At 34.0% G+C, this 45,611-nt stretch carries 44 protein-coding genes and 1 pseudogene; all 45 read left to right on the top strand.

Annotated elements, in window-relative coordinates:
- Nucleotides 1-95: 95 nt before the first annotated feature.
- The 45 genes and pseudogenes from wecB to CCY98_RS08685 all read left to right on the top strand — a co-directional run bounded on the left by wecB (nucleotide 96) and on the right by CCY98_RS08685 (nucleotide 45,316).
- Nucleotides 96-1,160, top strand: coding sequence for a UDP-N-acetylglucosamine 2-epimerase (non-hydrolyzing) (wecB, locus tag CCY98_RS07840; protein WP_112057996.1), 1,065 nt, complete (start codon nucleotides 96-98; stop codon nucleotides 1,158-1,160).
- A gap of 1 nt (nucleotide 1,161) precedes the next feature.
- Nucleotides 1,162-2,118 (top strand): Gfo/Idh/MocA family oxidoreductase, encoded by a 957-nt coding sequence (locus tag CCY98_RS07835; RefSeq protein ID WP_112057995.1) that lies wholly within the window; start codon nucleotides 1,162-1,164, stop codon nucleotides 2,116-2,118.
- Entirely contained in the window at nucleotides 2,115-2,696 is a 582-nt protein-coding gene (locus CCY98_RS07830; RefSeq protein ID WP_112057994.1) for an acyltransferase, read from the top strand. The genes CCY98_RS07835 and CCY98_RS07830 overlap by 4 nt, the downstream gene beginning before the upstream one ends.
- Nucleotides 2,693-3,802 carry a DegT/DnrJ/EryC1/StrS family aminotransferase gene (locus CCY98_RS07825; protein WP_112057993.1) on the top strand — a complete coding sequence of 370 codons (1,110 nt, stop codon included), beginning with the start codon at nucleotides 2,693-2,695 and terminating at the stop codon, nucleotides 3,800-3,802. Before CCY98_RS07830 ends, CCY98_RS07825 begins: the two co-directional genes overlap by 4 nt.
- 2 nt (nucleotides 3,803-3,804) lie before the next feature.
- The gene (asnB, locus tag CCY98_RS07820) at nucleotides 3,805-5,496 is read left to right on the top strand and encodes an asparagine synthase (glutamine-hydrolyzing) (protein WP_112057992.1); all 1,692 of its coding nucleotides are present in this window, start codon (nucleotides 3,805-3,807) and stop codon (nucleotides 5,494-5,496) included.
- Entirely contained in the window at nucleotides 5,493-6,572 is a 1,080-nt protein-coding gene (locus CCY98_RS07815) for a DUF354 domain-containing protein (protein ID WP_112057991.1), read from the top strand. The genes asnB and CCY98_RS07815 overlap by 4 nt, the downstream gene beginning before the upstream one ends.
- Nucleotides 6,566-7,630 carry a Gfo/Idh/MocA family oxidoreductase gene (locus tag CCY98_RS07810; protein WP_112057990.1) on the top strand — a complete coding sequence of 355 codons (1,065 nt, stop codon included), beginning with the start codon at nucleotides 6,566-6,568 and terminating at the stop codon, nucleotides 7,628-7,630. Before CCY98_RS07815 ends, CCY98_RS07810 begins: the two co-directional genes overlap by 7 nt.
- A 417-nt stretch (nucleotides 7,631-8,047) precedes the next feature.
- Entirely contained in the window at nucleotides 8,048-8,464 is a 417-nt protein-coding gene (locus CCY98_RS07800) for an acyltransferase (RefSeq protein ID WP_112057999.1), read from the top strand.
- A gap of 3 nt (nucleotides 8,465-8,467) precedes the next feature.
- Entirely contained in the window at nucleotides 8,468-9,439 is a 972-nt protein-coding gene (locus CCY98_RS07795; protein ID WP_112057989.1) for a Gfo/Idh/MocA family oxidoreductase, read from the top strand.
- A 3-nt stretch (nucleotides 9,440-9,442) separates the two neighbouring features.
- The gene (locus tag CCY98_RS07790; protein WP_112057988.1) at nucleotides 9,443-10,543 is read left to right on the top strand and encodes a DegT/DnrJ/EryC1/StrS family aminotransferase; all 1,101 of its coding nucleotides are present in this window, start codon (nucleotides 9,443-9,445) and stop codon (nucleotides 10,541-10,543) included.
- A gap of 195 nt (nucleotides 10,544-10,738) precedes the next feature.
- A complete protein-coding gene (locus tag CCY98_RS07785) occupies nucleotides 10,739-11,749 on the top strand; it encodes a radical SAM protein (protein ID WP_112057987.1) in 1,011 nt (336 codons plus the stop codon).
- Between the two features lie 5 nt (nucleotides 11,750-11,754).
- Entirely contained in the window at nucleotides 11,755-13,059 is a 1,305-nt protein-coding gene (aepX, locus tag CCY98_RS07780; protein WP_112057986.1) for a phosphoenolpyruvate mutase, read from the top strand.
- The gene (gene aepY, locus CCY98_RS07775) at nucleotides 13,059-14,156 is read left to right on the top strand and encodes a phosphonopyruvate decarboxylase (RefSeq protein WP_112057985.1); all 1,098 of its coding nucleotides are present in this window, start codon (nucleotides 13,059-13,061) and stop codon (nucleotides 14,154-14,156) included. The genes aepX and aepY overlap by 1 nt, the downstream gene beginning before the upstream one ends.
- On the top strand, nucleotides 14,141-14,656 hold the full coding sequence (locus CCY98_RS07770; protein WP_181566570.1) for an adenylyl-sulfate kinase: 516 nt from the start codon (nucleotides 14,141-14,143) through the stop codon (nucleotides 14,654-14,656). Before aepY ends, CCY98_RS07770 begins: the two co-directional genes overlap by 16 nt.
- Entirely contained in the window at nucleotides 14,637-15,482 is an 846-nt protein-coding gene (locus CCY98_RS07765) for a 3'(2'),5'-bisphosphate nucleotidase CysQ (protein ID WP_112057983.1), read from the top strand. The genes CCY98_RS07770 and CCY98_RS07765 overlap by 20 nt, the downstream gene beginning before the upstream one ends.
- A 66-nt stretch (nucleotides 15,483-15,548) precedes the next feature.
- Entirely contained in the window at nucleotides 15,549-17,768 is a 2,220-nt protein-coding gene (gene topA, locus CCY98_RS07760) for a type I DNA topoisomerase (RefSeq protein ID WP_112057982.1), read from the top strand.
- A gap of 1 nt (nucleotide 17,769) precedes the next feature.
- A complete protein-coding gene (locus tag CCY98_RS07755; RefSeq protein WP_112057981.1) occupies nucleotides 17,770-18,174 on the top strand; it encodes a pyridoxamine 5'-phosphate oxidase family protein in 405 nt (134 codons plus the stop codon).
- 14 nt (nucleotides 18,175-18,188) lie between these two features.
- A complete protein-coding gene (locus CCY98_RS07750) occupies nucleotides 18,189-19,028 on the top strand; it encodes a biotin synthase (RefSeq protein WP_112057980.1) in 840 nt (279 codons plus the stop codon).
- A gap of 5 nt (nucleotides 19,029-19,033) precedes the next feature.
- Nucleotides 19,034-19,876 carry a YihY family inner membrane protein gene (locus CCY98_RS07745; RefSeq protein WP_112057979.1) on the top strand — a complete coding sequence of 281 codons (843 nt, stop codon included), beginning with the start codon at nucleotides 19,034-19,036 and terminating at the stop codon, nucleotides 19,874-19,876.
- A gap of 53 nt (nucleotides 19,877-19,929) precedes the next feature.
- Complete coding sequence (locus tag CCY98_RS07740) at nucleotides 19,930-21,255, top strand: hemolysin family protein (RefSeq protein WP_112057978.1); 1,326 nt, start codon at nucleotides 19,930-19,932, stop codon at nucleotides 21,253-21,255.
- Nucleotides 21,256-21,441, top strand: a complete 186-nt coding sequence (locus tag CCY98_RS07735; RefSeq protein ID WP_112057977.1) for a hypothetical protein — start codon at nucleotides 21,256-21,258, stop codon at nucleotides 21,439-21,441.
- A 10-nt stretch (nucleotides 21,442-21,451) separates the two neighbouring features.
- The gene (purE, locus tag CCY98_RS07730) at nucleotides 21,452-21,946 is read left to right on the top strand and encodes a 5-(carboxyamino)imidazole ribonucleotide mutase (protein ID WP_112057976.1); all 495 of its coding nucleotides are present in this window, start codon (nucleotides 21,452-21,454) and stop codon (nucleotides 21,944-21,946) included.
- Between the two features lie 10 nt (nucleotides 21,947-21,956).
- Nucleotides 21,957-22,442 (top strand): DUF3972 domain-containing protein, encoded by a 486-nt coding sequence (locus tag CCY98_RS07725; protein WP_112057975.1) that lies wholly within the window; start codon nucleotides 21,957-21,959, stop codon nucleotides 22,440-22,442.
- 16 nt (nucleotides 22,443-22,458) lie between these two features.
- Nucleotides 22,459-23,376 carry a damage-control phosphatase ARMT1 family protein gene (locus CCY98_RS07720; RefSeq protein WP_112057974.1) on the top strand — a complete coding sequence of 306 codons (918 nt, stop codon included), beginning with the start codon at nucleotides 22,459-22,461 and terminating at the stop codon, nucleotides 23,374-23,376.
- 1 nt (nucleotide 23,377) lies between these two features.
- A complete protein-coding gene (locus CCY98_RS07715; protein ID WP_112057973.1) occupies nucleotides 23,378-24,679 on the top strand; it encodes a Na+/H+ antiporter NhaC family protein in 1,302 nt (433 codons plus the stop codon).
- Nucleotides 24,680-24,695: 16 nt separating this feature from the next.
- Entirely contained in the window at nucleotides 24,696-25,637 is a 942-nt protein-coding gene (locus CCY98_RS07710; RefSeq protein ID WP_112057972.1) for a KpsF/GutQ family sugar-phosphate isomerase, read from the top strand.
- A gap of 138 nt (nucleotides 25,638-25,775) precedes the next feature.
- Nucleotides 25,776-27,242 (top strand): cytochrome-c oxidase, cbb3-type subunit I, encoded by a 1,467-nt coding sequence (ccoN, locus tag CCY98_RS07705; RefSeq protein ID WP_112057971.1) that lies wholly within the window; start codon nucleotides 25,776-25,778, stop codon nucleotides 27,240-27,242.
- An 11-nt stretch (nucleotides 27,243-27,253) separates the two neighbouring features.
- The gene (gene ccoO / locus CCY98_RS07700) at nucleotides 27,254-27,937 is read left to right on the top strand and encodes a cytochrome-c oxidase, cbb3-type subunit II (RefSeq protein ID WP_112057970.1); all 684 of its coding nucleotides are present in this window, start codon (nucleotides 27,254-27,256) and stop codon (nucleotides 27,935-27,937) included.
- 2 nt (nucleotides 27,938-27,939) lie between these two features.
- Nucleotides 27,940-28,158, top strand: coding sequence for a cytochrome c oxidase, cbb3-type, CcoQ subunit (locus CCY98_RS07695; protein WP_112057969.1), 219 nt, complete (start codon nucleotides 27,940-27,942; stop codon nucleotides 28,156-28,158).
- Nucleotides 28,159-29,040: a c-type cytochrome gene (locus tag CCY98_RS07690; protein WP_112057968.1), complete on the top strand. Its 882-nt coding sequence runs from the start codon at nucleotides 28,159-28,161 to the stop codon at nucleotides 29,038-29,040.
- Nucleotides 29,041-29,049: 9 nt separating this feature from the next.
- Nucleotides 29,050-29,253: a DUF4006 family protein gene (locus tag CCY98_RS07685; protein WP_112057967.1), complete on the top strand. Its 204-nt coding sequence runs from the start codon at nucleotides 29,050-29,052 to the stop codon at nucleotides 29,251-29,253.
- A 183-nt stretch (nucleotides 29,254-29,436) separates the two neighbouring features.
- Nucleotides 29,437-29,949, top strand: a complete 513-nt coding sequence (locus tag CCY98_RS07680) for a TPM domain-containing protein (protein WP_242099241.1) — start codon at nucleotides 29,437-29,439, stop codon at nucleotides 29,947-29,949.
- On the top strand, nucleotides 29,949-30,434 hold the full coding sequence (locus tag CCY98_RS07675; RefSeq protein ID WP_112057965.1) for a FixH family protein: 486 nt from the start codon (nucleotides 29,949-29,951) through the stop codon (nucleotides 30,432-30,434). Before CCY98_RS07680 ends, CCY98_RS07675 begins: the two co-directional genes overlap by 1 nt.
- A 62-nt stretch (nucleotides 30,435-30,496) precedes the next feature.
- Nucleotides 30,497-30,643, top strand: a complete 147-nt coding sequence (locus tag CCY98_RS08690) for a hypothetical protein (RefSeq protein ID WP_250608330.1) — start codon at nucleotides 30,497-30,499, stop codon at nucleotides 30,641-30,643.
- Nucleotides 30,630-31,490, top strand: coding sequence for an acryloyl-CoA reductase (locus CCY98_RS07670; protein WP_258439932.1), 861 nt, complete (start codon nucleotides 30,630-30,632; stop codon nucleotides 31,488-31,490). Before CCY98_RS08690 ends, CCY98_RS07670 begins: the two co-directional genes overlap by 14 nt.
- Nucleotides 31,491-31,551: 61 nt before the next feature.
- Nucleotides 31,552-32,766, top strand: a pseudogene (locus CCY98_RS07665) (saccharopine dehydrogenase family protein); the annotation flags it as partial.
- A 227-nt stretch (nucleotides 32,767-32,993) separates the two neighbouring features.
- On the top strand, nucleotides 32,994-33,647 hold the full coding sequence (locus tag CCY98_RS07660) for a hypothetical protein (RefSeq protein ID WP_112057963.1): 654 nt from the start codon (nucleotides 32,994-32,996) through the stop codon (nucleotides 33,645-33,647).
- Between the two features lie 16 nt (nucleotides 33,648-33,663).
- Nucleotides 33,664-34,149, top strand: coding sequence for a restriction endonuclease (locus CCY98_RS07655; RefSeq protein ID WP_112057962.1), 486 nt, complete (start codon nucleotides 33,664-33,666; stop codon nucleotides 34,147-34,149).
- Between the two features lie 213 nt (nucleotides 34,150-34,362).
- Nucleotides 34,363-35,139, top strand: a complete 777-nt coding sequence (locus CCY98_RS07650; RefSeq protein ID WP_112057961.1) for a type I restriction enzyme HsdR N-terminal domain-containing protein — start codon at nucleotides 34,363-34,365, stop codon at nucleotides 35,137-35,139.
- Nucleotides 35,140-35,201: 62 nt separating this feature from the next.
- On the top strand, nucleotides 35,202-37,826 hold the full coding sequence (locus CCY98_RS07645; protein WP_112057960.1) for a site-specific DNA-methyltransferase: 2,625 nt from the start codon (nucleotides 35,202-35,204) through the stop codon (nucleotides 37,824-37,826).
- Entirely contained in the window at nucleotides 37,827-39,620 is a 1,794-nt protein-coding gene (locus CCY98_RS07640; RefSeq protein WP_258439907.1) for an ATP-binding protein, read from the top strand. It abuts the gene before it with no gap.
- The gene (locus CCY98_RS07635; protein WP_258439905.1) at nucleotides 39,613-39,924 is read left to right on the top strand and encodes a hypothetical protein; all 312 of its coding nucleotides are present in this window, start codon (nucleotides 39,613-39,615) and stop codon (nucleotides 39,922-39,924) included. Before CCY98_RS07640 ends, CCY98_RS07635 begins: the two co-directional genes overlap by 8 nt.
- Nucleotides 39,924-42,806, top strand: coding sequence for a DEAD/DEAH box helicase family protein (locus CCY98_RS07630; RefSeq protein WP_112057959.1), 2,883 nt, complete (start codon nucleotides 39,924-39,926; stop codon nucleotides 42,804-42,806). Before CCY98_RS07635 ends, CCY98_RS07630 begins: the two co-directional genes overlap by 1 nt.
- A 75-nt stretch (nucleotides 42,807-42,881) precedes the next feature.
- Nucleotides 42,882-43,271: an alpha/beta hydrolase gene (locus tag CCY98_RS07625; RefSeq protein WP_258439902.1), complete on the top strand. Its 390-nt coding sequence runs from the start codon at nucleotides 42,882-42,884 to the stop codon at nucleotides 43,269-43,271.
- Nucleotides 43,272-43,276: 5 nt separating this feature from the next.
- Complete coding sequence (locus CCY98_RS08685) at nucleotides 43,277-45,316, top strand: DUF262 domain-containing protein (protein ID WP_258439900.1); 2,040 nt, start codon at nucleotides 43,277-43,279, stop codon at nucleotides 45,314-45,316.
- Nucleotides 45,317-45,611: the final 295 nt, after the last annotated feature.

Genomic DNA, 45,611 nt, shown 5'->3' with positions numbered 1-45,611 from the left:
TTAAAATATAAAGAAAACTCTAATAAAACTGCAAAGATACTCAATGCAGAAAAAGAAGGAGAAAAGATATTAAAGATTTTAGAGGAAGTTTTAGGGTGAAGAAAATTGTAAGTATCGTTGGCGCTAGACCTCAATTTATAAAAGCTAGTGTATTAAGTCGTGAAATTGCTAAAAATAAAGATTTGCAAGAGATAATGATTCATACTGGGCAGCATTATGATGCCAAAATGAGCAAAATTTTTTTTGATGAGTTGGAGATACCTTGCCCAAAGTATAATCTAGGGATTGGTGGATTTTCACATGGAATTATGACTGCAAAAATGATAGAGGGCATTGAGAGTATTTTGTTAGAAGAAAAGCCTGATTTTGTTTTAGTGTATGGAGATACGGATTCAACTTTGGCAGGCGCATTAGCTAGTGTAAAGTTACACATTCCTATTATACATGTTGAAGCTGGATTGAGAAGTTTTAATATGCAAATGCCAGAAGAAATTAATAGGATTTTAACGGATAGAATTTCAAAGCTATTGTTTGTTCCTACTAAGCGTGCAATGGAGAATCTTAAAAAAGAAGGATTTGAGAATTTTGATTGCAAGATTATCTATAGTGGTGATGTGATGTATGATTCTGCATTATACTATAGCAATAAAGCTAAAAAGCCTAATGTAAAATTGCCTAAAGATTTTATTCTTTGCACTTTGCATCGTGCTGAAAATACTGATAATTTAGAAAAAATACGAAATATTTTTGTAGCACTTAATAAAATATCAAGCGAGATTCCTGTTGTTATTCCTTTGCATCCAAGAACAAAAAATAAGTTGTTGCAAAATAATATAGCAACAGAAAATATTCGTTTCATAGATGCTCTAGGTTATTTAGAGATGATTTGGATGTTGCAAAATTGTGTAATGGTCGCAACAGATAGTGGAGGATTACAAAAAGAAGCTTATTATTTTAAAAAATTTTGTATGACTTTGAGAGATGAGACAGAGTGGGTAGAGCTCTTAGAGGCAGGTTATAATTGTTTGGTTGGATCAGATGAAGAAAAAATATATCAAGTTTTTAAAAAAATGACCGATGTTAGTTTAAATTTTGATTCTATGTTGTATGGAAATGGTAAAGCAAGTCAGATAATATTAGAAGCGATTAAGGAATTTTAAAATGAAAAAGTTTGGGATTATTGGAGTTGCTGGGTATATAGCACCCCGCCATTTAAAAGCGATCAAGGAAACAGGGAATCAGCTTATGTGCGGGTTGGATCCTTATGATGGAGTGGGGATTATTGATAGTTATTTTCCAGAAGCAGATTTTTTTATGGAATTTGAACGCTTTGATCGGCATGTGGATAAACTAAGAAGAAATGGTCAAGGGTTGGATTTTGTTAGCATTTGTTCGCCTAATTATTTGCATGATAGTCATATCCGCTTTGGACTTAGAAATAATGCCGATGTGATTTGCGAAAAACCTTTGGTGCTTAATCCTTGGAATATAGAAGCCCTAGAAACTATAGAAAAAGAGAGTGGTAGGAGGGTTTATAATATTTTGCAATTAAGATTGCATCCAAGTATTATGCGGCTAAAACAGCAAGTAGAGGAAGCATTGAAATTAAATCCTAATAAAATTTTTGAAGTGGATCTAACCTATATTACCTCAAGGGGTAAATGGTATTTTGTTTCTTGGAAAGGAGATATTGCTAAAAGTGGTGGAGTTGCTACTAATATTGGGATTCATTTTTTTGATATGTTGCTTTGGATTTTTGGTGGTGTTAAAAAAAGCGTGGTAAATTTGTTAAATTCACAAAGTGCAAGTGGTGTTTTGGAATTACAAAATGCTAGGGTGCGTTGGTTTTTATCGGTAGATTTTGAGACTTTGCCAAAAGAAGTAAAGAATGAAAATAAAAGGACTTATCGCTTGATTTATATTGATGGTAAGGCAGTTGAATTTAGTGATGGTTTTACGGATTTACATACAGAAAGTTATCGTAATATTTTAGAAGGGAATGGCTTTGGACTTAGAGAGGCTAGGGATTCTATTGAGCTTGTTCATCAGATTCGTAATGCAGAAATAATTGGTCTAAAAGGCGATTATCACCCATTTTGTCAAAAGGTGCTTGGATGAGTTATTTTGCTCACAAGACGGCAATCATCGATAAAAGCACTATAATTGGAGAAAATTGTAAAATTTGGCATTTTAGCCATATTTTAAGTGGCAGTGTGATTGGAGAGGGTTGTTCTTTTGGTCAAAATTGTGTGGTTGGACCCAATGCTCAAATAGGAAAAAATTGTAAAGTGCAAAATAATGTTAGTGTATATGAAGGTGTAGTGTGCGAAGATGATGTGTTTTTGGGTCCTTCTATGGTTTTTACCAATGTAGTTAATCCACGCGCTTTTATTAATCGTAGAGAAGAATTTAAAACGACATTGCTTAAAAAAGGTTGTTCTATTGGTGCAAATGCAACAATTGTTTGTGGGGTTACAATTGGTGAATATGCTCTAATTGGTGCTGGATCTGTAGTTGTTAGAGATGTGCCTCCTTTTGCTCTAGTTGTGGGGAATCCTGCTAGGCAGATAGGTTGGGTTGATAAGGGTGGAGTGAGAATGAAATTTAATGAACAAGGTGTTGCAAAAGATAGTTATGATGGTGAAGAATATCGTTTAAAAGAAGGCATGATAGAGATTTGTGGGAGGAATTTGTGAATAAAATTGATTTTGCCAATTTACAAAAAGCACATGAAGCCCATAAAGAAGAAATTGAAGAAGCAATTTTAAGGGTTTCTAGGAATGCAAATTATATTATGGGAGAAGAAGTAGAAAGTCTAGAAAATGAGCTAGTGGAATTTGTAGGTAGTGGTTATGCAGTTACTTGTTCTAGTGGGAGTTCGGCATTGATTCTAGCCTTAATGGCTTTGGGGATTAAAGCTGGGGATGAAATTATTACGACGCCTTTTAGTTTCATTGCTACTTCTGAGATGATTGCTTTGCTTGGAGCCAAGCCTGTTTTTGTAGATATTTCTTTAGAGGATTATAATATTGATTGCAAAAAAATAGAAAATGCCATTACTTCTAAAACTAAGGCAATTTTAGCTGTTAGCCTTTATGGGCAACCACCTGATTTAAACGCATTGGAGAAAATTGCCAAAGCTCACGACTTGTTTTTAATTCTTGATGGGGCTCAAAGTTTTGGTGCGGAGTTTATGGGGCGTAAGGATTCTGTTTATGGAGACATTGCTACTACAAGTTTTTTTCCCGCAAAGCCTTTGGGTTGTTATGGTGATGGTGGAGCGATTTTTACGCAGAATAAAGAGTTAGCAGATAAAATAGCAAGTTTGCGTATTCATGGGCAAAAGAAAAGATATATCCATAAATACATTGGTATTGGAGGGAGATTGGATGCAATACAAGCTGCAATTTTACGTGTAAAGTTGAAATATTTTGCCAACGATATTTCAAAGCGTAATGAAATTGCAAGTTTGTATGATCAGCTTTTTAAAAATACCCGTGTTGTGCTTCCTAAAGTGCTTGAGAGTAGAAAAAGCGTTTTTGCACAATACACTATAAGAATTTCACAAAGGGAGAAAATGATTCAATATCTAAAAGAAAATGGAATCCCAAGTGCAGTGCATTATCCTGTGGGACTGCATTTACAAGAGTGTTTTGCTTATCTAGGATATAAAAAAGGAGATTTTCCTAATGCAGAATTAGCAAGCAATGAGGTTTTAAGTTTGCCTATGAATCCATATTTAAAAGAACAAGAAATTCATTATATTTGTGAAAAAATTAATGAGTTAGGATCTGTAGAATAATAATGTGTAGCATTTGTGGGGGGAATTATCCATTAGAATTGGTTAAAAAAGCATCAGAGACTATGAAGCATAGGGGACCTGATTTTAGTGGGGAATTTAGCGATGGAATCATTTCTTTAGCACATAATCGCTTGAGTATTATTGATTTAGATAGTGAGGCAAATCAGCCCTTTGCTTCGCCATTTTGTCCGCATTTGGTGTTAGTTTTTAATGGTGAGATTTATAATTATAAAGAACTAAGACAAGAATTAAAAAAGCAGAGAATCCCCTTTTTTACACAGAGCGATACGGAAGTTTTGCTTCATGCTTATGCGTTTTTGGGAGAAGAGTGTCTCCAAAAATTGAATGGGGATTTTGCCTTTTGTATTCTTGATAAACGCGATAATAGTTTATTTTTAGCGCGTGATAGATTAGGGAATAAACCGCTTTTTTATACTCTAAGTCAAGAAAAATTCTTTTTTGCTTCTGAGATTAAAGCGATTTTGGAGATTGGGAAGTTTGGCTTTGATTTGGAAGAAGTTTCAAAATGGATTTTATTTAGCAATGGGAGTGAGAATAAGACTATTTATCAAGGAATTTTTAGCTTTCCATCTGCTTCATTTGGGAGATTTTTTAATGGAGAGCTTAGGATAAAAAAATATTGGGAATGTGTGCCTTGCGTGGATAGCACTTTAGGGCAGAAAGAAGCATTGGATAGATTAGAGGAGATTTTAAGTGATGCGGTGAAAATACGATTGCGATCAGATGTGCCTATGGCGCTTTGTATTTCAGGTGGAGTGGATAGTTCGATTTTGGCGCATTTGGCTAAGAGAATCGGGGTGGAGTGCTTGTATTTTGGGATAAATTTTAAAGAAACAAAACAAAATGAAATACAGCATATGAAGCAATTACAGAAAGATTTGGGGATTAATGTTTCTTATATCGCGCCAAATTTAGAGTGTATCAAAGAGGATTTAAGGGATTTGGTGCAGAATCAAGATGAGATTTTTCGCAGTTTTTCTATTTATTTGCAATATTTGCTTTTTAAGAATATCGCACCCTTTTGCAAGGTTGTTTTAGGCGGACAGGGAGCAGATGAGCTTTTTGGTGGATATTATCACTATGTTGGGAGATATATTTTTGCTCATCATAAAGAATTTGAAAATCGTATTAGAATCTACGGCAATGAAGCTTTGAAGGAATATGGATTTGGCTTAAAGTGTTCTTTAGATGATTCTTTGAAATTAAAGCTCTTTAGAGAAGATAATCAAGAGGGAATGAGAATCTTGCAAGAAAATGAATTGCCACTTCCTTCTATGGAAAATCTTTTGGAGAGATTTTTGCTAGATTTTACTCAAGGATTATGGCTGGATACTTTTCAATATAATTTGCCTAATCTTTTGCGTTATGAAGATAGAAATGCAATGCAATTTGGGATTGAAAATCGCACGCCTTTTACGGATTATCGTTTGGTTGAATTTGCTTTTTCTTTGGAATCTTCTTTGAAATTTGCTAAAGGATATAGCAAATATCTTTTGAGACTTTTGCTAGAAAGATTAGGGAGTAAGGAGCTTGCTTGGAGGGTGGATAAAGTCGGATTTAGCGCTCCTGAATTTGTTTTAGCGCAGACTTTAGGCTATAATGTTAGCTCACTTTTTGGGATACGCTTAGCGTTTTTTGAAGTGTTAAAAATGCGCTTAAAGGGAGAGATATGATTTGGATTGATGTCGCAACTCCTAAGTATGCGATGTTTTTTGCAGGGATGATTAGAGAGCTAGAAAAAAGGGGATTTGAGGTGCTTGTAACAACACGCTATGCCCCAAATTACACCGAAGCAAAAGAAATTTTAGAATTGCATCAGATTCCACATATTGTGCTTGGGGAGTATGGTGGCGCAACGCTTTTGGAAAAATTTGAAGCAAGGATTTTTAGACAAAAAGAAATTTTGGATTTATTTAAAGCAAGAGGGGTTCCAAAAGTGCTAATTTGTGGGGCTGTAGTTGATAGTGTGCAGGTAGCCTATGGGATTGGGATTCCAGTGGTGAATTTTGGTGATACACCTGCTGTTGATGGAGTGCAATACTTTGGAATCCCTCGTAATGTCACGCATGTGGCTAGACTTACTTTGCCTTTTTCTAAGATACTTTTTTATCCTTTTGTGTTGCCGAAAGAATTAATGTTGCGTTTTGCACTCGATGAAAATCAAATCCAATCGTATCCCTTTATTGATGTGGCATTGTGGATAAATGCTATCCAAAAAGATCCTAAAAATGATTTCCGAACACGCTATGGATTAGATACACAAAAACCTACAATTCTAATTCGCGAAGAAGAGTATAAAGCCCATTATGTTAAAGAAAAGATTCCGACTATTTATGAAGTGATTCCGTTGCTAAAAAAAGAAATGGATGTGAATTTAGTGATTATGCCTCGCTATGAAAAAGAGAGACTAAAAAAGGATTTTGGAGGGATTGCTACTATTTTAGAAGAGAAGCTGAAGCCAGAAGAGTTTTACCCTTTTATTGATTTGTTTATCGGCGGAGGTGGGACAATGAATCTTGAATCGGTTTGTTATGGGATTCCCACCATTTCCACGCGTTCAATTTGGTTAGTTCATGATCAATATTTGATTAAAAACAAACTAATGTTTTGGAGTCAAGATTGCAATGAGATTGTGCAAATTACAAAATCTATGCTAGGCAAAAGGATTGATTCGCAAAGCTATTTCGTGCGTGGAGAATGCAGTTTTGATTCTATGATTGAGAGGATTACAAAGGAGATTTTATGCTAGGTGTGGCATTGCTTGGTTGTGGGAGAATCGCCCTTCGTCATGCAGAGCTTTTAAGTAGGGGTGAGATTGATGGTGCTAAATTAGTCTGCGTGTGCGATATAGATGAAAGTCGTTCCAAGCAATTTGGAGAGAAATATCAAGTCCCCTATTTTACAAGCTTAGATTCGATGATGGAATCTTGCAAAAATAAAATTGATATTGTTTCTATTCTTACTCCAAGTGGAATGCATGCTAAAAATACTTTGGAAGTTGCACCCTATAAAAAACATATTATTGTTGAAAAGCCTATGGCATTGACTTTAGAAGATGCCGATAAAATGATTGAAGCTTGTGATAGAAATGGAATAAGACTTTTTGTAGTCAAGCAAAACCGCTATAATTTGCCCGTTCAAAAATTAAGAGAGGCTTTGGAAGCGGGGAGATTTGGTAAGCTTGTAATGGGCAGTGTGCGAGTGCGATGGTGTCGAGACAATGCATATTATCGTCAAGATTCTTGGCGTGGGACTTGGGCGATGGATGGAGGTGTTTTTACCAATCAAGCTAGTCATCATATTGATTTGTTAGAGTGGATGATGGGCGATGTGGAGAGCGTGTTTGCTAAAAGCATAACAGCATTAAGTGAGATTGAAACTGAAGACACTGGAGTGGCGGTTTTGAAGTTTAAAAACGGAGCTTTGGGGGTGATTGAAGCAACCACTGCTACACGCCCTAAAGATTTAGAAGGCAGCATTTCGATTCTAGGAGAGTTTGGAAGTGTTGAGATTGGTGGATTTGCAGTAAATGAAATCAAAACTTGGAATTTTGTAGAATCTTTAGAAAGCGATAAAGAAGTGAGAGAAAAATACTCGACTAATCCGCCTAATGTTTATGGATTTGGTCATAAAGAATATTATTTGCATGTGATTGATTCGATTGTGCATAATAAAAAAGCACTTGTTGATGGTTTAGAAGGGCGAAAGAGTTTGGAGCTAATTATTGCAATGTATGAATCAATTGAAACAGGCAAGGAAGTTTTTTTGCGATTCCAGCCTAAGCGGTGCAAATTAGGGCATCTATGAAAAGAATTGTATTTTTGGGAGCAAAAAAGATAGGATTTGAGTGCTTAGCTTGGTTATTTGCTAGGTAAAAAGAATTGGATTATGAGATTATTGCGGTTGGAACCTCACATAGGGGCGTGGAAGTTAAAGAGTTTTGCAAGACACATAATATTAAAGAAATTCAAAATTTAGACGATTTATTGGAGTTGGACTTTGATTTTATAACAAGAATATATTAATTACACTAAAGAAATTGAGAAATTACATTGAATTTGCATTATCATAGAGAATTGAGGCGCTAAAGTGTATATTTATATCAAGGGAGATTAGTTGAAAAAGCCATTTAAACAATCGCAAAGTCAGGATTTGAATTATTCTATTAAATCATTAAAGGAAGGAAGTTTTACTTTGTATCAAAGTCAGATTCGTGAGGTTAAAATGGGGGTTAATGTTAAAATTGTAGAGCCTTGCAATCTCTATGAATGCGAACTTTGCGATGAGGTTTTTGTGGGACCTTTTGTGGAGATTCAAAGGGGTGTGAAAGTGGGAGCTAAGAGCAGAATCCAAAGTCATAGCTTTATTTGTGAGCTAGTCAGCATTGGAGAATCTTGCTTTATTGGGCATGGTGTAATGTTTATTAATGATTTATTCCAAGAGGGCAGACCAGCTGGTAATTCTGCATTGTGGAGAGAAACAAGAATTGGGAATAATGTGAGTATTGGTAGTAATGCTACGATTTTACCTGTGGATATTTGTGATGGCGTGGTGATTGGTGCGGGGAGTGTGGTAACTAAGAATATCACTAAAAAAGGCATTTATGCGGGAAATCCCGCAAGATTAATAAGGGAGCTTTAAGGGATGAAAGTCGCATTAGTTGGTTATGGGTATTGGGGGATAAATTTAGCAAAAACAATTAATGCAAATCCAAATTTAGAGTTATATAGTATTTTTGATTTAAGTAAAGAGCGGATTAGCACAGCTAAAGAACAATATTCTTTTAAAGAATTTCAAAGTTATGAAGAGCTTTTGGGTGATGATAGTATCGAAGCTATTTTTATTGCAACTCCTCCACAAAGTCATTATCAAGTCGCTTATGCTAGTTTAGAAGCAGGAAAACATACTTTTGTTGAGAAGCCCTATACGACTAGTTTAGAAGAAGCCTATGCTCTAATTAATCTCGCAGAAAAGAAGAGTCTTATTACAATGGTGGATCATGTTTTTGTGTATTCTGAACCTGTAAAATACCTTAAAAGCAACATTCAAAAATTTGGGGACATTGTTTATATTAATGCACGTAGAATTAATCTTGGGCTATTTCAAAGTGCGGTGGATGTTTTGTGGGATTTGGCGGTGCATGATTTATCTATTATTGATTATCTAGTTGGGCTAGATATTAAGAGGGTTTCTGCTTTTACTAAAAAATATGGAAGCTTTCCTAATAGTGCTTTTGGTGATGTAAATATTGAACTGCAAAATGGAATATTGATTGGATTAAATGTATCTTGGCTTAGTCCTATTAAGATTCGTGAAATGATTATTGGTGGGACAAAGCTAACTGCACTTTATGATGATACTAAGCAAGATAAGATTAAGCTTTATAATGCTGGTGTTGTGCTTAATGAGGAATTTGGAAAAGCAAAGCTTTATGAAAAAATGGTGCAATACAAATATGGAGAAGAAGAAATCCCTAAAATTTCTAATAAAATGTCATTAGATAATTCTGTTAAGTTTTTTTATGATTCTATTGTTTCAAAAAAGATTCCAATGGAGAATCATAGAGGAATCATATCGGTTATTAAAACTTTAGAATTAATTTCAAAGATAGGATGAAGAATGGTTGTGAAATTTTTAGATTTGCATAAGCAGTATTTGGGGATTAAAGAGGAAGTTGATAAAGCAATCTCTGAAGTGATAGAAAAAAGTGCTTTTATTGGAGGAGATGCGGTTGAATCTTTTGAGGAAGAGTTTTCAGAATTTATTGGTGGCGGAGTTAAGACACTTGGGGTTGGTAATGGAAGTGATGCTTTAGAAATTGCAATTGAAGCTTTGAATCTCCCAAAGGATAGTGAAGTGCTGGTTCCTGCAAATACCTTTGCAGCAAGTGCAGAAGCAGTGGTAAGAAATAGATTGAAAATCGTTTTTGTAGATTGTGGGGCGGATTATACTTTAGATATTGAGGATTTAAAGAGTAAGATTACACCAAAAACTAGTGCGATTATGGCGGTGCATTTGTATGGGCAAAGTGCAAGAATGAAAGAGATTTTGGAGTTAGCCAAAAAGCATTCTTTAAGAGTGATTGAAGATTGTGCACAAGCTCATGGGGCGAGATATAATGGGCAATGTGTTGGGAGTTTGGGTGATATTGCAGCTTTTAGCTTTTATCCTGGCAAGAATCTTGGGGCTTATGGTGATGGCGGAGCGATTGTAAGTAGAGATGAAGCACTAATTAAAAAGTGTAAATGCATTGCACACCATGGAGGGTTAAGGAAATATGAACATGAGATTGTTGGTAGGAATTCTAGGCTTGATGGGATTCAAGCGGCAATTTTAAGGGTGAAGTTGAAACATTTGGATTCTTGGAATAGAAGGCGTAGAGAAATTGCAAAGCTTTATATGGATGGATTAAGCGGGATTGTGGAGCTTCCTGAAGTTAGGAAAGAATGTGAATGTGTGTGGCATTTGTTTGTTATCCGCATTCAAAAACGAAATGAATTGTCACAAAAGCTAAACCAAATGGGAATTGAAACAGGATTGCATTACCCTATTTGTTTGCCTAATACTCAAGCATTTTCAAATCAGCCTTATGTAGTGGAATCAAAAACTCCTAAGGCTAAAGCTTGGGAGAGCGAGATTCTTTCACTTCCTATGGGAGAGCATTTGAGTAATGTGGAAGTAGAGAGTGTGATAAAGGCAATCAATGAAGCAATTGGTTAAAGATGGCAAAGGGCTTGTGATATGGCTTTGTGGTTTATGAGAACAAAAGTCAAAGCAATATATTTTTAGTGGTAGGTAGGCTACATTTTCTGTAATGAGGCAATTTAATATTGTTACAGTGTGGCTTTATGAGGTGTAATTTAAAATTAAAATAATTGGAAGTATAATACAAGCCAATAATTTAAGGAGTAAGATATGTCACAAATGTTAAGTGAATCGACTTCTGCAGGGCGAGTTGTTAATAGCTTTAAGAAAGATATTAATGAAGTTTTTGTGAAGCGATATGGGCAAAAATGGTTGGACTATCGCAAGCAATGGGCAGATGCTTCTAAGCATATACTTGCAGATTTTCCGCTTTTTGTCCGCTTTGAAAACCAATTTAAGTGTAATGCGAGATGCACGATGTGCGTGCATGGTCATCCTGATTTGCGTGCTGATTATGGATATGAAGGCTATTTACCTTTTGAAACTTTTAAGCGTTTGGTGGATGAATGTGATGAGCATGGTTGTCCTTCTGTCGGCGTATCTCAAACTAATGAGCCTTTGCTTGATCCAGATATCGTAGAAAGACTGCAATATGTTAGCTGTAAATCAAGCATCATGGATATTCATTTTAATACCAATGCTTCTTTGCTAACTGAAGAGATGAGCAAGAAGCTGTTAGATACCAATATTACGCGTATGAATTTTAGTATTGATGCAGCAACTGAAGAAACTTATAATAAAATTAGGATAGGTTTAAATTTTAGTAAAGTTTTAAAAAATATTGAAACTTTTTTAGAGCTTCGCTCAAAAATGGGAAAAGAGTTGCCTATAGTAAGAGTAAGTTTTTTATTGCAAGAAAAAAACAAACATGAATTGGAAGCCTTTAAGCAATATTGGGTCGATAAAGTGGATTATGTTTCTATTCAACGTTATGTTCCAATTTCTCCTTTTGATGATGAAAGAAGTTATGCTATTTCAGATTCTCCTATTGAAGGAAAACAAAGCTGTTCTTATCCTTTTGAGTCGTTATTTATCCACGGAGATGGTTTAGTAGTTCCTTGTGCTTCTCATAGGGCTAAACATATTGCAGTTGGAAATATCAACAGTGATACTATTTATAATATTTGGCATTCGCAAGGCATGAAAGAATTGAGAGAAGCACATATGAGTGGAGATTTAAGTGGTACAAAATTATGTGATACTTGTTTATTTAAAGGTTAAATGTTATGAAAAAAATAGTTTATGTTCCAATGGCGGCAGATATAATTCATCCTGGTCATTTAAATATCATTAAGCAGGCTTCGCAATTGGGTTATGTTATAGTTGGATTATTTTCAGATAAGGCTATTGCAAGTTATAAACGTGTTCCTTTGATGAATTATGAGCAAAGAAAAATAATCGTTGAAAATTTAAAAGGTGTTGATGAAGTTGTTATTCAAGAAGAAAAAGAATACGATAAAAATCTTTTGAGATATAAACCAGATTTTATGGTACATGGTAATGATTGGAATAAAGGACCTTTAAGTAAGCCAAGGGAAAGAGCAATAGAACTTATGAAGAGTTGGGGAGGGAAAATTGTAGAGCCAGAATATACTGAGAATATTTCTTCTTCGCAGTTAAATTTAGCTATTAAGCAGTATGGTATATTGCCACATGTGAGACTTGATTTATTAAAAAGGACTCTTGAAGTAAAGACAATGATAAAAGGAATTGAAGCACATAGTGGGTTGAGTGCCATGATTATTGAAAATGCTAATGTTAAAGATGCAGATGGGGTAAATCAAAGTTTTGACTTTCTATGGATTAGCTCTTTGACAGATTCCACATTAAAAGGTAAGCCAGATAATGAATTTGTTGACTTAACATCTAGGATTGTCACGGTGAATGATATTTTAGAAGCTTCTACAAAACCAATTATTTATGATGGAGATACAGGTTCTCAAATTCCTCATTTTGAGTTAATGGTAAAGCGTTTGGAAAGATTGGGTGTAAGTGCGGTTGTGATTGAAGATAAAATTGGATTAAAGAAGAACTCTTTGTGTGAAGGTGAAAGTGTTCAACATTTTCAAGATACAATTGAACACTTTTGTGCAAAAATAAAGGCTGGCAAGCAAGCACAGTTGTCAGATAATTTTATGATTATTGCTAGAATTGAAAGTTTAATTTTAAATGTTGGCATTGAGGATGCAATGAATAGAGCTCAAGCTTATATTGAGGCAGGAGCAGATGGAATTATGATACATTCAAGACAGAAAGATGGAAGGGAAATTTTAGAATTTTGTGAGAGATATAATGCATTAGAAAACCGTAAGCCTTTAATGGTTGTTCCTACAAATTATCCTAGCTTAAGTGAAGTGGAGTTGGAAAAAGCAGGAGTGAATATCATAGTTTATGCGAATCAATTGCTACGCGCCTCTTATAGTGCAATGTTAGAAACGGCGAATTTAATACTGAAACACAGAAGAGCTTTTGAAGCTGATAAAAAATATATTAAAGCTTTGGATTTGATTAATTTAATTAAAGGTAATTAATGTTGGACGCTTTGGAGTTTGCAAAGTTTTTAAAGGAGTATATTGGGATTTATGCTGGAGTTCCAGATAGTTCCCTAAAGTCTTTGAATTTGGCTTTGAGGGAAGTAATGGAGGATGATAATTTTTACACAACAGCAAATGAAGGGCAAGCAATTGCTTTTGCCGGTGCTTACCATTTGGCTACTTCAAAGATCGGAGTAGTTTATATGCAGAATTCTGGACTTGGTAATGCTATTAATCCCCTGCTATCATTTGTGGATAAAAAAGTTTATCAAATACCCCTTATAATGCTAATTGGGATGCGTGGTGGAGAAAATGATGAGCCTCAACACAGAAAGCAAGGGTTTGTTACAAAAAGTATTTTAGAGGTGTGTGAGATTCCATATATTGTATTATCAAGAGATATGGAGAATGCCAAGAAGCAGTTTGTAGAAGTTTTTGACAATGTAAAGAGAAATTTATCTATCATTGCTATTTTAATTGAAAGAGATGCATTTAATCCTTTTCAATTAACGCATAAAATAAGAGAAAATAAATTCTCCTTGAAAAGAGAAAAAGCTATTTCTATTGTTCAAGATTACTTTTTGGAGGCTAAATTTATTGGCTCAACAGGCATGATTTCAAGAGAGCTCTATGATTTAAGAGAATATAAGAAAATGAGACATAGCAATGATTTTTTGGTTGTAGGTTCAATGGGGTTTGCTAGTTCAATTGCCTACATTTTATCAAAGTATTCATCCAATCAAATTGTTTGTTTAGATGGGGATGGTTCATTTCTGATGCATATGGGCTGTTTATCCAATTTTAAGGGTGTTGCTTTTGTGCATATTGTTTTGAATAATTTTGCACATGATAGTGTTGGTGGTCAAGAAACTAATGCTAATAACATTGATTTTTTGAAAATTGCAAAGGGATGTGGTTACCAAAAAGCTTATAAGGTGAGCACAGAAAAAGAATTAAAAGAATTATTGGCAAATATAAATTATTTAAGGGAGTTAATTTTTATAGAAATTGATGTTGCTAAAGGTGCAAGGAAAGATTTAGGGCGACCAAAAAACATTATAAAACTAAAGGAAGAATTTTGCAGGGGATTTTAGTTTATATTACTGGATTGAGTGGTAGCGGAAAGAGTACATTGGCAAAGATGGTTGTAGAAAATCTGTTAAAGGAATTTGGGATACATGCTGTTCATTTAGATGGAGACTTGTTGCGTTCATGTATATCCAATAATAATTATACTTTGCAAGGGCGTTTAGAAATGGCAAGTTATTATGTTAAAGTAGCTAAATTATTAGTAGACCAAGGTTTTATTGTTGTCCTTTCTACGATTTCTATGTTTGAAGCAGTGAGAGCATTCAATAGGGAGAATTTTAAAAATTACTTAGAGGTGTTTTTAAATGTTTCTGAGAAGATTCGGATAAATAGAGATCCTAAAAATTTTTACAAAAACAACACTCAGAATATGGCGGGTTTGAATCAGGATGTAGAATTGCCCAAAAGAAGCCATTTAGTTTATAGTGATAATTTTAATATCAATAATGCTTGCAGAGATATTATTGAGAAGCTTAAGGAGGTTAATGCAAAATTTGCTTTATAAAGTTGCTTTAATTACCATAGAAGCCGGTAAAATAGCCTTAAGATATTATGGTAAAGAGGAATTTTCTCTAAAAGAGGATTCATCTCCCATCACTCAAGCAGATTTAGAATCAAATGCTTATATTACACAAGCTTTGCAGAAGATTTCTTCCTATGCAGTTTGTTCTGAAGAGGCAGTTTTAGAATATGCAAAACGCAAAGATTTGGAGTATTATTGGCTTATTGATCCACTTGATGGAACAAAAGATTTTTTGGCAAAAAATGGAGGTTGGACTATCAATATTGCTTTAATCCGCAAAAATCATCCGATTCTAGGTGTGGTATATGCACCTTGTTTTGATGAATTGTATATGGGATTGGAGGGTTTTGGGAGCTATACGATAGAATCCCAAAAGCTAAAAAATACAATAGAATCACATTGTGTGGATGAGGTGTTTTTAGATTCAAACAAAATTCGCCTAAATGGAGAGAGAAATATAGCAGATAAGCAATTAGTGGCGTGTGATTCTATTTTTCATAGCACAGAATCTACGCAAGAATTTCTCAAAAAATATCATTTAAAAGTCCAAAAATATGGATCTTCTTTAAAAGTTTGTGCATTGGCTAGAGGTGAGGCAGATTTATATCCTAGATTTAATGGCACGAGTGAATGGGATATGGCAGCTTGTGATATTGTGCTAAGAGAGGCAGGGGGTGTAATTTTGGATTGTATGACTAAAAAGCCTTTACTTTATAATAAAGAAAGTTTTAGAAATAATCATTTTATTGCATTTTCAAAGAGTCAAATAGGGGGACAAATTTATCGCGATCTTTTGGCGCAAGAGTAAGGCGCTTGATATTTTTTGTAAAATTTTTGTATGATTAGAAAAAAATTCTTTGAATAGGGAATGAGTTTGAAAGATTTGATTATTGTAGAATCCCCAACTAAGGCTAAGACAATTAAAAATTTTGTGGGAAGTAATTATGAAGTGATTGCTTCAAAAGGGCATATTAGGGATTTACCTAAGCATAGTTTTGGCATTAAGATTGATAACCAAGAATTTATACCAGAATACCAAATTGATGAATCGCATAAAAATATAGTAAATGAGTTAAAAAAGCTTGCCAAAAATTCTAAGACAATTTATATCGCAACTGATGAGGATCGAGAGGGTGAGGCAATAGGATTTCATATTGCAACGGCTATTGGTAAAGATCCGCAAAAATTGCCTCGAATCGTATTTCACGAAATCACCAAAAAGGCAATTTTGGATTCGCTTAAAAATCCGCGCCATATTGATATGGATAAAGTCAATGCACAACAAGCAAGGAGATTGCTTGATCGAATCGTGGGTTATCGCTTAAGTCCTTTGATTGCTTCTAAGATTCAAAGGGGTTTGAGTGCGGGTAGAGTGCAAAGTAGCGCTTTAAAGATTGTTGTAGATAGAGAAAAAGAGATTTTAGATTTCAAACCCATTACTTATTATAGTGTGGATATTGCTTTTAAAGAGCAATTAGAATCAGAGCTTTTGGAATTTAAAGGGAAAAAGATTCAAAAGCTTAGTTTGCAAGATAAAGCAGAAACATTAGAGATTATTCAGCAGCTCAAACAAGAAAACTTCAAAGTTAAAGAAATCGAAAATAAAAAGCGGAAAACAGCCACTCCACCACCTTTTATGACTTCTACACTGCAGCAAAGTGCTAGTTCGATTCTTGGTTTTTCTCCTTCACGCACGATGCAGACAGCCCAAAAACTTTATGAGGGGGTGATGACGCATAAAGGTTCTATGGGTGTGATTACTTATATGAGGACTGATAGTTTAAATATTGCAAAAATTGCACAAGATGAAGCAAAGGATTTTATCATTAAGGCTTATGGAAAAGAATATGCTCCAAGTAAGCCTAAGAACTACGCAACTAAATCCAAAAGCGCACAAGAAGCACACGAAGCCATTCGTCCTACTTTGATTGATTTTACACCACAGATTGCAGTACAATACCTTAAAGGTGATGAGCTTAAATTGTATGCTTTGATTTATAATCGTTTTTTGGCTTCACAAATGAGTGATGCAGAATTTGAATTGCAAAATATTTTTATTGATTCTGATTCTTCTCTTTTGAAAATTAGTGGGAGAAAGTTGATTTTTGATGGATTTTATAGAATTTTGGGCAATGAAGATAAAGATAAATTATTGCCTAATTTAAAAGTTGGTGAGACTTTAAAACTAGAAAAATGCAATTTAAGTGAGCACCAAACTGAACCTCCAGCAAGGTTTTCTGAAGCGAGTCTTATTAAAACTTTAGAATCTCTTGGTATAGGGCGTCCAAGCACTTATGCGCCAACGATTTCTTTGCTCAATTCTCGTGAATATATTAGCATAGAAAAAAAGCAGATTAAGCCTCAAGAAATCGCCTTTAAGGTGGTGGAGCTTTTAGAAAAGCACTTTTTGGAGATTGTGGATTCTAAATTTACGGCAAATTTAGAGGAAAAATTAGATGAAATTGCAGAAAATAAACAAGATTGGCAAAAACTTTTGTGGGAGTTTTATGATCCATTTATTCAAAAAGTAAATGAGGGTAAAACTTCTATACAAAGTCAAAAACTAGCACTCCCAACAGGTGAGAATTGTCCGCTTTGTGGAAAAGAGTTAATCAAGCGAAGCGGAAGATTTGGTGAGTTTGTGGGCTGTAGCGGGTATCCTAAATGTAAATATATCAAAAAAGAAGCAGTAGAGAATGATCAAGAAGAAAGCTATGGTGTATGTGAAAAATGTGGCAAACCAATGGTGAAAAAACGCAGTAGAAGCGGTGAGTTTTTGGCATGTAGTGGTTATCCAGAGTGCAAAAATACGAAGTCGCTTAACTCTACTTCAAGCGCAAAAAAAGCCATAGAAGGCGTGAAATGTCCAAAGTGTGGTGGAGATATTTTGGAGAGAATGAGCAAAAGAGGGAAGTTTTATGGTTGTGCTAATTATCCTAAATGTGATTTTATCTCCACTTATGAGCCAACTAACACACATTGCCCTAAATGCGATTCTTTGATGGCAAAGAGAACTTATCGTAAAAAAGCTGTTTTAGAGTGTATTGCTTGTAAAGAGCGAATTGAAGACATTCAAGCTGAAATAAAGGAATAAAATGACTAAGGAAATTTTAGATTTTTTGGATAAAAATGTTACTTTTTTGGCTACTAAAGGGACTTGTGGAAATCCAAGAGTAAGACCTATGAAGTCTGCATTATATAAAGATGGGAAATTATATTTTTGCACTTCCAATAAAAAGGGAATGTATAAGCATATGCAAAATTTTCCAGGGGTGGAGTTGAGTGCATTTGATGGAGAAAATATGTGGATTAGAATCCGCGGAGAAGTGAAGTTTGATACTAATTTGGCTATTAAAGAAGCAATGTTTGAGAAATATCCAAGCCTTGAAGCAATCTATCAGACCCCGCAGAATCTTGATTTCATTGTATTTTATTTGGAAAAAGTTAGTATTAAGATTCAAGATTTTAAAGGCAGAGATGAAGTTTTGAGATTAGATTAAATTAAGGGCTAAAGATGAAGGAAATTTTTTTATGCACAATTTCTAATGTTTCTAGCGGAAGTTGTGCGGAAGATTGTGCTTATTGTACGCAAAGCGCAAAATACAATGCCGATATTGAGCGCTATAAATTTAAATCCATAGAGCAAATTGTTTTTGAAGCAAAAGAAGCGGCTAAAAATGGTGCTTTAGGATTTTGCTTGGTTACAAGTGGAAGAAATCTTGATGATAAAAGAGTGGAATACATTTCAAGGGCAGCTAGAGCTATTGTTAATGAAGGTTTGCATTTGCATTTGATAGGTTGTAGTGGGATTGCAGATAAAGATTCTTTAAAAGAATTAAAAGAATCAGGGATTGCTAGTTATAATCACAATTTGGAGACTTCTAAAAATTTCTTTCCTAAAATTTGCACAACTCATAGCTTTCAAGAGCGTTATGAGACTTGTGAAAATGCTTTAGAAGTTGGGCTTGGATTGTGTAGTGGTGGAATCTTTGGAATGGGAGAATCTTGGCAAGATAGAATGGATTTACTCCACGCACTCCAAACCCTAAAACCCCATAGCACACCTATTAATTTTTTTATTCCAAACAAAGCCCTGCCTCTAAAGCAAGAAGTTCTAAGTCAAGAAGAAGCATTGGAGTGTGTGAGATTGGCAAGGGAGTATTTGCCTGATGCGAGATTAATGATTGCTGGAGGGAGAGAGCGAGTTTTTGGAGAGAATCAAAAAGATTTATTTGAATGTGGTATTAATGCGGTGGTTTTGGGGGATTATTTAACAGCAAAAGGCAATACACCTAAGGAAGAAGTTTTAAGAATCAAATCATATGGATATGGAATTGCTACAAGTTGTGAGTAATTAAAATGTATTTAAAGCTTATATCAAGAATTAAAGTCGAATCCATTCCATTGCTAAAGAGCTTATATGGGTTTTTAAAGGGGGATTTGCTTTATTTTGCAGCTAGTCTTAGCTTTTATACTATTTTTGCTCTTTTGCCGATGCTTTTGATTGTTTTTTCTCTTGTAGCAGCCTTACCAGATTTTAAGGATTATTTGGAGAGCTTTAAGAATCTAGTTATTACAAGTTTTCTACCAACACATTCTGATGTTTTTTTAGATTATATGGATAGCTTTTTGGCGAATTCTGCAAAGCTTGGTGGAATGGGACTATTGTATGCTTTTATTACCTCTATTTTATTTTTTAAAAACTATCAATTTATTGCAGGTAAAATTTTTCATACAAATCCACGAAAATTTTGGGATTCTTTAGCGGTTTATTGGACTTGCATGACACTTTTTCCGGTAGGAATTTTGTTTTCTATTTATTTGAGTGCTAAGGCTTATGCTTATTTAGATGTTTTAGGATATAAAGATTTTATGCTTTGGCTCTTTAGGCTTAGCCCTTATTTGATTACTTGGGTGATTTTTTTTGTTTTTTTTAAGATTTCTGCAAATACGCAAATTGATTTTAAAAATACTTTAATAAGCTCACTTATTACGGCTTTGCTTTGGTCTTTTTGTAAGTGGGGATTTGTGTATTATGTTTTTTATAATAAGGCTTATTTGACACTTTATGGTTCTTTTAGTATTTTATTGTTTTTGTTTATTTGGGTGTATCTTTCTTGGGCAATTTTGCTTTTTGGAATGAAACTTAGTTATGCCTTTGATAAAGTCTTTTGTAAGGAAATGCAAAAAGAAGTTAATTAAAAGTTAGTTGTGATATAATATTAGGTAATTTTTAAAATTTTAAAGGAGAATGTTTGGAAGTTGATTCGATTTTGCTGTCTATTCTTGCTTTGTTTCTTGTTTTGTTGAATAGTTTTTTTGTTCTCTCTGAATTTGCCATTGTTAAAATTCGCCGCTCCCGCTTAGAAGAGTTAGTTAAGCGCGAAGTCTCTGGAGCAAAACTTGCACTTAAAGTTACAGGGAAGCTTGATTCTTATCTTTCTGCGACACAACTTGGAATCACTCTTTCATCTTTAGGGCTTGGTTGGATAGGAGAACCAGCAGTTGCGCGACTTTTAGAAGTCCCCTTTAAATATTTTATTGGAGATAACCCTGTTTTATTGCATTCTGTAAGCTTTATGATTGCTTTTAGTTTTATTACGCTTTTGCATGTAGTTATAGGAGAAATTGTTCCAAAATCTATTGCAATTGCCAAGGCTGAAAAATCTGTGTTGCTGATTGTTAGACCTTTGCATGTTTTTTGGGTAGTGTTTTATCCGGTAATTAAGATTTTTGATTTTATTGCCGCGGTAGTTTTACATGCAATTAAAATTAAACCTGCTAGTGAGGGTGAAGAGAGTGCGCACTCTGAAGAAGAGCTTAAAATTATTGTGGGAGAAAGCTTAAAAGGAGGGTATTTAGATACGATTGAAAATGAAATTATTCAAAATGCTGTAAGCTTCTCTGATACAATGGCAAAAGAAATTATGACACCCAGAAAAGATATGATTTGTTTGTATGATGATAATAGCTATGAAGAAAATATGCAAATTGTCACAACGACTAAACATACGCGCTACCCTTATTGCAAGGAAGGTAAAGATAATATCGTTGGAATGGTGCATTTAAGAGATTTATTAGAAACAATGTTATCAAAAAATCCTTCTAAAGAGTTGGAAAAATTGGTAAGAGAAATGATTATTGTTCCAGAGAGTGCTTCGATTTCTAATATCCTTATCCAAATGAATCGTAGGCAGATTCATACGGCTTTAGTAGTTGATGAATACGGCGGAACGGCTGGATTGCTTACGATGGAGGATATTTTAGAAGAAGTTATTGGTGATATTTCTGATGAGCATGACAAAAAAAGTGAGGATTATCATAAAATTGATGAAGATACCTATTCTTTTGATGGAATGTTGGATTTAGAGCGTGTGGCTGATGTGCTTGGAATTGCTTTTGAAGAGGATACCGAACAAGTTACTATTGGTGGATATGTCTTTAATTTGTTAGAGCGTATGCCGGTGGTTGGCGATATTATTAGTGATGAATTTTGTGAATATGAAGTTTTAGCCACACAGGGAGCTAGAATTGTTCGTTTAAAAGCAAAAAAGAAGCCTTTTGAAATGCAAGAAGAATAAATGATAGATTTCTTTTTTGTAGGACTACAGCTTTTATTTATAGGGTTGAAATTAGCAGGAAAAATTGAATGGTCGTGGTGGCTAGTGCTTTTGCCTGCAATTTTATATCTATTTTTTTACTTTTTTTTAATGGTGCTAATTGGTGGATTTTTAATAGGATTGGGCGCCGCACTCTCAACAATATAAAGGAGAATAGATGGAGTTTATAGCAATTTTAATGGGAAGCAAGAGTGATTATGAAGTGATGAATGAATGTATTTTGGTGCTAAAAAAATTTGATGTGCCTTATGAAGTGATTATTAGTTCAGCGCATAGGAGTCCAAATCGGACTAAAGAATATGTGAAGCAAGCAGAGCAAAAAGGTGCAAAAGTTTTTATTGCAGCAGCGGGGATGGCAGCGCATTTAGCAGGAGCGGTAGCGTCAATGACAACAAAGCCTGTTATTGGAGTGCCTCTTAAAGGGGGGGCTTTAGATGGTTTAGATTCTTTGCTCTCCACGGTGCAAATGCCTTCTGGAATGCCTGTAGCAACTGTGGCTTTAGGGAAAACTGGGGCAGTTAATAGTGCTTATTTGGCAATGCAGATTCTAGCATTAAACAATGCAGAATTAGAAGGAAAATTACGAGAAGATCGTGTAATGAAAGCTAAAAATGTTGAATTAGATTCCCAAGATATTGAAGTGATTTTGTAGGGGATGTGCGATGGAGACTTGGGTTAAGATTGATGAGTTTGCTTCTTTGGCTAATCTAACAAGGGAGAGAGTGTTGGAAATGGTTGCTAGTGGTGAATTAAAAAGCAAACAAGAAAATGGAGATTTTCTCATTGATGCAGGGAGTGGCACAAAAGTTGTGGTGCATACAGGTAGCAATGCAGTAATGATAGATAACCCAAGTGTTGGTGTAGATAGTGAGTTTGTTGAAAAAACAATTGGCACGATTCTTAGTTTGCACGAAAAGGTGATTAGTGCTAAAGAAGAAACAATTACAAGCGTTAAAAGTGAGAATCAATTTTTAAAAGATGCCCTTTTTAATACACAAGAAGTTTATGAAGATGATAAAAAAACAATTGCTATTTTGCGAGAGCAACTCAAAGCAGCCCAAGAAGAAATCGAGTTTTTAAAACGGAAATATAAAATGATGTGGGGCAAAGTGATTAATACAAAATCAAAAGAAGGAATGAACGATTAATTTAGAACAAAGATGCTTGGCTTGCTTGCAAAAACAAGCAGTGAGAACAGCAGAAGTCATTAATTTTTTTCAAAAAGAAGCAATCAATCAAATAGAGCAAGAAATTTTAGTTAATTATCAAGAGAGCGTTTTAGGTTTTTTTGAAAAAAGGGGAATTATTTTAGAAAAAAATAGAGAGATTCCTCCTACGCTTTTGGCGGTGGTTTTGTATGATAAGATTTCAAAACTAACCAAAAATCCTGCGCCTTATTGGCAAATTAAACAACAAAGTATTCAAAAAGCAAGGCTAATTAAAGAAACTCTTAGAAAAAAACTAAAAACAATTCCCAAAGAGAATCAATTGGAGTTTGGGATTTATTGTGCGGTGCTTGGAAATGTGATTGATTATGGTGTTGAGTATGCATTTGACTTGGAAGCAGAGTGTCAAAAAATTTTTGATACACGCTTTGCTTATTTTCACATAAATGCTTTAAAGCAGCAGCTGCAAAAGGCAAAAAAAATAGTTTATATTGGCGATAATGCGGGAGAAAATGAGCTTGATGAAGTTTTGATTCAAATTCTTAAAGCCCATTATCCGCAATTGCAAATTTTTTATTTTGTAAGGGGTGCAGAGATTATTAATGATATTACTTTAGATGATTTGCACCAAAGTGATTCAGAGCTTTTTAGAATCTGTGAAGTAAGGGATAGTGGTGTGCCAAGCCCTGGATTTATTTATGAACTAGCTAGTATTGAATCCCAAAGGCTTTTTGGGGAGGCGGATTTGGTTTTTGCTAAGGGAATGGGGAATTTTGAATCACTAGAAAAACAAGCACAAGATGATTCTAGAATCTTTTTTTTATTTAAAATAAAATGCAATGTTGTGGCGGATTATTTAAACCAAAAATTAGGGGAATTTGTTTTGTTGCATTCCCATTCTTTAAAAAAGGATTAGTATGCTAACCAATCCGGTTGTAGTTTCAATTTTTGTTATGAGTGTGCTTTGTTTGGCGCGATTAAATGTTTTGTTGGCGATTCTTGTTTCAGCTTTGGTTGCTGGAGTTATTGCGGGGATTGGATTTGAAGAGACTATTAAGGTTTTGATTTCTGGAATGTCAGGTAATTTAGAAATTGCTTTGAGTTATATCTTGCTTGGTGCTTTAGCAAGTGCGATAGCAAGGACAAATCTTACGCCTATTTTTGTGCATCATATTGCCAATTTTATTCAGAATCGCCGTTTGATGTTTTGTTTTTTTATTGCATTTTTTGCTTGTTTTTCACAAAATCTTATTCCGGTGCATATTGCCTTTATTCCTATTTTAATTCCACCGCTTTTACCTTTAATGAATCGCTTGAAAATTGATAGAAGGGCGGTTGCTTGTGCTTTGACTTTTGGGTTAAAAGCGCCTTATGTAAGTTTTAGTGTTGGGTATGGATTGCTATTTCATACAATTTTACAAAAGCAATTAGAGCAAAATGGAATCAATGTTACTTTAGAGCAGATTTCAAGTGTGATGTGGATTGGTGGAGCTAGTATGCTTGTGGGATTGCTTTTGGCAATTTTTATTTTTTATCGGAAGCCACACGAATATCAAAACACTTTCTTAGAAGAAAATGTTTTAAGACATTTGGAAAATCCTAAAATGAGTAGGCAGGATTTTGGTGTTTTATTGGGTGCCATTGTTGCCTTTGTTGTGCAGATTTTGGAAGGTTCTTTGCCATTAGGTGGGATTGCTGGACTTTTTGTGATGATTGCCTTTGGGGCTATTAAGTGGGATAATATTGATAATGTAATTGAAGATGGCTTTAAAATGATGGCTTTTATTGCTTTTGTGATGCTAATTGCAGCAGGATATGGTAGTGTCTTAAAAGAAACAGGGGCTATTGAATCGCTTGCAGAATCAGTTTCTTCTCTTTCAGGTGGGCAACTTGGCGGCGCAATTATAATGTTATTAGTTGGTTTGTTGGTGACAATGGGTATTGGGACTTCTTTTGGGACACTTCCTATTATTGCAACAACCTATTGCCCCTTGGCATTAAATCTTGGCTTTAGCTATGAGGCTATTATTTTGCTAGTAGGAATTGCAGGGGCATTAGGTGATGCAGGAAGCCCTGCATCAGATAGCACACTTGGTCCTACTTCTGGGCTAAATGCAGATGGACAGCACAATCACATTTGGGATACTTGCGTACCAACTTTTTTGGTTTATAATATACCTTTAATTGTTGGTGGAATCATCGGTTCAATGCTATTGTAATTTTTAAGGAGTTTGTATGCGAGATTTTACTCAAATAGCAAAAGAGGTTTTTGATATTGAATCAGAAGCAATTTTGGGGTTAAAAGACTATTTAAATCAAGATTTTAATGGCGCGATTGAATGCATTTTAAAACTCAAAGGGCATTGCGTGATTACAGGAATGGGAAAATCAGGGCATATTGCTGCAAAAATGGCTGCGACTTTAGCAAGCACAGGAACTCCTAGTTTTTTCTTGCACCCTGGAGAGGCATTGCATGGAGATTTGGGAATGCTTACAAAAGAGGATGCGGTTATCGCAATTTCAAACTCAGGAGAGAGTGAAGAGGTTTTGCGGATTATTTCTCTTATTAAAAAGCGTGGAATTCCATTAATTGTGATGAGTGGGAATCCACAATCAACTTTAGCTAAGGAGGGGCAGTATTTTTTAAATATTGCTGTTAAAAGAGAGGCGTGCCCTTTGCAACTTGCCCCAACCTCTTCAACAACCGCAAATTTAGCAATGGGTGATGCAATTGCAGTGGCTTTAATGAAAGCAAGAGGATTTAAACCGGAGAATTTTGCAATGTTTCATCCTGGTGGGAGCTTAGGCAGAAAGCTTTTGACGCAAGTTAAAGATATTATGGTTGCTAAAGATTTGCCTATTGTTTTGCCTAAAACTAGTTTTAAAGAATTAATTGCAGTAATGACAAGTAAAAGACTTGGAGTGTGTTTGGTGTTGGAGGATAATAAGCTAAGGGGGATTATTACTGATGGGGATTTGAGACGAACTTTAATGGAGGATAAATTTGAAGTTTGTGCTGAAGAAATTATGACTAAACAACCCAAAGTGATTCAAAGCAATGCTATGGCAACGGAAGCAGAGGCTATAATGATGGAATCAAAAATAAAAGAATTGGTGGTAATGGATGGAGATCAAGTCGTTGGAATTGTGCAACTCTATGAAGTTGGTAGAATTTAGTTTTTGTTAATAAAGCACATTTTGAGTTTCATTTACCATTTGTTTGTTTTTTAAGCTTTTAGTTAAGTTATTTTTTATAAAATTACAAGTTCTCTAAATATTAATTAGTCTAGGGAAATCTTAGAGGAAGGAGTCTATATGCAATCAAATTCTGCATTAGAGTATGATTATTCCATTGCAAAATTATTTCTTTTTGCAACGATTGTATTTGGTATTGTAGGATTATTGTTGGGTGTCATTATCGCTTTTCAAATGGCGTTTCCAAATCTCAATTATCTTGCTGGAGAATTTGGAACTTTTGGGAGACTTAGACCATTGCACACTAATGGAATTATCTATGGTTTCACATTAAGTGGTATTTGGGCAGCCTGGTATTACTTGGGACAAAGAGTTTTGAAAATTTCATACAATGAGCATCCATTTTTAAAATTCATTGGTCATTTACATTTTTGGCTTTATATTCTTTTAATGGCATTGGCAGTTGTAAGTTTATTTGCCGGTTTAACACAATCTAAAGAGTATTCTGAATTAATTTGGCCTTTGGACCTTTTGGTGGTAGTTGTTTGGGTTTTATGGGGAGTTAGTCTCTTTGGATCAATGGGTGTGAGAAGGGAGCAGACAATTTACATTAGCTTGTGGTATTTTATCGCGACTTTTGTAGCTATTTCTGCTCTTTATATTTTTAATAACTTGTCTGTGCCTACTTACCTTATATCCGGGGTTGGTTCTTTATGGAATTCTATTTCTTTGTATGCTGGAACTAATGATGCGATGGTGCAATGGTGGTTTGGACACAATGCGGTTGCATTTGTATTTACTTCTGGAATCATTGGGGTAATTTATTATTTCTTACCTAAAGAATCAGGGCAGCCTATCTTTTCTTATAAACTCACATTGTTTTCATTTTGGGGGTTGATGTTTGTTTATATTTGGGCAGGTAGCCACCATCTTATTTATTCTACTGTGCCTGATTGGATGCAAACAATGGGTTCTATTTTTTCTGTGGTGCTTATTTTGCCTTCTTGGGGAACAGCAGTGAATATGCTTTTGACAATGAAGGGACAATGGCATCAATTAAAAGAATCACCTTTAATTAAATTTTTAATTCTTGCCTCTACATTTTATATGTTATCAACACTTGAAGGACCAATTCAGTCAATTAAATCCGTGAATGCTTTGGCGCACTTTACAGATTGGATTGTAGGGCATGTTCATGATGGTGTTTTAGGCTGGGTTGGTTTTACGCTTATTGCAGCTTGTTATCATATGACACCAAGATTGTTTAAGCGCGAGATTTATTCTAAAAAGCTTATGGATATACAATTTTGGATTCAAACAATCGCAATTATCCTTTATTTTTCAAGTATGTGGATTGCTGGAATTACCCAAGGTATGATGTGGAGAGCAACAGATGAATTTGGAAGTCTAGCTTATTCATTTATTGATACAGTAACTGTATTGTTCCCTTATTATACAATTAGAGCAATTGGTGGAACAATGTATTTGATTGGATTTATTATCTTTGCTTATAATATTATTATGACCATTGTTGCAAGTAAAGAGCTTGAAAAAGAGCCTAACTATGCAACTCCAATGGCAGCGTAAAGGAGGGTTGAATGTTTCATTGGTTGGAAAAAAATCCGTTTTTCTTTACGGTAGTTTTTTTGTTGGTATTTTCTATTGCAGGGTTAGTTGAAATACTTCCTGATTTTGCAAAAGCGTCTCGCCCTACTGAAAATCTTAAACCTTATACTTTATTAGAAACTGCAGGGCGTCAAATTTATATTGCAGAGAGTTGCAATGCTTGCCATTCGCAGCTAATCCGTCCTTTTAAGGCAGAAACAGATAGATATGGAGCTTATAGTTTAAGCGGTGAATATGCATATGATAGACCATTTTTATGGGGTTCTAAAAGAACTGGTCCAGATTTGCATCGTGTAGGGGATTATAGAACAACAGATTGGCATGAGGAGCATATGTTAAATCCATCTTCTATTGTTCCTGGATCTATAATGCCTGCCTATCCACATTTATATCAAAAAAATGTGGATGTAGATACTGCTTATGCTGAAGCTTATACCCAAAAAGTGGTTTTTGCAGTTCCTTATGATACAGAAGGGAATCCAAAGCTTGGAGATTTAGAATCTGCTAGAGCAGAGATTTTGGCTGAAGCAAAAGTTTTGGTTGAAGATATGAAAGATCCAGAAATAAAAGCGGCATTAGAAAGAGGTGAGATTAAGCAAATTGTAGCTTTGATTGCTTACCTTAATAGTCTGGGGCAAAAAAGAAGGGCGAATTAGTCGTGGATTATGAAACTATAAGAGTCATTCAAGGCTATGCATATTGGGCTGTTACGATTTTGTTGGTGGTTTTGTTGTATGGTTATATTTACCATCTCTACAAAAGCCAAAGAAGTGGGAAAATAGACTATGAAAAATATGCTAGATTAGCCCTTGATGATGACTTGAACGATGAAGTAATCGAAGAGAGAAGCAATAAAGATAAAAAGAAGGAGAGCTAAATGGAATGGTTGAACTTAGGTGATAGTGTAAATCAACTTGCATTGCTTGGCGCCATAGCAATTCTAGCTTTAACTATTTTCGTTGTTGGTGGTTATATCAAAAAAATGAAAAGCAGTAAGGCAGAAGGTGATTTATCAAGTGAAGAGTGGGATGGAATTAGAGAATTTAAAAATAATATTCCAATTGGTTGGGGTGTAACTTATTTGGTGCTTATTATTTGGGCATTGTGGTATTGGTTTGTGGGATACCCTCTTAATTCTTATTCTCAAATTGGTGAATACAATGAGGAAGTAAAAGCGTATAATGCCAAGTTTGAACAACAATGGCAAAATATTGATGAAGCCACTTTGGTTAAAATGGGACAAAATCTCTTTTTAGTGCAATGTTCACAATGTCATGGAATCACAACAGAAGGAATAAATGGAACAGCGGCTAATTTAGCAGAGTGGGGTAGAGAAGAGGGGATTATTACAACAATCAAAGAAGGAAGTAAAGGCTTAGGTTATTTGCTTGGAGATATGTTGCCAATTAGTGAGGTAGCTCCGGGAGTTTTGGATACTGAAGAAGCACAAAAGGCTGTGGCAGCTTATGTTATGGCTGAAATTTCTGAAGTAAAAAAGACAAAATATCCAGAATTGGTAGCTAAGGGTAAGGAGCTCTATAGTGCTGCAACTTGTAATGCTTGCCATGGAGATGATGGAAAAGGTATGGGGGGAATGGCTCCTGACTTGAGTAAATATGGAACAACTGCATTTGTGGCAGAAGTTTTGGAAAAAGGCAAAAAAGGACATATTGGTATTATGCCTTCGTTTAAAACTCAGATGCTTACAGATATTCAAAAAGAAGCTTTAGGGCATTTCATCTATTCGGATAAAAACTAAGGATACATTATGAATGGTTTATTTGGAATTAATGGATTAGGTGGTTATATAGTCGCGGTAGTATTATTGCTTGCTATCGTCTTTGGGTTGGGATATGCAGCAGTAATGACACAAAAAGCAGAGGCGAACAATCCTTATGTGATTGAGAATCCAAATAGCATACAAATGAAAAGCGTTGAGAATGCTGGGCATTTTCAAAGCGTAGAGGAGTAAAAATGGTAAAGTATAGTAGTTTAGAAAAAATTCTTTTTATTGCGCATATTGTTATCATTATTGTTTCTATTTCTGTAGCATTTATCCCAGATATGCTTCTTTTTGTCGGTTAAGATGTTTAAAGTCTTTAAAATAGGGATTTTATCCCTATTTTGTTTTGTATTTTCTTTTGCAAAGCCCTTTGTGATAGAAAACGAGAATCAACTAGTTGAAAAGACCGTTGGCTTTATTGAGATTCTGTCAAGTGAAGTTTATGAAAAAACAGGTGTAAAAATGTATATTGTTGCTCTTGAGGATTTAGGGGAGATGAATCTTCAAGAGAAAGAATCTTCTTACACTTATAATCTACAAAACCCCTATGTTTTACTCTTTTTTAGTAAAAATGAAAAAAAAATCAATATCATTGTTAGTCAAGAAGTAGAAAGAATGTTTGATAAAAATGAAGTTTATTGGGATTATATTGTGCCTTTGATTCCAAATTCTGCTAAAGAGCTAACAAATGAGAGAATCTCTGCCTTTTTATTGAATGGTTTTGTGGATATGGCAGATAGAATTGCAGAGTTTCACAATGTTAAATTAGAGCATAACTTTCCAACGCAAAACAAGGGTGTTCAAATCGCGGTGAGGACAGCTCTTTATGCAATGCTTTTTGTCTTATTTGTCTTATTCGTTTTTGTTTATTTAAGGAGAAAATAATGACTAAGAATTATTGGCCTATTGGAATTTTTTTGTTAGCAATGGTTGTGGTTGGTTTAATTGTTTTAACAATTAAGACTGCATTAAATAATCCTGTTGAAATGAAAGCAATGTGTGGAATGGATTCGCAATATGTAGATGAAAATATCAATGAAATCACACAAAAAAGACAAGCTTTTTTAAAGCAATACACTGTTGAATTTGAAGGACCAAAAGAGCAGGGTTTAAAAGAATTTAAAATGGCTTTTGTAGAGATTAGAAATTTAAAAAATCAAAAGCTGCAAACAGATGCTAAGGTTTCTTTTTTTTTAGCGCGTCCAAACACTATTCAAGAAGACAAAACTTTAGGAGAGGGTGAGTTTGTCGATGGAATCTATCAAAGTCCATCTTTTGAAGTAGATAAACAAGGGCGTTGGCAAGTAGAAGCCTATGTGGAAATAGGAGAAGATTCAATTTGCTTGATGCAAGAATATCTAATTAAGTAGAAAATCTTAGCCATTGGGCTTTGTAGGTTTTGTGGATTTTGTAAATCATAAGAGGAAAATTTATGACCTTTAAGGCAATATGTGTGGATATGCAAGGAGAAAATCTCATACACGCAATAAAAGACATCACCATAGATGATCTATCAGATGGCGATGTGATTATAAAGGTCAAATACTCTAGTATCAACTATAAAGATGCTTGCATTTAAGAAAAATGGTGGTGTGATCCGCAAATACCCTATGATACCGGGTATAGATCTCTGTGGCGAGATTATAGAATCTAAAAACCCAAGCTATAACATAGGGCAAAAAGTCTTGGCAACAAGCTTTGGCATAGGGGTTTCTCACACTGGCGGCTATGCACAATATGCAAGATTGCAATCATCTTGGATTACGCCCTTGTCAAATGGATTATCACTCAAAGATAGTATGATAGTGGGCACAGCAGGTTTTACAGCAGCTTTAAGCATACAATCTCTGCAACAAGCAGGTATGAATAAAAGCAATCAACCCACCATAGCAGTAACGGGCGCAACTGGTGGTGTGGGCACTATGGCAATTGCACTCCTTAAAGCAAAAGGGTATGACAACATCATCGCTATCACCTCTAAAGATAATCAATCGCCAATGCTAAAAAGTCTTGGCGCGAGTGATATTGTATCGCCAAAAGATATCATAAAAGATGATAACAAGCCTCTACAATCACAATGCTTTGATTATGTGATTGATTGTGTGGGTGGTGCATTAGCCACGAGTTTATTGACACAAATATCCTATGGCGGAGCGATGAGTGTATGTGGGAATGCAAGTGGGATAGCTCTAAACACAAATATTTTGCCCTTTATCTTGCGTGGGATACAGCTTGTGGGCATAGATTCTGTGGCATATCCAAATGAGAAAAGATTAAGAATTTGGCATGAAATCTCAAATGCAATGGCATTCATACGGAAAATACCTATCACAGAAGTTACGCTTGAAACACTAGCACACAAGCTAGATTCTATACAACACGCAACTAACACAGGAAGCAACATAGTATCAATTAACAATCAATAACTAAATGCTATAATACAGCTTCAAACTACTTAATGTTTTACTTTATTGTAAGGATTGTATTATGGCTTGTGTTTTACAAATCGGTGCAGGTGGTGTAGGTGGCGTGGTAGCGCACAAAATGGCGATGAATAGAGAGGTTTTTTCACGCATTATCTTGGCGTCTCGCACACTAGATAAATGCAAAGTGATAGCAGATTCTATCAAGCAAAAAGGCTTGGGCGAGATTGAGATAGATTGTGTGGATGCTGATAGTGTCGAATCTATGGTGGCTTTGATAGAAAAATACAAGCCAAAGCTTGTGGTAAATGTCGCTTTGCCCTATCAAGATTTGAGCATTATGGAAGCGTGTCTTAGGACAAAAACGCATTATTTAGATACCGCAAACTATGAGCACCCAGATTCTGCGCATTTTGAGTATAAAGAACAATGGGCATATGATACACGCTACAAGCAAGCAGGGATTTTTGGGCTTTTGGGAAGTGGATTTGATCCGGGCGTTACGAATGTCTTTTGTGCGTATGCGCAAAAACATTATTTTGATGAGATTCACAGCATAGATATACTTGATTGCAATGCAGGGGATCATGGCTATGCGTTTGCGACAAACTTTAATCCTGAAATTAATTTGCGCGAAGTTAGCTCTAAAGCGAGGTTTTGGGTAAAAGATGAGAATCTTGCACAAAACACAGACCTAAAAAAAGACACCATTTATCGCAAGTTTGAGCGAGAAGAAAAGCATTTTAGCCTAGAGGCAAACACACAAGATTTAAAAAATGAAGACTACTTTGGCGGACAATGGCAAGATATAGCACCGCTTGATTTGATGAAAGAATGGGAATATCCAGAAGTGGGCGTAAAAAATAGCTATCTACTTTATCACGAGGAGCTTGAATCGCTTGTGCGAAATATCAAAGGGCTAAAGCGGATTAGATTTTTTATGACATTTGGAGAATCTTATCTTACACATATGAAATGCCTAGAAAATGTAGGGCTTTTGCGTGTCGATGAAATAGAGCATAATGGGCAAAAAATCGTGCCAATACAAGTGCTAAAGACACTACTGCCAGATCCAGCAAGTCTAGCGCCTCGCACCAAAGGGCAAACGCACATCGGTTGCTACATCAAAGGCATAAAAGATGGCAAAGATAGGACAATCTATATCTATAATATCTGTGATCACGAGGCGTGTTATAAAGAAGTCAATGCCCAAGGCGTGAGCTATACCACAGGTGTGCCAGCGATGATTGGGGCAAAGCTTATATGTGAAGGGAAATGGGGCATAGGAGCGGCAAAAATACCAAATAACGCAGATAATAGCGATATGCCAAAAGGCGGAGAATTTCAAGGAATAGATTCTCATAATGGTGGTGGAGTATGGAATATGGAGCAAAATGACCCAGACCCCTTTATGGCAGAACTAAACAAACAAGGACTTCCCTATGTGGTGTGTGAGATAGATTCTAATGGAGAGCGAAAAATACTAGAGGATGGGAGAAAATAGTAATGATAAGGACATATTGTAAGATTTTATTTCTAAGTATAGCCCTTTGTCTTGCCCTCAGTGGTTGTGCTACTATGGCGTATTATTCTACAGAGCAAGACCCACAAATAGCATTTGACAAGCAAAAACCGCTTACTATCTATTTAGGCGAAAATCCAAGTGTTTCTGATAAAAAATTTGGACTTTTGCTAGGCGAATTAATGGTAGAGCAGGGATTTTCTATCAATGGATTTAATACAGATATGAAACAAACTCCCTATGCTCTTGGTTTTGATATAGAGACAAAATCTTCCAATTATACAGGAAGCTACAACTACATGACATACAATACACAAAGGACTTATATAGCTGGCACATATTCGGGCAATGGATATAATCCCGGGACAACGATTACGACGCAAGTGCCAACTACCCATACGCAGGTTTATACAGGAGTTTATGTTTATAAGCTTATCAGAATCTATATTTTTTCTCGAGAGCAAAAGGAGCGCACACTGCTATGGTATGGTGGTATCCATGTGAGTGTTGGAGACTATGATAAATACAAGGAAAACACTATAAGAAATCTTATTAAGCTCATAGGGCAAGATTTTAAGGGCGATTTAGACATTAGCAAAAATCCTCAAGATTTAGCCAATACAGATTCTGTGTGGTAAGAGTCAGGAAGAATCAATGAGCTTATTATGGAAAATGTTTTATCACATATTTTTAAAAAAGCCAAAGAAATATAGCTATAAAACTTACAAACAATATAGTAATTTTGACAACGCACAAGCTAACAAACAAAAAGGCGATAAATACGAGCAGCAGATTCTAAAGCTATATAAAAAGCAAGGCTACAAAGTCTATCCGCAAGGATTCATAAAAGGCAAAGCTGATGGTGGAATCGATTTAATAGCATATAAGGGCAATGAGGCACTTTTGATACAATGCAAAAATTGGGAGTATTCGCAGGTAAAGCAAGAGCATTTGAGAATCTTTTTGGGTGATTGCACTGCATATTTAGAGAAAAACCACAATATTTTTGCTAAAAAGAATGTGCGGAGAGTATTTGTAACCAGCTGCGAGAATCTTGACTACGGCGTAGAGAAATTTTTGCAAGAAAATAATCTAGAGTATAAAATCATTGCATATCAAAGCATAAATTTGCGATATTAAAGATCGTTGTATTTTTAGCAACCTGCTATAATCCTTAATCGAATCTAAATAGTAAAATCTAATGTGTAGAGGAAAGCAGGAAGTAAAAATAGCCAAATGTATCCGGCAAAGCAACAAGGCATAAAAAAGCGCAACAATTACACAAGCATAGCATACAAAGGCACTCAAGCAGTATAAGAGGATAAATGGCATAATCTCTAAGAAAAAGAAATAATGTTAAATTTTGACTTTAGCAAGCTACAAGAGAAAGATTTTAAAGAAGATTCTGTGCGGGAATTTATCCATTGTGCCACTTTTGAAACAATTAGGCTTTTTGCGCCGAAAGATTCTAAGCAATCGCAAAAAAACTCTAGGCTAGAAATAGTTTTATCACTAAAGCTTACAAGTCCCACAATTACAGGCAGTAATGAAAAAATCACTTTTACGCGCTTCCTTGATTATGTGCTATATGTGGTTTCTAAACCACATTGTGTGCTAGATGCAAAAGCCCCAAAAGTAGAGATTAGCACACAAAGTAAAACAGAGCGACAAGCATTTTATTATGTAATCAATCCTGAACTCAAAGCTCCATTTTACGCACTTTGCAATGGCAAAAGTCTCACGCTTTTTGAAGCTAACGGGCAGAATCTCTCAAAAGAATTTTTATGTGAAGAACTCTTTATAAATGGCTTTGATAACGAAACTTTTGCACTTTTAAGCACCTCTATACAATCTTTAAAGCAAACTCTAGCCCAAGATTCTAAAACACCTAAAAAGCCTGATACTTGGTATCTAGCTAGAGAATTGCCCAAGGCAATTTTAAGTCCTAAAAAACAAGCAAAGTCTCGCTACTTTGGCTGCACAGCCTACTTCACGCGTCGAAGTTGGGATATCGTAACCCAAAATATCAAAAATTTCACAGACAAGGGTGATGTCGTGCTAGAGATAGATTCTAAAGGCGAAAGAAAAGTGTTAAAAGATGGGAGAAAGCAAAATACACCCATTCTTTAAATTTAGTCAAGATTTTTTATAATAGAATCCAACTTTAGGGACAACATTTTAAAAGGAAAGCCATGGATTACAAACAAGCCTTTTTTTCACAATTAGAATCTATGTATCTTGGAGTGCAAATAGAGGATACTCAAAACCTATTTAATACAGACAAGATACAAAAAAGTGGCTTTATCAATCTACTCAAAATAAAATCACAATACTTCAAAACTATCAAAGAAAAACTAGAAAAAGAGGAAGTAAAATATCCTATTTACAATAAACTTTATAATTTTTTTGGAAGCTATCTCAATGAAACAGGCACGCCCTTTTTCTATGATACACCCTTGCACAAAAACATTTACGCTAGAGTGTATACTAATTCTAAAGATACAAGCCTTTTTTATAAAACACAAAATCTCTATTATGTCAAATCTGATGTCATCTATCATAATGCCGAGATTAAGAGCGAAGATTCTAACTATACCTTTATCTTTGATACAAGTTACTTTACCCCAAATAGTGATAATGCCAAAAACAAGGCTATTTTTAAGTTTAAAATAGATGAAGAGATTAGAATCTATGTGCTAAACAACAAAGAAGAGCTACAAGATCTCCCCAATGTCTTTAAACAAAATAGTAGTGATTTAAGCGATGAATTTATCAAAGCCCTAAAAGACAAGCAAATACGGCTACAAGAAGAAGAAATAAAAAAGATTCTATACGCTTACAAAAAGCAAAATGAAGTCGACTTTTTTATCCACAAAAACGCAAGAGTCTTTTTGCAAGAGCAGTTTAATCTATGGATGTTTAAATATGTAGTAGATGATATTACAGATTGGAGTAAAGAAAAGATTGATGAGTTAAATCAACTCAAAAAAATAGCCTTTAGAATCATTGACTTTATCGCAGATTTTGAAGATGAGCTAAAAGCAATTTGGTGTAAGCCAAAGTTTGCTAAAAATGTGCATTATGTCTTTAGTCTTGATACTATCTCTAATCACGCTAGAGATTCAGAGCAAATACTAGAATCTATCTTTCAAGACACAGGCTTTAAACAGCAAATCAAAGAATGGCAAGAGCTAAAACTCATAGATGAGCATTTTGAAATCAAAAATATCAATGATGAGCAATATAAATTTTTACCTCTTGATACGAAATATTTGAGCGAAGAAAATTATTATAAGCTTTTGGGTGTATTTGATAATTTAGATGAGATTTTACATGGAGAGCTAATCAAAAGTGATAATTTTCAAGCCCTTAATTCTCTCATGCCAAAATATCAAGACAAGATTGATTTAATCTATATTGATCCGCCTTATAATACAGGGGGTGATGGCTTTGTCTATACAGATAAATTTAACCATAGCTCATGGCTTACGATGATGAATAATCGCCTAGATCTAGCAAAAGAATTTCTAAAAAATAGCGGAAGTATTTTTATAAGTATTGATGATAATGAACAAGCAAGGCTTAAGATTCTATGTGATGAGGTGTTTGGGGAAGAAAATTTTGTGGCGAATATTGTTTGGAATGGAAAATATACAACCTCCAATGACGCAAAGTATATTTCAAATCAACATGAGTGTATTCTTTGTCTTGCAAAGGATATTACCAAATTTAATCTGAATCTATTAAAACGAACAGAGGATATGGATTCTGCTTATAGAAATCCTGACAACGACCCAAAAGGTAGTTGGAAGGCTACTCCATTACACGCCAAAAGCGGAACTGAAAACAACCTATATAAAATCACTTTCCCTAATGGCATTTCTTGGGAAGCCCCAAAAGGTAGATATCCTCGATACTCCAAAGAAAAACTAATGCTACTTTACAATGAAAATGAATTGCATTTTAATAAAAAAGGTGGCATAGACAAAAAGACTTATTTGTCTGAAGTTAAGCAAGGTAAAACCATCGGAAGTTTTTGGAATTATAAAGAAGTTGGAAGCACACACGAAGGAAATGAGAATTTGGCTCTCGTGCTAGAAAAAGGTGTTTTTGATAATCCAAAACCTGAAAAACTTTTAAAAAGAATTTGTGATATAGGGAGCAATCAAGATTCTGTTATTTTAGACTTTTTTGCAGGTAGTGGCACTACAATCGCCACTGCTCATAAATTAGGGCGTAAATGGCTTGGTGTGGAAATGGGAGAGCATTTTTATAAAGTGGTAATCCCGCGGATGAAAAAGGTTATCGGTGGTTTTGCAAGTGGGATTAGCAAAGAAGTGGAGTTTAAAGGCGGTGGTGCTTTTAGATACTATGAGCTTGAAAGTTATGAAGAGAGTTTGGAAAATTGTGAATATATATTAAGTAGTGATAATGCGGAAGTATTATCGATGAATTTTGAAGGTTGTCAAGGCGGAGGCGAAGGGAGTTTGCTAGACGCAAATGACCGAACCGACAACGCAGACTCCTTTAAAATTTGCGACAAAACAACGCATTTAATTGATTATAGAAAATCCCGCAAACTCATCAAAGGGCTTAAAAAAGGAGAGAAAATCTGCCTTGATATGAGCAAATACAATAAAAGCTTTGATATTTTTACCACAATGTCAAATCTCTTAGGGCTTAAAATTAAAAGTATTTTTCTTGATGAAAATGGCATACAATCTTGCAAGTTTGAAAATGATGATATTGTGAATCTAGAAACTATCGACTTAATCAAATACCCAAAACTAAGAAATCTCATTTGGTGGGAGAAATAGATGAGTGGAATGTCAGTAAATATCGAAAGGGTTGTTGATGATTTAAAAAATATCAAATTAAATAATGTTTTCTTTGAAGCTATTACAAATTCCATACAAGCAAAAGCTACGAAAATAGATATAAAAATTTATTCTCATAGCCTATATGAAGATGAAGAAAAAATACTACCATATGTAGATAAAATAGAGATTATAGATAATGGTGATGGATTCGATGAAGAAAATCTTCAATCATTTAAGGAATATGGTAGTAAGCATAAAATCTCTTTGGGATGTAAAGGGGTAGGCAGATTTGTTTATTTGAAGTTTTTTAAATATGTTGATATAAAAAGCAAAGATGTAGAATTTAGTTTTGATATTCATGGTGTAAAAAACGAGGAACAAGCAAACAATATTGAAACTAAAATATCATTTTTAGAGCCAAAAGAAAATATTAATATTAATTTTAAATATTTAATACAAGCCATCAAAGAGCATTTTTTAGCATATTTTTTAATACATCATAAAAATAACACGCAACCAATTGTAATCAATATTTATGATAATAATGAATCAAGAGGTAGCATTCTAAGCAATCAAACACCAACTTTTAAGGAAAAACAATTTAACATTGGGAAATATAAATTTACTCTAACATATGCGTATGGGAATAAAGAATTGAAAAATGAAGGGTATTATGTTGCAGATAAAAGAGTAGTATCTAAAAACTCTGATTTAGAAAATGAAAAAAAATATAACCTATTTAAGGATAACGAACTTAAAATATATTTTATGCTGGAAAGTGAATATTTTAATAAAAATGTAAACAATGAAAGAAATGAATTATTAATTTACCCTAAACAAAAAAATACATTGCAATTTCATGATTTATGCTGGGAAGATATACACGATGAATTAGACATACAATTAAAAGAAATTTATAGAAAAAATGGGTTTGATATAGATAAAACTATAAAAGAAAATAGAAAGAAAGCCATTAAAAATTTTCCTTATCTTGGTGCATATTTTGACAATCGCAATGAATTAAATATAGATCAAATGCAAAAAAATGCAAAAAAAGAATTTGAAAATGATAAGATATTTTTAAGAGATGAAAATAATAAAAATGATAAAAACTATGAAGCAACATTAAGTAAAGTAACCCAAGCTGAATTAGCTGAATATGTTTTTGATAGAAATAAGCTCATTCAACAATTGAAAGAATCTGTTAAAAAAGGAGATATAGAGGCAAAGATTCACAATTTATTTATGCCTAAACATACAAAAGATGAAAAACAAAACTATAAAACAAACAATATTTGGTTATTTGATGATAGATTTATGAGCTATGATAAAATTTTTAGTGATATACATATAAAAGAGATTTTTCCGAATTTATACAATAAACTAGAGAGACCTGATATATTAAGTATAATTTCAAATACTTATAATAAAAATGAGATAACCGATGTTTTGCTTATAGAGTTTAAAAAACCTGATCAAAATATTACTCCAGCACAAGCTGAAGAGCAATTGTTGAAATATGGAAGATTTATAAATCATTTGGTTGATAACAAGATTAGAATTTGGGCTTATGCTTTTTTGAAATTTGGTGATGATACTATGGAGAGCTTGAACGATAAGGCTTATAATAAAATTTATACTACCAATAAGTTTCCATTGTGTTATAAATATTACGAGACCAATAACATGATTGTGAATTTTTTAGATTACGGAGCATTAATTTGTGATGCAGAAAATAGAAATAAGCTATTCTTAGATATTTTGCAAGGAAAATATCTAAGCAATGAATAACATCATCCTCTACGCCACGCAAGATAAAAAGATTAGAGTCGAGCTTTATGAGCTTGGCGATAGCGTGTATTTAAACCAAGAAGGTTTAGCAAAGCTTTTTCTAAAGAAGCCTTGCTTTGACACCTCAAAGCAAAACATAAGTCTGCATATAAAAAATATCCTTGAAGAAGGGGAGTTGAAAGAAATTTCAGTTGTAAAGGAATACTTGACAACTGCAAGTGATAATAAACAATACAATATAAATTTTATCCTAGAAGATGAAAAGAATCTAGAAGAAACCTATAAAGTCCTAAAGGAAAGGTAATGGCAAAGGCAAAGCAAACAGCAGACATCAAACAACATTTGCTCTTAAGTGAAATATGCAATGACAAGAGAATGCAACATAAAGGGATATATGAACGCTATGATTTACAAAACTTTAGCGCAGATATGAGTTTGCAAGATTATCAAATCGCGAGTGTGCAAAATGCAATGATTGCACTTGATTGTTATATGTGCTACAAAGATTCTGAATATAGACAAAATAGAGGGGCAAAGCTTTATAGAATCTATCAAGAAAAATATAAAGATTTTAGACTAAAAGAATCAGAAATTAATCGTGCATCTTTTTGGATGGCAACAGGTAGTGGCAAAACTATCGTGATGATAAAACTCCTCTCGCTTTTAGGTAAAGCTATGCGAGAAGGAAGTATTCCAAATAAGCCTATCATGCTTTTAGCTCCAAATGATACGATTTTAAAACAATTTAAACACAATATCACAAAATACAATAATTACAATGGAGATTCCCTAAGTGTGAGGGAGCTAAAAGAATATGAGAGCGTGGATAATACAAGTTTATTGGAAGAAACTATCGTATTTATTGCTAGAAGCGATTTACTAGATTGCAAAGAAAATGTGGGAAAAGATAAAAATGCAAAAAGACTGGATTACAAAAATTATTGCAATGATTGTGGCTGGTATATTTTGCTTGATGAAGCACACAAAGGGGATAGCAAGGATTCTATAAGAAAATCCTATATCAATGAACTAGCTTGTGGAGACAAACAAAAAGACTATGAAGGATTTTCTAAGGGATTTATTTTTAATTTTTCTGCAACTTTTAGTGATGAGATTGATTTTTTAACTTGTGCATTTAACTACAATCTAGAAAAATTTAATCGTGATGGTTATGGCAAAAATATCGCCCTGCTAGATTCTAATCTCAAATCTTTTGGCAACGAAAATGGTGAAAATGAGAGAATAACAAGAATCATAGAAGGATTTATACTTTTTAGTGCCATTAAACAGAACAAGGAAAAACTATCAGAAAAAGCCACAAGCCTTGGTGTCGTGGATATAAAATACCACAACCCCCTAATCATTGCCGTATCAGATAAAGTAAACACAAAAGATGCAGGAATAAAGCTCTATTTTGAAGCTATATTGCAAATACTCAAAGAAGATAGAGATATACAAGAAATCGCAAACAATCTCTATGAGAAACTACAATATCAAGAACTCTATTTTGCAAAAAATACTTTAAGTGATGAATTTAAAGAATATGTAAAAAATATAGATTCTAAAAGTGTGAGAAAATACATCTTTCACGCAAGTGAGCCTTCAAGCTTAGAATGCTTTAGAGCAAATGATAAAGAACTAGCCTTTAAGAGTAAAAATGCCAATGAGCCTTTTATGCTCTTAAATATTGGTGAAACCAAAAAGTGGGAAAAAGAGCATTTATTAGAGCTTGGTGTAGAGAGCTTTAAAGATTTACAAAAGAGTTACTTCAAGGATATTAACAGCACAGATTCAAGTATTAATATTATGCTTGGAAGCAAAGTCTTTAGCGAAGGTTGGGATAGCAATCGTGTGAATCTCATCTATTTTATTAATATTGGTAGTAAAAATGCCAACAAATATGTTTTACAAACTATAGGCAGAGGCGTAAGAATTGAGCCTTTTGCTCATGTGCGAAAAAGAATGCAATATAACCAATTAGAATACGCGACAAAAGAAGCTTTGTCTTCCCTATCTTGTGGTATAGAAACCTTATTTGTTTTAGCAAGTGATACTGAAGCGATTAAATTTATTTTAGGAAAAATTGAAAGCTTTATCACTCAATATCCTATAAAAGGCTTTAAAAAGACAAATATCTTAAGCCCACTCCCTACACCAAAATACAAAGAAACACAATCTAAAGATAAAAACTACAGGATTGACAAAACAGAAGCAAAAAATCTAAGAGCATATATAGAAAGTTTTGATGAAGATATTTTGGTGCTTAGTAAATGTGTCATTCATAAAGAATGTAGCTATGAAACATTGCAAGAAATACAAAAATTTTTGCATAACAACAGCACAAGGATTCAATCTAGTAATGGGGATATGCAAAAATTTGATAAAAACACAACAATTAGTCGCATTGATAGAATCTTGCATACAACAAACAGAGAATTACAAGAATTTGTAGATTTGAGTGATGAAATCAATCATTATCAAAAATTTCAAACGACTTTGGGGCAAGACTTCGCAAATGAGATAAATGAGATTATAAAAAATATACTTAATACAAAGAGTGAGGAAGAATTAAAAGCTGATTTTGAAAGTGGAAAAATAAATATAGATGAATTTGCAAAAAACCTAAAAAGCAATGCAAAAAAATGCGATATTAAAGACTACGCAATCAATTCAGAGCTAAAAGAGCATTATTATAATCCATTAATTTTCTCTAATAAAGATGATAAAAATACAGAAATCAATTTTGCTATTAGCCAAAAGAGTGAAAGGGAATTTTTAAAAGATTTAGAGGATTTTTTGCAAACAGATTCAAAAATACTAGATAAATATGAGTGGTGCTTTAGCAAGATTGTAGAGAATATAGATGATATTTATATCCCATATTTTGATAGTCAGGCACAAAGCAATCGAAAATTCTATCCGGATTTTATTTTTTGGTTTAGAGATAAAGCGACACAAGAATACAAGATTGTTTTTATAGATCCAAAAGGACTTAGTCGAGAAACAAACCCAATAGATAAAATCAAAGGCTTTGAATCTGTGTATGTGAATCAAAAATTCTCTTATAAAAATAAGGAAATTAAAGTATATCTATACTACTACAATAAAACGAATTCTGAATTTAGAGACTATGAAAGTTATAAGAAGCCTAGTCTTGAAGATATAATGAAAGAAATTTGTGAATAGAATAAGAATAATGCTGATTTATTGATTCTGTATTTGTATAAAACAAAAATTAAAAAACAAAAGGAATTTATAATATTGCGAGTTATATCAAAGCAATTTAGTATTTTATTAGTTTTTTTTTGGATTGCATTATCTATCAATGTCTTTGCTAAAGATGTTTATATTATCCACGGCTATAAAAGCACTAGCAATTATGGGTGGTTTAATGCTGTAGCACAAAAACTAAGCAAAAATGGATATAAAGTCAATATCTTAAATCTGCCCAATGCAGATAAACCCGTGCTAAAAGAGTGGCTTGGTGCTATGCAAAAAGAGATTCAAAAGATTGATAGGGATACTTATTTTATTACGCATTCACTAGGTGGCATAGCAACTTTGCATTTTTTAAGTGAAACATTTGAATCAAAAGATAAAGGCTTTCAAGTCGATGGCGTGGTTTTGGTTTCTCCTTTTGATGAAGAGTAAAAAAATTGCCTATTTTTGGAAGTTTCACAGACAAAAAGCCAAGCTACCAAATCCTAAAAAATGTGATTAAAAATCGTGTGGTGATTTCTGCCAAAGATGATGCAATCGTGCCAACAAGAGCATTTATATTTGCTACAGATTGTGCTACAATACACAAAATATTTGCAAATGGGGGAAGGTGGATGCAACAAACGATTGTTCCTGATAAACAAAGTGTAGAAAATTGTCTAAAACAAAAAACATATCATATTGATTTTTATCAAAGAGAATATGTTTGGAGTGAAGAAACTGCCTTGACACTTTTAAAAGATATTGTGTATAACTTTGAGTTAGGATATGAGCAAAATAAAAATAGCGAAATCACAGAAACGTTGATGGAAAGATTTAACTGGTATTATCTCAATGTGTATATTACAAATAACATTAATGGGAAAAACTACATTGTAGATGGGCAACAACGCTTAACAACGCTTACTTTAATTGCCACTAAACTCTATCATCTACTAGATAAGAGTGATAAACTAAGAGAGCTTCTTGGACAATGTGTTTTTAGTAATAATGGATTTAAAGATATATTTAATCTTGATAACGATAAAAGATATAGTGTGATGGATTGTATTTTTAATGAAAAAACATACTCGGAGACATACAAGAATAAAACCGAAGAGAATCTTCTTGTGCGCTACAAAGATATATCTAGCTATCTTGATGAAAGGTTTAAAGATTCTACAGACCATAAACGAAAAGTATTTGTTTTGTATTTTTTAAAGCGATTGGTGCTGGTGGAATTAGCCATTACCCAAGATGATACACCTATGGTTTTTGAAGTCATTAATGACAGGGGAGAAGCACTAAAACCCTTTGAGATTCTAAAAGGTAAATTAATAGGAGCATTGCCTAAGAGTGATACAGAAAGTTTTTGTGAAAAATGGGATCAATCGTTTCTGCAACTAATGGGTATAGAAGATGATTTCTTTAGTGATTTAATAAAATCAAAATTTGTTTTTAAGAGAAATTCTAATATTGCAAAAAATATCAACAATCAATACCATAGATACATTTTTGAAAATAATGACATCGCTAATACATTACAATTTAGAAAACAAGATGACAAGCATATAGGTAATATCAAAAAATTTATCACGCAAGATATTGTCTATTACTCAAAACTATATAAGAAAATCATATATAGCGAGGATATTTCTCTGCGTTATTGTAAAGAAATCAATGGGCTATCTGGTCAATATCAAAATATTTTATCTGCTTGTGAAATCAATGATAAAGATGAAGATGAAAAAATAAAGCGTATTGCTAGAGAATATGATAGATTTTGGGTATTGCTTAATTTAAATGGAATCTATGATAGTAATGAGTTTCAAGATTTATCCTACCAACTTAATGAGTCTTTAAAAAATGCTAATATAAATGAATATATAAATATTTTTGATGATTTACTTGCTAAGACCATTAAAGAAAAAAGAAATTTAGCAACTCTGCATTCTTTGTTAGATTTCCAAAACTTTATGACTAGAAATTACACTAACACAAATACAAAATTTTTGCGTTATTTATTTGCAAGAGTAGAACAATTTATTTGCGAACATATCAACGAAAAACCCAAAAATGATGTGTTTTATATTGCGAGTAAAACAGGAGAAAAAACAGCTTACCATATCGAACACATACTTTCTAGGAATGAAACAAATTTAAGCTATTTTGATAACGAAGAGGAATTTGAAAAACAACGCAATCTGTTGGGCGGTTTGTTGCTCTTGAAAGATAAAGTTAATATTTCATCTAACAATGAGGAATACGAAGACAAGCTTAAGACTTACAATGCTTCATTGGTATGGGGACGATCTCTTTGCTCTGATTTCTATCATCATACAAACAAAGATTTCTTAAATTTTAATAAAAGCCTAAAAGATGGTGTGCAATTTGAGTCTTATGATAAATTTGATAAAGTAGCTTTAGAAAAGCGCTCAAAACTTCTCTATGAAATCATAAAAATTATTTGGGAAGTGGATAGATATAATCCAAAGTAAAAAAATAAAAGGAATCTGGAATGTTGTGAGCTATATCAAAGCAATTTAGTATTTTATTAGTTTTTTTGATTGCATTATCTATCAATGTCTTTGCTAAAGATGTTTATATTATCCACGGCTATAAAAGCACTAGCAATTATGGGTGGTTTAATGCCGTAGCGCAAAAACTAAGCAAAATGGGTATAAAGTCAATATCTTAAATCTGCCCAATGCAGATAAACCCGTGCTAAAAGAGTGGCTTGGTGCTATGCAAAAAGAGATTCAAAAGATTGATAGGGATACTTATTTTATTACG

Source organism: Helicobacter sp. 11-8110 (assembly GCF_003288905.1).
Classification (GTDB): domain Bacteria; phylum Campylobacterota; class Campylobacteria; order Campylobacterales; family Helicobacteraceae; genus Helicobacter_D; species Helicobacter_D colisuis.
The sequence above is the reverse complement of the archived record's forward strand: the minus strand, read 5'-3'. Positions and strand labels throughout refer to the sequence as shown.

Coding starts and splice junctions, on each gene's coding strand:
- CCY98_RS07835 (WP_112057995.1), top strand. CDS start 1,162: ATGAAAAAGTTTGGGATTATTGGAGTTGCTGGGTATATAGCACCCCGC.
- CCY98_RS07830 (WP_112057994.1), top strand. CDS start 2,115: ATGAGTTATTTTGCTCACAAGACGGCAATCATCGATAAAAGCACTATA.
- asnB (WP_112057992.1), top strand. CDS start 3,805: ATGTGTAGCATTTGTGGGGGGAATTATCCATTAGAATTGGTTAAAAAA.
- CCY98_RS07815 (WP_112057991.1), top strand. CDS start 5,493: ATGATTTGGATTGATGTCGCAACTCCTAAGTATGCGATGTTTTTTGCA.
- CCY98_RS07810 (WP_112057990.1), top strand. CDS start 6,566: ATGCTAGGTGTGGCATTGCTTGGTTGTGGGAGAATCGCCCTTCGTCAT.
- CCY98_RS07800 (WP_112057999.1), top strand. CDS start 8,048: ATGGGGGTTAATGTTAAAATTGTAGAGCCTTGCAATCTCTATGAATGC.
- CCY98_RS07795 (WP_112057989.1), top strand. CDS start 8,468: ATGAAAGTCGCATTAGTTGGTTATGGGTATTGGGGGATAAATTTAGCA.
- CCY98_RS07790 (WP_112057988.1), top strand. CDS start 9,443: ATGGTTGTGAAATTTTTAGATTTGCATAAGCAGTATTTGGGGATTAAA.
- CCY98_RS07785 (WP_112057987.1), top strand. CDS start 10,739: ATGTCACAAATGTTAAGTGAATCGACTTCTGCAGGGCGAGTTGTTAAT.
- aepX (WP_112057986.1), top strand. CDS start 11,755: ATGAAAAAAATAGTTTATGTTCCAATGGCGGCAGATATAATTCATCCT.
- aepY (WP_112057985.1), top strand. CDS start 13,059: ATGTTGGACGCTTTGGAGTTTGCAAAGTTTTTAAAGGAGTATATTGGG.
- CCY98_RS07765 (WP_112057983.1), top strand. CDS start 14,637: ATGCAAAATTTGCTTTATAAAGTTGCTTTAATTACCATAGAAGCCGGT.
- CCY98_RS07755 (WP_112057981.1), top strand. CDS start 17,770: ATGACTAAGGAAATTTTAGATTTTTTGGATAAAAATGTTACTTTTTTG.
- CCY98_RS07750 (WP_112057980.1), top strand. CDS start 18,189: ATGAAGGAAATTTTTTTATGCACAATTTCTAATGTTTCTAGCGGAAGT.
- CCY98_RS07745 (WP_112057979.1), top strand. CDS start 19,034: ATGTATTTAAAGCTTATATCAAGAATTAAAGTCGAATCCATTCCATTG.
- CCY98_RS07735 (WP_112057977.1), top strand. CDS start 21,256: ATGATAGATTTCTTTTTTGTAGGACTACAGCTTTTATTTATAGGGTTG.
- purE (WP_112057976.1), top strand. CDS start 21,452: ATGGAGTTTATAGCAATTTTAATGGGAAGCAAGAGTGATTATGAAGTG.
- CCY98_RS07725 (WP_112057975.1), top strand. CDS start 21,957: ATGGAGACTTGGGTTAAGATTGATGAGTTTGCTTCTTTGGCTAATCTA.
- CCY98_RS07715 (WP_112057973.1), top strand. CDS start 23,378: ATGCTAACCAATCCGGTTGTAGTTTCAATTTTTGTTATGAGTGTGCTT.
- CCY98_RS07710 (WP_112057972.1), top strand. CDS start 24,696: ATGCGAGATTTTACTCAAATAGCAAAAGAGGTTTTTGATATTGAATCA.
- ccoN (WP_112057971.1), top strand. CDS start 25,776: ATGCAATCAAATTCTGCATTAGAGTATGATTATTCCATTGCAAAATTA.
- ccoO (WP_112057970.1), top strand. CDS start 27,254: ATGTTTCATTGGTTGGAAAAAAATCCGTTTTTCTTTACGGTAGTTTTT.
- CCY98_RS07690 (WP_112057968.1), top strand. CDS start 28,159: ATGGAATGGTTGAACTTAGGTGATAGTGTAAATCAACTTGCATTGCTT.
- CCY98_RS07685 (WP_112057967.1), top strand. CDS start 29,050: ATGAATGGTTTATTTGGAATTAATGGATTAGGTGGTTATATAGTCGCG.
- CCY98_RS07675 (WP_112057965.1), top strand. CDS start 29,949: ATGACTAAGAATTATTGGCCTATTGGAATTTTTTTGTTAGCAATGGTT.
- CCY98_RS08690 (WP_250608330.1), top strand. CDS start 30,497: ATGACCTTTAAGGCAATATGTGTGGATATGCAAGGAGAAAATCTCATA.
- CCY98_RS07670 (WP_258439932.1), top strand. CDS start 30,630: ATGCTTGCATTTAAGAAAAATGGTGGTGTGATCCGCAAATACCCTATG.
- CCY98_RS07660 (WP_112057963.1), top strand. CDS start 32,994: ATGATAAGGACATATTGTAAGATTTTATTTCTAAGTATAGCCCTTTGT.
- CCY98_RS07655 (WP_112057962.1), top strand. CDS start 33,664: ATGAGCTTATTATGGAAAATGTTTTATCACATATTTTTAAAAAAGCCA.
- CCY98_RS07650 (WP_112057961.1), top strand. CDS start 34,363: ATGTTAAATTTTGACTTTAGCAAGCTACAAGAGAAAGATTTTAAAGAA.
- CCY98_RS07645 (WP_112057960.1), top strand. CDS start 35,202: ATGGATTACAAACAAGCCTTTTTTTCACAATTAGAATCTATGTATCTT.
- CCY98_RS07640 (WP_258439907.1), top strand. CDS start 37,827: ATGAGTGGAATGTCAGTAAATATCGAAAGGGTTGTTGATGATTTAAAA.
- CCY98_RS07635 (WP_258439905.1), top strand. CDS start 39,613: ATGAATAACATCATCCTCTACGCCACGCAAGATAAAAAGATTAGAGTC.
- CCY98_RS07630 (WP_112057959.1), top strand. CDS start 39,924: ATGGCAAAGGCAAAGCAAACAGCAGACATCAAACAACATTTGCTCTTA.